The sequence below is a fragment of the Acidisoma sp. L85 genome (genome assembly GCF_009765865.1).
GTDB lineage: Bacteria > Pseudomonadota > Alphaproteobacteria > Acetobacterales > Acetobacteraceae > Acidisoma.
In genome coordinates this window covers 1-56,903 of the sequence record NZ_LMUQ01000012.1, presented here as the reverse complement: position 1 = coordinate 56,903, position 56,903 = coordinate 1, and the positions used below count along the sequence as shown (strand labels likewise).

Here is a 56,903-nt window from a genome sequence, read left to right as displayed (position 1 = left end):
CATCGCGCATGCGGCTCTGACCGCGACAATTCCGCGCGCCGCCGAAGCGGCCGAGAAGCTGCGCATCTGCCTGCTCGATTTCCTCACCTGCGCGCTGGAATCTCGGGATTTGCCGATTTCGGTGCAGGCCATCCGATTCGCGACCATGGAGCAGGGCGCGGCGCCGGTTCTCGGCACCGCGCATCGCGCGCCGGTGCCGCAAGCGGCCTTCGCCAATGCGGTGATGGGGCATGGGCTGGTGCGGGAGGATATGCATACCGGCAGCATCAGCCACCTTGGCGTCGTCATCATGCCGACATTGCTGGCGCTTGCGGCGCGCCGCCCTGTCAGCGGGCGCGACTTCATCGAGGCGGCAATTCTTGGCTATGAGGCGGGCGGGCGTTTTGGCCGCGCGCTGATCACCTCGGAATTCGCACGCTTCTTCCGCCCGACCGGGTTCGCGGGGCCGGTCGCGGCGGCAATCGCGGGGTCGCGGATGATGGGGCTCAGCGAGGAGGAAACGGCGAGTGCACTGTCCCTCGCGGTCAATACCTTGAGTGGCCTCAACGAATGGCCTGCGACGGGTAGCGACGAGATGTTTTTCCATGCCGGTTTCGCGGCGCGCAATTCCGTGACTTCGGTCGAGTTGGCGGCGCTCGGCGCGCGATCCTCCGAACGCGTGCTGGACGGCGCGGCGGGGCTTTTCGCGGCCTATCGACCGGGCAACCCGATCCCCGCCATCACGCTGTTTGCGGATGATACGCCGGAGATCCTGAGCGTCTATAACAAGCCGGTTCCTGCCTGTAACTTCGCTCAAACGCCGTGCCAGGTGATGCTGCTATTGGCACGCGAGGACGGGGTTCGCCCCGGCGATGTGCAGGCCATTCGCGTGCGCGGCACCCGCGCCATGGTGATGTACCCCGGCTGCGATTATGCGGGACCCTTCGGCCGCATCCTGCAGGCGAAGATGAGCATCCATTTCGGTGTCGCCGCCGCTCTGGTGCATGGTGGCGTCTCCGAAGAAAACTACCGCAGGCTTGACGATCCGGCGATCATACAACTTGCGCAGAAACTCACGGTCGAGGAGGGGGCGGAGTTCACTTCGGCCTATCCGGGCCGGCAGGGTGCCTCCGTTGAAGTAACGCTGAAGGACGGCACCAAGCGTACGCGCAGCCTTCCCGATGTCGTGCCGGCGACGCCAGAGGGTGTCGTGCAGCGTTTCCGCGATGCCGCCTCCGCGATCCTTGGTGGCAGCAAGGCGGCGGCGCTGGAGGAGGCTGTATCGCGTCTGGAGAAGCTGGACGATGTCGGCGTTATCGCAGCACTGACGCAGAGCTAGAATCAAGGAGAAAGCCATGACCAACGAAGTCTTCGAACGCGGGCTCGAAATTCGCAAGTCGATCCTGGGGGCGGAGTTCGTGGAGAACTCCTTCAAGACCGCTGACGACTTCAACATGCCGATGCAGGAACTCACCACCGAATATTGCTGGGGCGCGATTTGGGGCCGCGATGGTCTGCCGCGCAAGACACGCAGCCTGCTCAACCTCGCGATGATCAGTGCGCTGAACCGGCCGCACGAGCTGAAGATGCATGTGAAAGGCGCGCTGAAGAACGGCGTTTCGAAGGACGAAATTCGGGAGGTCTTTCTGCAGGTCGCGGTCTATTGCGGCATTCCCGCAGGCGTCGACGCTTTCCGCATCGCTCGCGAAGTCTTCGCCGAAGAAGCTAAAGCGGGCTGATCCAGAGCGAGGCGCGGTGCATGCCCGATAGCCTGCCCACCTACGAACTCTACGCCATTCGCTACGCGACCCGCGAGGGCCGTCGCGCCGATAACTTCCTTGGCGGCGATCCGCATGATGGGCCGATGCGGATGGATTATTTCGTGTGGGTGGCGATCGGTGCGGAGCGTAGCTTCGTGATCGATTCCGGCTTCACCGCGGAAATGGCGGTGAAGCGCAAACGCGAATTTCTGCGCGATCCGATCGAGGCACTATCTCTGGTTGGGCTTTCCGCAGAGACGGTGAAGGATGTGGTGCTGACACATCTGCACTACGATCACGTCGGCAATTTCGACAAGTTTTCTGTGGCGCAGTTCCATCTCCAGGAGCCGGAGATTCACTACGCCACCGGCCGCTATATGCGGCATCCCTTCCTCAACCATGCCTTTGAGGTCGAGGATGTTGTTGGCATCGTGCGGTTGAATTATGGCGGCCGGGTGACCTTCTATCGCGGCAATGACGAACTGGCGCCGGGCATTACCTTGCACCTCGCGAGCGGACATTCGGGCGGGCTGCAATTTCTTCGGGTCAATACCCAGCGCGGCTGGGTCGTTCTGGCTTCCGATGTTCTGCACTATTTCGAGAACATGGATAGTGGGCGGCCCTTCACGACGGTCTTCCATGCAGGTGATGCCGTTGAGGCTTTCGATCTCGTGCGGCGCCAGGCAGCGGGAAGGGACTACATTATTCCCGGGCATGATCCTCTGGTGATGGCGCTTTATCCGCCACCGCGCCCCGAACTCGAAGGCATCATCGCCCGCCTGGATGTGCCGCCACGTCAGAGTGCCTTCTGAAACGGAGTGTCTTTGGTTCGAACCGTGCTCATTCCACCACGTCATGCTCGGCGAAGGCCGCGCATCCGCGCCTTGCTTGCTTAGAAAAGAGAAGGTGTGGATGGCACGGGGTGCCCCGCACGCCTTCGCGTGCCATGACGGATCTTTGGGTCGCGGTTAAGCACTAAATCAATATGCGCCGCCAATGAAAGGCGGCCAGTCAATTGGGGAAACGAACGATGCGCATTCCAGACCTGTCCGACAAGAAGCTGATCGATCGCCATCTCGATCGTCTCGATACGCGTGGCGTGTCGCGTCGGGACTTTGTGCAGTTGGTGACGGCGGGTGTCGCGGTCGGTGCCGCCGCGCGCACGCTTGGGCTGCCGACGGCCGCGATCGCGGCGCCCAGTGGCAAGATCGCCTATATGTATTTCTCCTCTCGCCTGCAATATTGCCTGACGGTGAAGAAGTCAGTCGAGGACACAACGGCCGCTCTCAAGATCGGCAGCACCTCGGCGGATGCAGAGCTGAACAGCGAACATCAGCTCGATCAATACGAGCAACTGGCAGCCGCCGGTGGTTTGGGCGGCGTCATCCTCAACGCGCCGGACGGCAGCAACATCAAACGCATCGCGAAGCTGGCGGGACAGAATAAAACCTGGGTCGCCAATGTCTGGGCGACGGAGCCGTGGTTCACGCCCTTCGATGCCAGCGAATACTACACCTACTACGCGGATCCGGACGACTATCATGCGGCCTTTGAAGTCACCACAAAGCTGCTGACCGAGATCAAGAAGAAGACTGGCAAGGGCGGCAAAATCATCGGCCTGACCGGTATTCCCGGTTTCATCACTGATCTTCTGCGCACGCGGGGCCGCAACGATGCCTTCAAGGCGTTCCCGGAATTCACGCTGGTCGATGACCTGCCCGGAAACTTCAACATGGAAGATGGAAACAAGGCCGCGCAGGATCTACTCACCCGGCATCCCGACGCGGTCGGCATCTACGCCGCCAATGACGAGGAGGCCGCAGGCGCCATCGCCGCGCTCAAAACCGCCGGGCTCAAAGCAGGCGACGACGTGCTCATCGTTTCCGCCGGAGACGGCAATCCCGAAGCGGCCTCGGCCATCAAACGCGGCCAGTTGGTGGCGACGGCGGCGAATGTCCCGCAGTTCATGGGCGCGATGATGACGACGCGACTTTATGACGTCATGAATGGCTGGCAGCCCCGCGCCCCGGAGCGGATGATGCATTGGGGTTCGAAGATGATGACGCTCGACAATGTCGATACCTATCTCGAGCGTTACGTGAACAACGGCGATGTCGCGCCCTTCGACTATCGCCTGATGTCTAAAGTCTTGCATCCGAAGGATTGGGACCCGCAGGATCTGATGACGCCGCTCGACATGGATGTCGAATGGCAGGGCATCAAGAAGCCGGCGAATTGGGAATATCCCAAGGCCTATATGGATGCGCGGCAAAACGGCCAGTCGCAGGCGGTGGCGGACGAATATAAGGCGCACTACAAGATCGACATGTTCGGCCCCTCGCCGATGAAGAAGGGCTGAGCCAAACCCGCCGGACGCGCGCATGACGGATCTGCTTCGCATCGAAGGCGTGTCGAAAAGCTTCGGGCCTATTCCGGTGCTTCATGACGTGACGATGGCCGTGCCCCCCAGATCGATCATCGGTCTGGTCGGGGAAAACGGTGCGGGCAAATCGACCCTGTTCAATATCGTCACCGGCCTCGAGCGCGCCGATGCGGGGACGATGAGGCTGAAGGGGAGTGACTACCGGCCCCAGAGTTTCGCTGACGCCTTCGCGCGCGGTGTGACGCGCGTCTTTCAGGAGCAGGCGCTGGTCGCGAATATTCCCGTCTACGAAAACCTGGTTCTGTCACAGGAGCATCGCTTCACGCGGCTGGGTCAGTTTCTCGACAAGCGGGCGATGATCGCGGTGGCGGAGAAGATCGTCGAGGATGCCGGGCTCGATGTCGATGTCCGCCGCGTCACCAGCGGCTACGATTTTTCCAAGCGCCAGGCGATCGAGATCGCGCGCGCCTGTCTGGCGCCGCGCCATCTCCTCGGGCTCGAGGATCCGGTCGTTTTGCTGGACGAGCCGACCTCGGCGCTGGATCGCGAGGACGAGACGGCCTTTTTCGATCTGCTCCTGCGGCTGAAAGCCCAGGCCTCCTTCGTTTTCGTCTCGCATCGCCTTTCGGAAGTGCGGGCGGTGAGTGACGCCATGCATGTGATGCGGGACGGCAGGCTTTCGGAAAAGCTCGACCCGAAGACGACCGGGGAGACGGATATCTACGCGCTGATGGTCGGGCGGGAGCGCTCCGACGACTATTATCATGTCGCACGCCAGCAACAGGCCGTAGCCAAGCCCATGCTTTGCAGCGTGAAGGGCCTCAAGGGTCGCGGCTTCAACGGGATCTCCTTCGATGTCCGCGAGGGCGAGATCATCGGGCTGGGCGGTTTGCTCGATTCCGGCAAATCCGCTTTCGGCAAGGCGCTCGCGGGAGTCGAGCCGCCTGCGGAAGGCACCATCGCGCTGGCCGGGGCCGCTGCCCGGCTGCCGCGCATCGCGCAGCTGATCCGCCAGGGCGTCGGCTACGTTCCGGCCGAGCGGCTGGTGGAGGGGATCATTCCGAACCTCTCGCTCGCCATCAACCTGTCGCTGCCGAGCGCCGACCGCTTCTCGCATCTTGGTGTCTGGCGCTTGCGGCGCGAGCGGCGCGCCGCTGAACGTGCTGTGCGGGAAATGGGCATACGCTCCGGCTCGCCAGGTGGGCCGTTGCGCAACCTCTCCGGCGGCAACCAGCAGAAAGTGGTGCTCGCGCGCTGGCTGCAGCGGAACCTCAAGCTGCTCGTGCTCGACAATCCGACACGCGGTGTGGACGCCGGCGCCAAGGAGGAAATCTACGCGCATATTCGCGGGCTGACGGAGCAGGGCGTTGGCATCGTGCTGATCACCGACGAACTCATCGAGCTGATCGGCCTCTCGAACCGCATCCTGATCATGCAGCGCGGGAGGGTGGTGGCCGAAATCGCCGCGCCGGTCGAGGCGAAACCCACCGAACACGACCTCATTCCGCATATGCTGCCCAGCGCCGCTTGAGAGATTCCCAGAGCATGTCACAGACGAGCCCGTCTCGCCCCACGCCGCCGAATGCCGTCTGGCAATCCCTCAGGGCCAATCGCGGCATGTGGCTGCCGATTTTGGTGGTGGTCGGGCTGATCGTCGTCTTTGGCATCGCGTCGCCGCCCTTCCTGAGCTGGCGGAATTTCTCGGCCATCACCGGCGAGGCCGCGACACTGCTCATCGCTTCGCTGGGCGCGAGTTTCGTGATCCTGATGGGCAGCATCGACCTCTCCGTGGGCGCGATCGTGCTGCTGGTCGGCTCGGTCTGCGTGAGCCTTCTCGCCAATCACGATTACGGCTTGATGATTTTGCCGCTGGCGGCGCTGCTCGGCGCGATCTGTGGCGGCGTGAACGGCACCATCTGCGTCGCTGGGCGCGTGCCGAGTTTCGTGGTGACCTTAGGCACGCTCTCGATCTTCACCGGCATGGCGCTGAGCATCCTCAGCGGCCGTGCGATCATGTTCGATTCCGATGTGCTCGATACGCTCTCGACCGGGCAACTGATCCGCCACCTGCCCAATATCGCGCTCTGCGCTTTGGTGCTGTGGTTCATCTGTGTTGCGATCGGCATCTGGACCAAGTTCGGCCGCTTCGCGCTGGTGATCGGCGGCGGGGAGATCGTGGCCCGGACGGCGGGGTTGCCAGTGGGGCGCTACAAGATCGCCTCTTTCACCTTCTCGGGTCTGATGGCGGGCATCGCCGCGGTTTTCGCCATGTCACGGCTAGGCGCAGTCGGCCCGACCTTGGGCCAGGATCTGCTGCTCAACACCATTGCCGCGATTGTTGTGGGCGGCACGTCGTTGGCGGGCGGTATCGGCGGCGTGCATCGCACCTTTATCGGCGTCGCGATTATCGCGCTGCTGAATAACGGCCTCAACCTGCTCGGTGTCGGGCCTTATTGGCAGATGGTCATCAAAGGCGCGGTCGTGGTGGGCGCCGTTCTGGTCGGCCAGGATCGCCTGCTGAGCCGCATCGTTAAATAGCGGGGCGGCGTGCCCCACAACTTCGGAGAGCCGCATGAATGTGACCTATGACTTCTCGGGCAAAACCGCGCTCATCATCGGTGGCACCAGCGGCATCGGTCGCGCCACGTCGCTCGCCTTCGCCCAAGCTGGCGCCAACGTCTTCGTCGCCGGCATCGGCGCCGCCGAGGGTGCCAGCCTAAAGGAGGAAATTGCTCGCACCACCAAGGTTGGGGTCGAGTTCTCCGAGGTCGATGTCCGTCGCGATGCCGAGGTCAAGGCGCTGGTGGAGCGCGCCGCCGCCCGTTTCGGCCGCATCGACATCGCCTTCAACAATGCCGGCATCCCCGGCAAGACCGCACTGGTTCACGAGCTGGACGAGGCGGATTTCGACCAGATCGTCGATGTGAACCTCAAGGGCATTTTCCTCGGCCTGAAATATCAGGTGCCGCACATGCTCGCGCATGGCGGTGGCGCGATCGTGAATACCTCGTCGTTGTTCGGTGTCATGGGCTTTGCCACCACGGCGGTTTATTGCGCGTCCAAATGGGGGGTGATTGGGCTGACCAATTCGGTGGCGCTGGAAGTCGCGAAGAAAAATATCCGCGTCAATGCCATCGCTCCCGGTTCCGTGATGACGCCGCTGCTCACCAATATGTTCGGCAGCGAGCAGGGGGCCAAGGACACGGTCATCCCCCTGATCCCGATGGGCCGCATCAGCGACCCGAAGGAAATCGCCCAGCTGGTGCTGTTCCTGAGCTCCGACGCCGCGTCCTTCATCACCGGGCAGGCGGTCGTTATTGACGGCGGCGGTTTCGTCGCGAATGCTTGAGTCCGAAGCTGGCCAATAGGCCGGCGCAAAGAAAACGGGAGAACGGTGCGATGGCGGATTATTCGATCTGGGTTATGGAATACGCCTATATGCCGACGGCGCCGATTACCGGCATCGTCTACGGCGCGCATAACCAGGGCACGCGGAAAATGCCCTATGGCTATGTCCTCATCAAAGGCCAGGGCACGACGGTCCTGGTGGATGTCGGCTACGACCATCACGCCTATGGCGAGACGCTAGGCAAGCTGTTCAACGTCCATGGCTGGCAGCCCGCCGATGTGGTGCTGAAGGAAGCGGGCGTGAAGCCGGAGGAGGTCGAGCACATCGTGCTCACCCACGCCCATTTCGACCACGCCGGCAATACTCACGCCTTCCCGAACGCCAAGTTCTATATCCAGGAGCGTGAGCTCTCGAAATGGATCTGGGCGATGGCGCTGGACCGGAAATTCCGCTGGCTCAATGTCGCGACCGATCCCGCCGATATCATGCGGATCGTTGATCTGGCGCGCCAGGGCCGCCTCGTGGCACTCGATGGCGACCGCGAGAACTTCCTGCCGAACATCGATATCCGCTCGGCGCCGGATACCCATACCTGGGGCTGCCAATATGTCGCCGTCCGCAACGATGGCGCGACCAAGAGCGAGGATACCTGGGTGCTGGCCGGCGATCTGGTCTACAGCTACCAGAACATGACCAGCCAGACACCGGACGACCCGTATTACGTGCCGGTCGGCCTCGCCATGGTCAGCCACACCAATCTGCTCTTCGCGACCGATGCGATGATCAAAGAGGCTGGCGGAGACTACAAGCGCGTCGTTCCGATCCATGACGAGGAGGTCAGAAACCTCTTCCCGTCACGAATCATCAAGGAAACCGGCCTGCGAATCAGCGAGATCGCGCTGGCTGATGGCGCGGTAAGTCTCGTCTCCTAAGTCTCTGCTGCCGGTCTACCAGCGGTTGACCGGCAGCAGAAGGATCTCGGCGATCTGCATCTGCGGCGGTTGATCCAATGCGAAAAGCACCGACCTCGCGACATCCGCGGGGTCGAGTGCCATGCGATACTGCTCGAAATACGCACGTTCGGCCTCGCGGTCGCCACGATAGCGTTTGACGATGATGTCGGTCCGGGTAAGGCCGGGCTGAATTTCCGTGATGCGGAGGCCGGTTTCCGCGAGATCGGCACGCAGCATTTCCGTGAAAGCCTTGGCGCCGGCCTTGCTGGCCGTGTAGGCGGCCATATCAGGCACCATCCGCACCGCGCTCACCGAAGTAATATTGACGATATCGCCGGCGTCACGCTTCACCATCGCCGGGATGACGCTGCGGGTGACGCGCATCATGCCTTTCAGGTTGGTGTCGATGATGCTGGCCCAGTCATCGGCCGAGCCCTGGTCGAAACGCGTGCGGCCGCCAACATCATGGCCCGCATTATTGACGAGTGTATGGAGCGGCAGGAATTCCGCGGGAATGCGATCGAGCAGGCTATCCACGGCGGCGGCATCCGTGACGTCCAGGGCGAGTGGCAGAACCTTGGGGCCTAAGCTGTCGGCCAGGATCTTCGCGGCGGCGGCATCGAAATCCCCGATGATGACCCTCTCGCCACGCGCGGCCAGTGCCTGAACGATCGCGCGGCCAATTCCGCCGGCTCCGCCTGTGACGAGTGTGCTACCCTCAAGCCGGCTGGACATGGCAATTCCTCCTGCGACGATTTATTTTCATGAGGATAGACTTTCGCTCTGCCGGAATGGCCTATTGTCGTGACTATAGCTGCTATGCCAGCCCACGCTATTTCTGGCCGCGTGACGCTGTGCGTACAGTCGCTCAACCATAATGGAACAGGGGGAGGGACCAGCGACGGAGTCGCCGGTCCATCGGTAATGCGAGCACCTACAGGAAAATGAGGGCCTTAGCAGGCCGCTTCAAGGTTACGCAGGAGGGCATCGTCTTCGCGCTGGCCTGTGTCCTTTTCCTGGGCTTCGCCGCGAGCCTGCATGGCTTCCTAACCTCCGGCAATATCATCGCTTTGGTCCGCAGCGTTTCGATCCTGGGCATGCTTGGTCTGGGCATGGGCCTCGTCGTGATCGGGCGGGGGATCGATCTTGCGATGATCGCCACGATGGTGGTCGCGGTTTCTTGGGCTTTCTCCCTGGCACAGACCGGGATGAACTTCGACCTTGCTTTGCTGGTCGGCGCGGGGTTCGTCATTGTCGTCGGCTGTATCACGGGAATCCTCGTGGCCTACGCCGATGTTCCGGCGATTTTTACGACGCTTGCCATGGGCCTCGCGGTCTATGGCGTGGGGCGCGCGTATTTCTTCAAGATCGACGTGCAGAACGTGCCCGACAATGCCGGCTGGTTCTCCTTCCTCGGCGTCGGCCGTGTGTTGGGCGTGCCGGTGCCGATCATCGCTTTCGCCATATTGGCGGCCATGGTCTATTTGCTCCTGCGCTGGACGCGCTTTGGCCGCTTCGTCTATGCGATCGGGGACAATCTGCTAGCCGCCCGTATCGCTGGCATTCCAGTCCGCAACCTCATCGTCGCGCAATATGTCGTCACCGGCCTGATCGCCTATGCGGCCGGGCTGGTAATGGCCGCATCCGTCGCCAGCATGAGCACGCGGATTTACAATTCGACGATGATCTATGACGTGCTGCTCGTCGTCGTGCTTGGCGGCGTGAGCCTCAGCGGGGGGCGGGGCAATGTACGCAGCGTGCTTGTCGGCACGCTTCTGGTTGGCGTGTTGCTGGATGGAATGACCATCCTCAACGTCTCCTATACCGAGCAAAATCTGGTCAAGAGCATCATCCTGCTGCTGGCACTGATTGCCGACAGCGTCATAAACCCCCGTGACGAGCAAACCGCGCAGCAGCAACAGGGCGATATCTGACGCGGCGCTGCAGCCCGCTCCGGTTCAACATCACTCGCTCCAACAATAAGAATAGGAGGATCCCATGCTTCGCCTCATCGCCTTCGTGCTGAGCGCCTTCTTCGCGATCAGCACGGCCTATGCGCAGGATGTCGGGCTGTCGAATGCGGCTCGCCGTGCGCCCTATTACGATGGCCTCAAGGGCAAGACTGTGGTCTTCGTGCCGCTTGCCATGGGCTTCGACCTGACGGAAGGCTGGGCCGCCATCATGCGTCGCCAGGCCGCTGATCTCGGCTACAAGTTCGAAATCCGCGACCCGAATTGGAGTACCGATGCCGGAACACGAGCGCTCACCTCGCTGATCGCGCAAAAGCCGGACCTCGTCATTGTCCATAACCCAGACGTGCAGTCCTATTCACGGCCGATCAAGCGTCTGGAGCAGGCTGGGATCAAGGTGCTGCAGGTCAATCTGGAATCCTCGCTCGCCACGGATTCCTATGTCGGCGCCGATTGGGTGAAGGTGGGTTATGTCGAGGCGGATGCGCTGGTGAAGCAATGCGGTCCCGGCACCTCCGGCAAGGTCGCCATCATGCAGGGCGTGCCGACGGCGGCCTCCAACCTCTATGAGCTCTTCGCCTATCACGACGTCTTCGGGAAGCATCCCAACATGAAGATCGTCTCCGAGCAGGCCGCGAACTACGATCCGGCCAAGGAACGCGCGATCATGGAGACGGTTCTGCAACAGAACCCGGATCTCTGCGGTGTCGTCGGCAATTGGGACAACCAGGATGTCGGTGCCGGCGCGGCTATCCAGCAGGCCGGCAAGACCGGAAAAGTCTATGTCGTGACCTCGGGCGGCGGCACCAAGGATGGCTGTGACAATATCCGCAAAGGCCTGCTCGATATGACCGTGAGCTACAATGTGCCGCTGCAGGGCGATATCCTCAACCAGCAGATTGTTGAGCTGTTGCTCTCTCCCGCCAAGGCCGGAACCGTCAAGAATACCTACTACACGCCGCTGACGATCCTCACGAAGGACAACCTAACGCCGCGCAATTGCTGGTCGCTGAGCGAGCTGAAATAGCCACCGGCTCATGCCCCAGAACGAGACCCTTGCGCGCCTGCGCTACCGCTATCTCCCCGACCATCTGGTCGGGGAGTTGCTGTCCAAGCGGTGGATCGACAACGCCATTCCGTTCATCGCGCTGATCGCGGTGATCGTTGTTTTCGGCGCGATCACGCCGGATTTCTTCGCACTCTCGAATCTGTCCGATCTCGGCCGTCAGATCGCCGAATTCGGGCTGGTTGTTCTGGGTCTTGCGATCGTCGTTATCTCGGGCGGCATCGATCTCTCCGTCGGTGCGGTCTTTTCGCTGTCCGTGTTGTTCGCACTGCTCGGTATCAACGTGTTGGGCTGGCCTATTCCGGTTGTCTGGGTCGCGACCCTGGCAATGGGCGCGGTCTGCGGCGCGTTGAATGGCTTCCTCGTCGGCTACATGCGGTTGCGCGCCTTCCTGACGACACTCGTCACACTCATCATCTTTCGCTCGATCTACGAGCTGGTTTTCCTCCATTTCTCGACCGCGCTGGTTTCCGGAAATGTCGATTCCGATCTGTGGGACTTTCTTGGTGCCGGCGCGGTCTTCGCCATTCCCTTTTCGCTGATCCTTTCGGTGGTCATCGCCATCGGCTGGCATATCGTGCTGTCGCGGATGCGGCCAGGGTGGCGATTGACGGCGGTCGGTGGCGCACGGCGGTCAGCCTATAATGCCGGCATCAATGTTCGCCGCACGGTGTTCTTTGCCTATGTGTGGTCGAGCGGGCTTTGTGCGCTGGCGGGGTTTCTGTTCGCCGCCCGGCTTGGCAGCACCGGTTCCGATACCGGCATCGGGTTGGAGGTCTCCGCGCTGACGGCCGTGGTGCTAGGTGGCAATTCGCTCGGCGGCGGGCGCGGCTCTGTCTCCAAGGCCATCATGGGCGCGTTGCTGGTGCTCATTCTGACCAATAGCCTCATCAACTTCGGCGTTACCGGGCCGGTGACTTCGATGATTCTGGGCTGCGTCCTGATCGGTGCGGTTTTCATCGATATGCGCTGGCTGAAGAACCGCGAGAAATGGCTGTCGAAGATCTACGTGTCTCCGGCCTATCTCACGCTGCCGCCGCCGCCGCGTACCACGGATCCCGGCTCGCCCTATGCGCTGAACGACAAGCTTCGCAACGTCGAGATTATCGGTCTCGGCGTGATCGAGGGTCCGGAAGACGTGATTCTCGACCGCGCCGACAACCTCTATTGCGGCACGCGCCAAGGCGACATCGTGCGCTTCTTCGGCCCGGACCATAAGCGGCACGAGGTTTTCGCGCATATCGGCGGCCATCCTTTGGGCATGGCTTTCGACCGAGCAGGCAATCTTCTCGTCTGTATCGGCGGCATGGGGCTATATCAGGTTTCGCCCGACAAAGTGGTGAGTAAGCTCACCGACGAGACCAACCGCAGCCTGCTCTCGGTCGTCGATGATTCGCGCCTGCGTCTGGCCGATGATCTCGATATCGCGCCGGACGGACGGGTCTATTTCAGCGAGGCGACGATCCGTTACGAGCAGGAGGATTGGGCGACCGACGCGCTGGAAAGCCGCGGCAATGGGCGAATGATTTGCTACGACCCGCGCAACGGGAGCACGCGTACCGAGATCCACAAGCTGGTTTTCGCCAATGGCGTCGTCACGGCGTCCGACGGCCAGTCTTTCCTTTTCGCCGAGAGCTGGACCTGTTCGATCAGCCGCTACTGGTTCGATGGGCCTAAAAAGGGCAAGCGCGAGCCGGTTCTGGCGAATCTTCCTGGCTATCCCGACAACATCAACCGATCGTCGGATGGCAATTACTGGGCGGCGCTGCTAGGGATGCGGACCCCCGCGCTCGATCTCGCGCTATCCATGCCAGGTTTCCGCCGCCGCATGGCGCGGCGTGTGGCGCCCGATCTTTGGCTATATCCGAATATCAATACGGGCTGCGTCATCCGCTTCAACGAACGTGGCGATATTCTCGAAAGCCTGTGGGATTTAGGTGGTGAGAACCATCCCATGATCACCTCGATGCGCGAGCACAGGGGCTATCTCTATCTCGGCGGCGTCTCGAACAACCGTATCGGTCGCTACAAGATTCCGGGCGCGGATCCGAATTGGTGCGCGCAGGATGCCTATTGGGGGGCGCCCTCGTGATCGGAGCTTTGCACCGGGCCTACGCGTCATTTCGTGGCTTCGACACGGCCGGAACCGCAGTGCCCGCGATGGATGGTCCCCTCACGCCCAATACGCAGCTGGATCAAGCGCCGATCCTGGGCCGCTTTCCTCGCCTCGACAATCTTCTCACGACGCCAGATGGGCTGATCGGATCGCAGGGTTCGGAGATCGTGTCGCTGGCCGCCGGTGACTTAGGTTGGACCTCACGCATCATCCGCACCTGTCCGAAGCCGGTAAGTTTTCTCGCGGTTGGCCCGAGCGGTGTGCTCGCGGTGGGACAGGACGGGGAGGGTGTGCTGCTGGTTGGTGGTCGGCACGACGGGAGGATGCTGATTGAGGTGGAAGGAGAACGGCTGAATTGTCCGACCGCCGGTGCTTTTCTCGGTGCGGATACATTGATCCTCGCGAATGGCTCCGCGATGCTGCCCGCCGCCGAGTGGAAGCGCGACCTCATGACCAAGGGTGCCAGCGGCAAACTCTGGCGTATTCCATTGACTGACGGCGGGAAGCCGATCGCTTTGGCCTCGGGTCTCTGCTTCCCCTCTGGCGTGGTATTGGGGGCGGATAGCGCGGTTTTCGTGTCGGAGGCTTGGCGGCACCGGGTCGTCATGCTGCAGGCTGCGCGGGCGACGCCGATTGTGACCGCGCTCGGCAAGCTTCCCGCCTATCCGGGTCGCATCTTGGCAGCGCAGGGTGGTGGCTTCTGGCTCGCGATGTTCGCACCGCGCAACCAGCTCGTGGAGTTTGTGCTGAAAGAGACGGCCTATCGCGACCGCATGATCGACACCATCGACACCGATCTCTGGATCGCGCCAGCGCTTTTCAGCGGCGTTACTTTTCTGGAACCGATCCAAGGTGGCGCACGCAAGAAGCTGAACACTCTGAAGCCGTGGTCGCCGTCCTGGTCCTATGGCCTCGTCGTGCGCTGCGATGAACGCATGCGGCCCATCGCGAGCTACCACAGCCGCGCGGATGGCCGGGTGCATGGGGTGACGTCTCTCGCGGAGCATGGTGACACGTTGATGGTCGGTGCGCAGGGCTCGGGCGTTCTGGTCGGACTGCCGCGCGACCCGCTTTTGAGCGGCTATCCCGCATGACGAAGGTTCTGGAACTGCGACGTGCCACGAAAGAGTTCAGGGGCGTTCCCGCCATCCGCAACATTGATTTCAATGTCGAGGCCGGTGAAATTCACGCGATCGTCGGCGAGAATGGCGCTGGGAAATCGACGCTGACGAAGATCCTCGCCGGCGTCTACCAGTTAAGTTCTGGCGAGATGCTGATCGACGGCGCGGCCGTCACGCTTGCCTCGCCATCGGAGGCAAAGCAGCGCGGAGTCGCGATGGTGTTTCAGGAAACCAACCTCGTGCCGTCGATGACGGTGGCACAGAACATCTATCTCGGCGAGGAGAAGATCTTCAACCGGCTGCGCGGTCTCTATATCCAAGCGCAACGCTTCCTGCTGTCGCTGAATTTCTACGTCGATCCCATGGCGCTGGTCTCGTCGCTGGGCGCTGCCAAAAAGCAGATGGTCGAAATCGCGCGCGCGGTGCATCACGAAGCCCGGCTCATCATCTTTGATGAGCCGACCGCGAGCCTAACACCCGAGGAGAAGTTTCACTTCTTCAATCTTGTACGTCGCCTCAAGGACAGCGGCACCTCCATCATTTTCATCAGCCACGCTCTGGAAGAAGCGCTTCTCCTGTCGGACCGCATCACCATCCTGCGCGATGGGGAGCTTGTGGTGACGGACGCTACCGCCAATTTCGACCGCGAGCGTATCGTGCATGGCATGGTGGGCCGCACCCTGTCGCATGAGCTTTACGACCAGGACAAGCCGCGGCGTGCCCGAGCCTATGGCGAGAGGGTATTGAGTGTGCAGAACCTGTCCATGGGCAGCATCGTCCGAAACACATCGTTTTCGATCTACGCGGGGCAGATCACAGGGTTTTTCGGCCTGGTCGGCGCCGGTCGTACTGAGACGATGAAGATCGTAAGCGGCGTGCTGAAGCGCGACTTCTTCCATGGCGGCTCCATCGAACTCGGCAACCGCCTCGTTCGCTACAGAACGCCACGGCCGGCGATCCTCGACGGCATAGTCTATGTTACTGAGGACCGCAAAGTGGAAGGCTTCTTCGAGACCATGTCGATCGCGGAGAATATCCAGATCGGCAATCTTGCGCGCGGTCTTAATCCGCTCGCTGTGGTTTCGATGACGGAGGCGCGGACTCTCGCCAGGCAATGGACCGAGCGGCTTGGTGTGCGAGCGATCGATGCGAGTGCGAAGATCATCGAGCTTTCGGGCGGTAATCAGCAGAAGGTCGTCATTGCCAAGGCCGCTGTCCAGGAACCCAAGGTCATCATCTTCGATGAGCCCACACGCGGTGTCGATGTCGGCGCGATTGCCGAGATCCACCGCTTCATCAATTCGCTGGCCGATCGCGGTATCGCCGTGGTCGTGATCTCATCCTATCTTCCAGAGATCATGGCACTTTCCGACCGCGTGCTGGTCGCTCGGCAAGGCCGGGTGGTTGAGGAACTGGATATCGCCCAGGCGACCGAGGAACGCATCATGTTCGCCGCAGTGCACTAGGCGTTCGTAGGTTTAGTCACTGAGGCACCTCATGCTGGGCTATGCCAAGCATGAGGTGCAAGTGCGGACCAGGTCAGGGCGGTCTTAGTGCCCGTAAGCCTTGTCCCAAACAACGTGACTGTACGCGCCGACCGGCTGTTTCGTGATCACCGGATCCGTCTTGTCGCTCATCAGAACATCAACCGTGCGCGCGTAGTCGGCCTCGTTCAGATAGCCAGCTTTGGCCTTGTCGGTTCCAAGAAGCTCGGCCACCGACTTCATCATGTGAGTCTGATGCGCGGCGTCGAGCACACCCGCTGTGTCATTCGCCATGACAATCTTGACGGCTTCCTCGGGATGGGCGGCGGCATACTCCCAGCCCTGCATCGACGCTTTCACGAACCGCGCGAGCGCATCCACTTTTGTCGGATCCTTGAGCTCTGCATCCGAGGTATAAAGCCCATCCTCCAGCATCGCGACGCCTTCGTTCTGATATTTAAATACCAACAGTTGCTCGGGCGTCATGCCGGCCTCGATGAGCTGCCAGTATTCATTGTAGGTCATCGTCGAGATGCAGGCAGCCTGCTTCTGCAACAGCGGCTGAACGTTGAAGCCCTGCTTAAGGACGGTGACATCTGGGTTCGATCCCTCAGTCGTGTAGCCGAGCTTTCCCATCCAGGCGAGGAAGGGATATTGGTTGCCGGCAAACCACACGCCCAGCGTCTTTCCCTTGAAATCGGCGGGCTTGGTGATGCCGCTATCTTTCCGGCAGGGGAGTTCCAGTCCCGCATTCTCGAAAACCTGAGCGATATTCACTAACGGAACGCCTTTCTCCCGCGCCGCCAAGGCATCAGGCATCCAATCGACGATGACATCCGCGCCACCTGCCGCGATCACCTGCGACGGGTTGATGTCCGGCCCGCCCGGCTTGATCGTGACGTCGAGATTGGCCGCCTTGTAGTAGCCCTCGGCCGCCGCGACGTAGTAGCCGGCGAATTGCGCCTGCGTGACCCATTTGAGTTGCAAGGTCAGATGGTCCGCGGCCTGTGCCTGGGCGGCGAGGCCCAGTGCCATGACGCCTGCGAGAAGGATTTTCTTCATCGAACGATCTCCTTGAACTCAGCTTGGGTTGCGGAAGGACGGGTGCCAGAACGTGACCGCCCGCTCGGCCAGCGCGAGTAGCGCGAAGGATAGCGAACCGGTCAGCGCGGCGATGGTGATGGTGGCCCAGACGACATCGAGGTTGAGGCTGGCGGCGGCGGTGGAGATGCGGAATCCCATGCCGAAAACCGGCGAACCGAAGAACTCCGCGACGACGGCGCCGATCAGCGCCAACGTCGAATTCAACTTGAGTGCGGTAAAGATATGCGGCAGCGCCGCCGGCAACCGCAGTTTCAGGAGTGTCAGCCAGTAGCCGGCCGCGTAGCTCGTCATGAGGTCGCGCTCCAGCGCGCCGCTTTCGGCGAGGCCGGCCGTGGTGTTCACCAGCATCGGAAAGATTGTCATGGCGACGACAACAGCGGCTTTGGACTGCCAGCCGAAGCCGAACCACATCACCGCAATGGGCGCGACACCGACAATGGGCATCGCGCTGATAAGACCGCCAAGCGGCAGCAATCCGCGCTTGAGGAAAGCCGAGCGGTCGATCGCGAGCGCCGCCAAAAAGCCGAAGCCACAGCCGATCACGTAGCCGGGAATGACGGAACGCACGAAGGTCTGCACGAAATCGCGCCGCAACATCGCGGTGTGCGAAAACAAGGCAGAGACGACTTCCGTCGGCGCGGGCAAGAGGATGCGTGGAATATGGAAGCCCATGACGGCGGCTTGCCAAAGCCAGATCAGCAACAGTCCGAAAATCGCCGGTGTCGCTAGCCGGGCGGTGCGTGTGTCGGATCGCGATAGCCGGGCCATCGCCCAGAGTGCCGCGATCGTGAGGAGAAGGCTGACGAGTGCGATCGTCACAGCCGTCCGCCTCGCCAGGCGCGCAATCCGGCTTCGGCTAGCGCCGTCACACCAAGAAGGCTCGCCGAAAGCAGAGCCGCCATCACCAACGTCGCCCAGATCATGAGCGTCTGACCGTAGTAGCTTCCGGCCAGCAGCCGCGCGCCAAGGCCCGCTTGCGCGCCCGTCGGCAATTCCGCGACAATCGCGCCCATGACGGAGAGTGCCACGGAAACGCGCAGTGCGGGGAACAGGAAAGCGACGGAGGCGGGGAGGCGGAGCTTGGCGAAGACCTGCTGGCCCGAGGCTGAATAGGTGCGCATGAGGTCGAACTGAATGCTGTCCGGCGCGCGCAGCCCTGTGACCATGCCGACAACGATGGGGAAGAAGGCGAGATAGCCGGAGATCGCGGCTTTCGGTGGTAGTCCGCTCAAACCAAGGTTTCCAAGCACCACAACAACCATAGGCGCGATCGCGAGGATCGGGATGGTCTGGCTAGCGATGACCCACGGCATCAGCGAACGGTCGAGCACGCGGAAATGCACGATGCCGACAGCGATCGCGACACCCAGCACAATCGCGAAGGCAAGTCCGACGAGCGCCGCCTCTGCGGTTACACCTGCGTGATAGAGCAGATTGCGCGGCGAGGTGACCGGCCAGCCGAAAACGCTGGTTCCCAATGTGGCCGCGACCTGGTCCGGCCGTGGCAGCAGCGCGGTGCCGATGATGGCGGAGATCGCGTACCAAAGCACAACGGCCGCGACAGCGACAACGAATACGGGAAAGGCCGTGTCGACTGCGCGTCGCAGGCCGCTCTGCTCACGCGTCATGAGTTTCGGCCGCTGCCGCCGGGGGTGAGAGCTTTTGCTGAACTAGTCATAGGAATGTCCCGCCCTCAACGCCTCCCGCACCCGGTGAGCGACGCGCAAGAATTCCGCGCTCTCGCGCATGTCGAGATCGCGCTCGGCGGGAAGGTCGCTTTCGATGATCTCGATAACGCGGCCGGGGCGCGGCGACATCACGACGATGCGCGTGGACAGAAAAACCGCCTCGGGAATGGAATGCGTCACGAAAACGCAGGTGAGGCCGGAGCGGCGCCAAAGTTCGTGCAAGTGCAGGTTCAAGCCGTCGCGCGTGATTTCATCCAGCGCACCAAAAGGCTCATCCATCAGCAGTAGCGCGGGCTCGAAGCTGAGTGCCCGTGCGATGGAGGCGCGTTGCTGCATGCCGCCGGAAAGCTGCCAGGGAAACTTCCGCGCGAAATCGCCAAGACCGACGAGGCCCAGGTAATGCGCGGCCCGGCGGCGTTGCTCGGCTTTCGGCAGGCCCATGATTTCCAGAGGCAGCATCACGTTCCGCTCGACGCTGCGCCAAGGGTAGAGGGCCGGCGCCTGGAACACGTAGCCGTAGCTGCGGGCGCGTCGCGCATCGCCGGGAGTCATGCCGTTGACCATCAGACTGCCGCGGCTCGGCGGCACGAGATCGGCGACGGCACGCAGCAGCGTGGTTTTGCCACAGCCCGAAGGGCCAATCAGCGACACGAAGTCGCCATGCGTGAAACTCAGGGAAACATCCGACAGCGCGACCATGCTGCCGAAGTCGATCGAGAGGTCCCGCGCGACGACGACAGGCGCGGCAGGGGCGGATTGCGGCGGCGGAGAGCGGGCGGCGAGTTCGGCCTCGCTCACCGATCGCGTGGCCCGTAGAGCCGCGCATCGGTGTCGAGCACGGCCGCAAGCAGGACGTTGGCGCCCGCCGCGACGTCCCCGGGCTCCGCCTTTTCCAGCTCGTTGTGGCTGATGCCTTTTTCACACGGCACGAAGATCATCGTGGTTGGTGCGACCCGCGCGATATAGGCCGCGTCATGTCCAGCGCCGGAAGTGATGCGGCGCGAGGAATAGCCGAGCGCCTCCGACGCGGCGGCGACCGAGGATACGCAGGCTTCGTCGAAATGCACCGCGGGCGAATCCCAGATGCGGTCGAAGGTAAAGGTGATGCGGGTGCCGGCGACTGTTTCGTCCAGGGCATGCCGGAGGTCGGCTTCCATCGCCGCGACCACGGTATCCTGCGGGTGGCGCAGGTCGATCGAGAAGAACACTTCGCCCGGAATAACGTTGCGGCTATTCGGACGAGCCTCGATCAGGCCGACGGTCGCCACAGCATCAGGCGCATGAGCGAGCCCGACCGATTGCACCGCCGCGATCATGCGCGCAGTCGCGACCAGCGCATCCTGGCGCAGATGCATCGGCGTGCTGCCCGCGTGGCAATCCATGCCCGTCACCGTCACCTCATACCAGCGCATGCCCTGCACGCCGGTGACGATTCCGATCGTGCGTTCCTCGGCCTCCAGTATGGGACCTTGCTCGATATGCAGCTCGAAGAAGGCGCCGAGTTTACGGGCGCCGCAGGGTTCGTCGCCCTTGTAGCCGATGCGGATAAGTTCATCGCCGAAACGCTTGCCCTCGCGATCCTCGCGGTCATAGGCGTAGTCCGGCGTGAAGGCACCCGCGAAAACACCGGAAGACAGCATGGCGGGGGCGAAGCGAGAGCCTTCCTCGTTGGTCCAGTTGATGACCTCGAGCGGCGCATTCGTCTCGACACCCGCATCATTGAGGCTGCGCAGCACTTCCAGACCCGACAGCACACCGATGACGCCATCGAATTTGCCGCCGGTCGGCTGGGTATCGAGATGACTCCCCATGGCGATGGGCGGCAGGCTATTGTCCCGCCCTGGGCGCCGTGCGCTGATATTCCCAAGCGTGTCGATGCTGACGCTGCAGCCGGCGTTCTCGCAGCGGGCGACGAACCAGTTCCGCACCTCGCGATCCAGATCGGTCAGCGTCAGCCGCTTGATGCCACCCTTTTCGGTGGCGCCGATCGCCGCCGTTTCCATGATGCTGGCCCAGAGCCGGTCGGCATCGATGCGAAGATTACCGGCGCCTACACTGGTCATACCGAGGCGACTTCCGGCTTGGCGCGCATCGGATTGCTCGGATGGTTCGTCCAGGTGAGTTTCGGCCGGTCGCTATATTCCGGAACCATCGTGATGCAGCCTTCGACGGGGCAGATGTGATGGCACAGGTTGCAACCGACGCATTCCGCGTCGATCACCTCATAGGCGCGGTTGGTGCCCTTGGCATAAGCGGCGATGGCCTGATGCGCGGTATCCTCGCAGGCGATATGACACAGCCCACAACCGATGCAGAGGTCGGGATCGATATGCGCGACGGTACGCCAGTCGAGATTTAGGTCTTGCCAATGCACGTAATTCGGAATCGCGCGACCCTGGAAGGCGCGCAGGTCCTCGTAACCTTTCTCGTCCATCCAATTCGACAAACCATCGACCATATCGTCAATGATGCGAAAGCCGTGATGCATCGCGGCGGTGCAGACCTGGACGGAACCGGCGCCCAACGCGATGAATTCCGCCGCGTCGCGCCAGGTGGAGACGCCGCCGATGCCGGAGATCGGCAACCCGGCGGTTTCCCCGTCGCGGGCGATATCGCCCACCATCCGCAACGCGATCGGCTTGACCGCTGGTCCGCAATAGCCGCCATGGGTGCCGAGGCCGTCCACCACCGGCGTCGGCGCCATGAGGTCGAGATCGACCGAGACGATCGATTGCACCGTGTTGATGAGCGATACGGCATCCGCGCCACCGCGCTTCGCGGCGCGCGCCGGTTGCAGAATGTCGCTGATATTCGGTGTGAGTTTCACGATCACCGGCAAGCGCGAGTATTGCTTGCACCAGCGCGTGACCATCTCGACGTATTCGGGAACCTGCCCGACCGCCGCGCCCATGCCGCGCTCCGACATGCCATGCGGACAGCCGAAATTCAGTTCGAGTCCGTCGGCACCGGTATCCTCGACACGAGCGAGTATCGCTTTCCAGCTGTCTTCCTCGCAGGGCACCATGAGACTCACGATCAGCGCGCGATCCGGCCAGTCGCGCTTGACCTCCTTGATCTCCTGCAAATTCAGTTCGAGCGGCCGGTCGGTGATGAGTTCGATATTGTTCATCCCAGCCAGCCTCTGGCCATTGTAAGATACGCCGCCATAACGGCTGCTCACATTCACGACCGGCGGATCTTCGCCCAGCGTCTTCCAAACTACGCCGCCCCAGCCCGCGCGAAATGCGCGCACCACGTTATAGGCTTTGTCGGTCGGCGGGGCGGAGGCGAGCCAGAAAGGATTGGGCGAGCGGATGCCGGCGAAGTTGGTGCGAAGATCAGCCACGGTCGGTCACTCCCTCGGCGAGGAATGCAGCAATCCCACGCGCCGCACGCTTGCCGTCCTCGACCGCTTGCACCGTCAAATCATGGCCTTCGACGCAATCTCCGCCAGCGAAAACACCCGGAATGGAGGTTTGCCGCTTGACGGGGTCGATGACGATGCGCCCGGAATTGATGTCTGGCGCGATGTCGTGAAACTCCTGCTGGAAGTTCTGTCCCACGGCCTTTAGAACCATATCGGCCTCCAGGCTGAACTGCGCGCCCGTCGGTTGCAAGCCGCCGCCTACCGAGGGCGCCATCCGCGCAAACGTCACGCGCTGCACGTGATCTTCGCCCTCGAAGCCAACCGGCGCGGCCCAGAAGCGGAAAGCGACGTTGTTGGTTTGCGCCCAATCCTGTTCCGCCGTCGTCGCCGACATCTCCGCGCGGCCGCGACGATAGACTAGTGTGACGACCTCGGCGCCGAGACGTTTCGCCTGGGTCGCCGCGTCGATCGCGGTATTGCCGCCGCCGATCACCACGACACGGCGCCCCACCGGCACAGTCGCGAAATCGCCGGACTGACGAAGCGCCGCGATGAAATCCACGGCGTTCATAATGCCGGGCAAGCTCTCGGCCTCCAGCGCGAGTGATTTTACGCCCGCCTGTCCGATGCCGAGAAAAACCGCATCATATTCCACACGCAGTTGCGACAAATGCAGGTCGCGTCCGAGTGTCCGCTCGTTGACGATCGTGATTCCGCCAATGTCGAGCACGAATTCAACCTCGCGGGCGGCGAAGTCATCGGCCATCTTATAGGCGGCGATCCCGAATTCGTTGAGGCCACCGGGCTTCGGCCGGCTCTCGAAAATTGTGACGTCGTGGCCCTGGCGCGCCAAGGCATGCGCGCAGGAAAGACCGGCGGGTCCGGCGCCCACCACGGCAACGTGCCGGCCTGTCTCGGCGGGGCGCGTAAATGGATGCGCCGCCTGCGCGAAAACGTGATCGGTGGCGACCCGCTGCAGCGCACCAATTTCGACTGGCTTGCCCTGCTGCGCCGTGCGCACACAGGCACCCTCGCAAAGAATTTCCGTCGGGCAAACACGCGCGCAAGTTCCACCGAGAATATTCGCGTCGAGGATGCGCTGGCCAGCCCCAGTCATATTTCCGGTGACGATACCCCGGATGAAGCCTGGGATGTCGATCGCGGTCGGGCAGGCCGTCACGCAAGGGGCATCGTGGCAGAAATAGCAACGTTCCGCCTCGACTTTGGCGGCGTCATGGGAGAGGGGGGGGTGGAGGTCGGCGAAGGCATGGGCCAGCGCCTCGCGAGACAAGGGGGAGGGGGCGAAATCGGCACTTGGTGCCTCGTCAATCGCCTCGCTCATGCGTCTACCTCGCTGTAACCTGGATACAAGCTTGACCCGATCCTGAGCAGGTGTTCAGCTTGCCTATATCTGCGGCACTGGTCAGGCACAAGTGGATTGACCTCGTGACAAGCGTCCGGCGTGACCGAGAAAGGGCAGCGAGCCATGAGTTCAGACAGCGGAATAGTCATTCGGGGCGGCACGGTCGTCACTGCCGAGCGCAGCTACCGGGCGGATGTTTATTGCACTGCGGGACAGATCGTGGCGATCGGTGCCGATCTTGATGTGCCGACCGACGCGCAGATCGTCGATGCGGGCGACGCCTTGGTGATGCCGGGCGGTATCGATCCGCATACTCATATGGAGTTGCCCTTCATGGGCACGGTCGCGACGGAGGATTTCTTTTCCGGCACAGCCGCGGGCCTTGCAGGCGGCACCACGATGATCATCGATTTCGTAATTCCCGGACCGCAGGACAGCCCGCTCGACGCTTACCGCACCTGGCGCGGCTGGGCGGAAAAGGCAGCGGCGGACTACAGCTTTCACGTCGCCGTCACCTCGTGGTCGGATCGCGTGCGGGAGGAGATGGGCGAACTCACGCGCAACCATGGCGTGAACAGCTTCAAGCATTTCATGGCGTATAAGGGCGCAATCATGGTCGATGATGGCGTGCTGCTGAACAGCTTTTCGCGCGCGCTCGAACTTGGCGCTATTTGCAGTGTTCATGCCGAGAATGGTGATGCGGTGTACCACCTGCAGCGCCGGCTGCTGGCGGAGGGTATCACCGGCCCCGAGGGCCACGCGCTGTCGCGGCCTCCGGCGCTCGAAGGCGAGGCGGCGGAACGCGCGATCTCATTGGCGCAGGTCGTTGGCGCGCCACTCTATATCGTGCATGTCTCGACGGCGGAGGCGACCGCCGCCATCGCCCGCGCTCGCGCGGCGGGCCATCGCGTCTATGGCGAGGTTCTCGCTCAGCATCTGGTGATCGATGAGAGCGTCTATCGTGATCCGGATTTCGCCACGGCCGCCGCCCATGTGATGAGCCCGCCCTTCCGTCCCAGACACCACCAGACAGCGCTATGGGGTGCACTTTCCTCCGGCGGCTTGCAGACCACGGCGACGGACCATTGCTGCTTCTGCGCGCCCCAGAAGGCCGCCGGACGGGATGACTTCACTCTGATCCCCAATGGCACCGGCGGGATCGAGGACCGGATGAGCGTGCTGTGGCATCATGGCGTAGGGAGCGGGCGTCTCACGCCGTCGGATTTTGTGCGGATTACTTCGACCGCAACGGCGCAGATCTTCAACATCTTCCCGCGCAAGGGTGCGGTGGCTTTAGGGGCGGATGCCGATCTCGTGGTGTGGGATCCGGCGGCGCGCCGCACCATCTCCGCCCGCACCCATCACCAGAACGTCGATTTCAACGTCTACGAGGGGATGGAGGTTCAGGGCGCCGCCCGGCATACGCTCGCCGCCGGGCGGCTGGTCTATACGAATGGCGAATTGCGGGCCGAGCGCGGTGCGGGGCGCTACATCGACCGGCCCTGCTTCGCCCCGTTCATCAAGGCAATCGCGACGCGCAACCGGGAGACGGCGCCGGAAGCGGTCCGCCGTGGGTAAAATCGGCGACGCGTCCCTGCCTTCCTCGCCGCAATACGGCTGGGAGACACGGATCCGCGCCGCTGCGGACGTCGGCTCAATAGCCCTGATAGTAGGGGGCGGGCGCCGGGGCGTAGTAAGGGGCAGGCTGCACGACATACGGCGCAGGCTGCACCAGGATCTGCGGCACGACGACCTGGTTGCCATAGGACACCATGCACTGCGCATAGGCGTTGTCATACTGGCCCTGGATGCCGCCCTGCTGGCTCGCAGAATTGCCTGCTCCGAGCCCGGTGCCTACGGCCGCACCGCTGGCAGCGCCGATCGCCGCACCGCTGCCGCCGCCGACCGCCGCGCCTAACCCAGCCCCGAGCAGCGTGCCCACCACGGCGGTGCCGGCACCGATCGTATTGGCGTGCTCCGCCTCGCCCTGAACCTGGCCTGCGGCGTAGTTCTTGCAGTAGGCCTGCTCCGTCGCGAATTGCTGGAACGGCTTGTCCTTCGCGGGCACGATCTGCACCGTGGGACCCAAAGGCGTGCTCGCGCAGCCGGCGAGCAGGAGGGCAACCCCTGTCGCGGTCAAGGCGGCCATTGCGGCGATTGGACGTCTCATCACTTTTCCCTCAGAACGCGTCTGTAGAGCCCTTTAAACACAAGGTTATACGGTCCGTCTCGAAGAATGTCGCACGCAGGGGTTGCCGGCGCGCGTTGCGCCGGGTTCCCTCGGTCACGCCCGCCGCGCACGCCCTCTGATGTCGAGCCGCCGCCGCTGGACGGGTGGCGCCGATCTCCACCGGCGGGCCAAGTATCGATTTCACAAGTTTGTTGTAGAATAGAGACGAACCTGAGGCGTAACGTTTGGTTGCGGGCGGCCGTGAAAATCTGCTGTCCGTGACTGAAATTATGCAAATGACGCCAGGGCAAAACCAATTATGGCCTCGCCACTTCGCAACGGGTTGAGGCGCGCCTTGCGCCGGTCGCCGAGGCAAGAAGGACCGCGGAGTCGCGTCGGGCGCGGACGAGGCAGCACTCGATGTGAGCGACGCACATTTTGTTAAACGAAACGTAACGAATCTGTTTCAGGTAAATTACTTTCTTGACCGCCACTGTAAATTTCCTATAAGTTCCGATACCGAAACTTGCTTGGAGCCCCTCCGCTCAGGACAATTTTTTGAATTTAAATGTCATTTCGATATCATTTTGTCGTGGTTTAGCTGCACATTCAAAAGAGCACGTTCTGTGCCGTCAATTGCGGAGGATATAGTGGCGACACGCGAGGGGATTTTATGTTCAGATTCTGGTCTGGTTTTTTGTACACAGATCAGAAACATGCGGAAGGCCTATTCAGCTGACCTCTCGCTGCGTCAGATTGCGATCCTCTTGATTTGCAGTTCGTCGACACAGGGATTGACCGGTAGCCAGCTTGCATTGGAGCTCAACCTGACACCCTCCGTCGTTGCACGAGCGGTAGCGCGCATGGTGTCGTGCGCGCTCCTGGTGCGGGTTATTGAGCGGGATCGCGGCGGCCTCGACCTGATCTTCGCCTCGTCCCGTGGGCGGGATTTCGCGCGAAAGGCGGCGCTGGAAACGCCGATCTAGGCCGGAGCGGTCGCGGCGGCATCAGAAGATAGCGGATGCCGCCGCGTCGCGCGCAGTCATGGCACTCACTGCGAGACTGTTTGCCCGGCCTGTCTCGAAGTCTGCGACCTCCTCCGGGAGGAGGGGCGGCGGCAGGCTGCGGCCCTCCCGTGCCGAGGCCTGAGCCGCTTCCAGTATCGCCATCGTCGCCACGCCCTCGGCGGGGGAAACGGGATTGGCCGTGCCTTCCGTCAGAGCGTCTCGGACGGCGTCATAGAAGCGGCAATAGTCACCATCGATGGCGGTGACCAGCTCCGTTTCCCCGGTGGCACCATCGAAGAGCGTCGCGGCGTCGAGGTCGATGCCCCAATCGAGGTCGCGAGGGACCATGCCGGCGCGCAACTGGTTCTCCTGCACATCGACGTCGCGCTTGACCAGGCTGGCTCGCGAACCGTGCAAGGTGAAGCGCTGCGTCCCGCCGGAAGCCAGCATGCCCGCGCCCAGAATCACATGCAGCTTGGGATAGGTCAGCATGATCTGGAACCAGTCATCCGCCTTGGCACCCACGCGTTGCAGCGCGATATGGGCCGTCACGTGCTCCGGCAAGCCAAACAGATGCAGCGCCTGGTCGGCTAGATGCGGCCCGAGGTCCCACCATAGGCCGCCACCGGGCTGGCGGCTTTCCCGCCAGCGATCCTTTACCTCCGGCCGGAAGCGGTCGATGCGAGACTCGACATGCGCTATCTCGCCAAGCCGGCCATCGCGGATGGCCCCGGCAACGGTCAGGAAGTCGCTGTCCCATCGACGATTCTGGAACACCGAAAGCAGGCACCCGGTCTCACTCGCCAGCTTGGCAAGCCGCCGCGCCTCCTCCAGCGTCACCGTAAAGGGCTTGTCGATGACGACATGCTTCCCCGCCCGCAGAGCCGCCTCGGCCAGCGGGGCGTGGCTCTGGTTCGGGGTGGCGATGACGACCAGATCCACATCTGGGTCGGTGGCCGCCTTGAGGGGGTCGGCGACGGGGCGGACGCCAGGGAGCCGCGCGCGAAGCTCGTCCTCGGGCTGCCGCGAGCCGATGACAGCCAGTTCCAGCCCCTCCACGCTTCCGATGAGTGGCGCGTGGATGGTGCGCCCGGCATAGCCATAGCCGATGAGGGCGACGCGGATCTGTTCGGCCATCGATAGCTCCTGACTCTGTCGTCGCTAGGCATCTCGGGTCCTGGCCCCGGAGACGGTTCCGAAGGCCGAGCCGGTGGCTAGAAAAGCGCGCTCCGATCGGGGTCGCAGCAAATCTCTCAGCCAAGCATTTTATCGTCTCTATGGAGAAGGCTATGAAAGGAATCTTCTTCCCAATTGAAATTGGGTTAAAGTCTTGCCAGCGGCTGCCGGTTGGTGTCCGCTGGCGTAACGTCGCCGGCAGGGAAAGAGGAAACGAATGGCCCAGGTCTCGATCAGAACCTTAAAGAAGAACTACGAGAACAGCGACGCCTTGGCCGTGAAGGGCATCGACCTCGAGATCGCGGATGGCGAATTCGTCGTGCTGGTCGGCCCCTCCGGCTGCGGCAAGTCCACGACCCTGCGGATGATCGCGGGTCTTGAGGACATCTCCTCGGGCGAGATCGACATCGGCGGCCGCGTTGTCAACGACGTCCCCCCGCGGGACCGGGACATCGCCATGGTGTTCCAGAACTACGCGCTCTACCCGCATATGAGCGTGTTCGACAACATGGCCTTCGGCCTGAAGCTGCGGAAGTTCCCCAAGGAAGACATCAAGCGGCGCGTCGATGATGCGGCCCGCATCCTCCATCTTACCCCGCTGCTCAACCGCAAGCCGCGCGCCCTGTCGGGTGGCCAGCGTCAGCGCGTGGCGATGGGCCGGGCCATCGTGCGCAACCCGAAGGTCTTCCTCTTCGACGAGCCTCTGTCGAACCTGGACGCCAAGCTGCGCGTGCAGATGCGGACCGAGATCAAGAAGGTCCACAACACCGTCCGCACCACCACGGTTTATGTGACCCATGACCAGGTCGAGGCCATGACCCTGGCCGATCGGGTCGTCGTCATGAACCAGGGGCTGATCGAGCAGGTCGGGCCGCCGCAGGAGCTCTATCACCACCCGCAGACGAAGTTCGTGGCCGGCTTCATCGGCAGCCCGGGAATGAATTTCATTCCGTGCCGGCTGGCCAAGGAAGGCGAAAAGCTTGTGGTCAAGCTGACGAACGGCGTGTCACTGCCGGTGCCGGCGGAGCGTACCGCGCGCTATATGCCGTTCCAGGGCAAGGACATGATCCTGGGCATCCGGCCCGAGCATATGGCGGTCCTTCCGGGCGACAATCGCCCCGGCTTCGCTCCGCTCGATGTTGATATCGACATTACCGAGCCGATGGGCATGGAGACGGTGATCTACTTCTACCTCGCCGGTGGCGCTCCGGGCGCTTTGGGCGAAGTAGGCAAGGACGGCGCGGGCGATGTGGCGCCGCCGCTCTGCGCCCGCATCGACCCGGACGTTACCGCCCCTCCGGGCGGAAAGCTGACACTGTCGGTCGATATGAACAACATGCACCTTATCGATCCGGCGACGGACAAGGTGGTCTAGTCTTCCGCCAGCGTCTTGATCGGTCTCATCCAGTCGGGATGCTCCGAGTGGGTGAGACGGGGGCGTGCGAGGCATCCCGCTCAAAGCTGACGCCGCTCAAACTCTAATCCCCCATGGCGACCGCCGGCGGCGCAGGTGGATGGGGGCGGAGCCAGGGTTCGGAACTGTCGATGACCACAACGGCGTCGCCCGCTAGCGGTGTCGGGTCGGCATGCGCCGGCAGCAGGGCGCGGTAGCTGATATCCCGCACAGCGAAGGCCCGAAGATCCGCGTCGATGATCCCGCGGCGATCGAGGAATTTGTTGAGCGCCGCCGAAACCCGGATGCAGCCCTCGGAATCCGGCCGACCGATACGGTGGGCGAGAATGGCGGGGTCGGTCGCATGCATCTCGACCCGGATCTCGATCGTCGATTTCGCGTATCGCCAATCATCAGTGGTTCGCCAGCCGAAATCCCAGACCCGCATACCCTTCACGCCGAGGCCGCGGATGTGGTTCTGGTTGTACGTGCCCTGTGCCCTGTAGCCGAGTTCGGCGCCATTGTTCAGCAGCACGCCGACGGGGGTCTTGTAGTGTTCCTTGCGTCCCGGCTTGCCGGTCGAGACATGGCTGGTGCCGAGGATCTGCCAGAGCCCATCCGGCGTAACCAAGGTTACGGCCATGATCTGCGTGGCCGCGGCGCGATCGACTAGAAGCAGGAGCTGCGGGCGGAGGAAGAAGAGGTTGCCCGCCAGCACCATGCGCTTGCCCAAGGCGATCATCGTCGCCTGTCGAGCCGCGGTCATGTGGGGTCCGTTCGGCGCCACTAGAGCCAAAGCCGAGCGAATTGCGGCGGCCTCGGCCGCGATGGCCGCTTCGTTAAGGGGCTTGGCTGCGGTGTCAGGCAAGGGCCCAGCAGGCCGTGCGAAGACGCCCGTATTCACCGAGAGCATGACGACAAGACCAAACGGGCCCGCGAGGCGAGTAGCGGTGCGCAGCATGGTGACCCCAATAACGAGCCCGATTTAAGATAAAATGAGTAGAATGCTATCTAATCGACAATATCATGTCTTACACGTAATGCGCAGAAAATACGGAGTTATTTAGGCCGCTCTCAAATTTTCCAAGGGCCAGCGCGGAAGGGGGCGGTGATCGATGCCGTCCCTCGCTAATCCGGCGTGGAGTCGCTCGCAGGCCGCCCAGGCGATCATCACGGCATTGTCGGTGCAGTAGCGCAGCGGTGGTGCGATCAGCGGCACGCCGTGTTTCTCGGCGACCACGTTCAGAGCCGCGCGCAATGCCTGATTGGCGGCAACACCGCCCGCCACCACCAACCGCGTCGCCTCCGGCATCACGGCCAGAGCGTGAGCCGCACGATCGGCCAGGATCTCGGCAACGGCAGCCTGGAAGCTCGCGGCGATGCCGGCGGCGACCGTCTCGTCCAGCGCGCCCGCCGGTTGTCGGCTGACGAGCTGCGCCACGGCCGTCTTGAGACCGGAGAAGCTGAAATCGCAGCCCGGCTTGCCGAGCAACGGGCGCGGCAGAGGGAAGCGGCGGGCATCGCCGTGCGCCGCCAGGCGCTCGATGGCCGGGCCGCCGGGTAGCGGCAAGCCGAGCAGTTTCCCGACCTTGTCGAAGGCTTCCCCGACCGCATCGTCGATCGTGCCGCCGAGGCGCCGGTATCGCCCGACACCTTCAACCGCCACACATTGGCAGTGACCGCCGGAGAGCAGCAGCAGCAAATAGGGAAAAGGCGCGCCATCCGGGACCAGCCCCGGAAGCCTGGCCGTCAATGCGTGGCCTTCGAGATGGTTGATCGCTAGGAAAGGAATCCCAGACGCCAGGGCGAGGCCCTTGCCGAACCCCGCGCCGACCAATAGCCCGCCGATCAGGCCCGGACCGCTGGTCGCCGCAACCGTGGAGAGATCCGCCATGCCGAGCCCAGCTTCGGCCATCACATCCCGGACCATGGCGGGCAGATGAACGAGATGGGCACGCGCCGCGATCTCCGGTACCACCCCGCCGAAGGGGGCGTGTTCCGCGAACTGGCTGAGCACCCGTTCCGCAAGGATCCGTCCGTCCTGATCGAGGATCGCGACAGCAGTCTCGTCGCAGGAAGTTTCGATGCCAAGAATTGGACCAGCGAGCCCTTCGCGCTTCCATGCTCCGATCAGCGTCGGCGCGGTCTTTTCTTCCGTCATGGCAAGCTATAATCACCCGTCGATGAAGTCCTCGGAGATCTTGTCGCACGAACCGCGGGTGAAGCCCCATGCGCGGCCGTTGCCGCTGCGCGTCGGCACACGCGGGTCGCCGCTGGCCTTGGTGCAAACCCGCGCCTTCCTGACCCAGCTTTCCCGCTTCTGCCCGGTGCTGGATTCCATGAGTGTCTTCGACGAGCATGTGATCACCACATCGGGCGACCGCATTCAGGATCGTCGCCTTACAGACATTGGCGGCAAAGGACTGTTCTCGAAAGAAATCCACGAGGCCCTGGCGGATCGGCGTGTCGATTTCGCCGTGCATAGCCTTAAGGATCTCGAAACCGATCTGCCGCCCGGCATCGTGCTCGCCTGCACGCTGAAGCGGGAAGATGCCCGCGACGTCATGATCCTGAGGCCTGGCGTCGAGAAGCCCGACCCGGATGCGCCGTTTTCGTCCTTGCCGCCGCATGCCGTGGTTGGCTCGGCCTCGGTGCGGCGCCAGGCGCAGCTTCTGCACGAACGGCCGGATCTCGTCGTCCGCACCATTCGCGGCAATGTGCAGACGCGCCTTGGCCGTGTCCGGGCCGGCGAGTTCGACGGCAGCCTGCTTGCTCTCGCGGGCCTCCGCCGGCTGGGTTTGGAGCGAGAGGCCGATGCGGTGATCTCACCCGCCATCATGGTGCCTGCGGCCGGACAGGGGATCGTCGGCGTCACCGTTCGGGAAGATGATACGGAACTCAGAGAGTTATTGGCGGCGATCGAGGATCCGGAGGCGCGCGCGGTGTCCTCGGCCGAGCGCGGATTACTCGCCGCGCTGGACGGTTCCTGCCGCACCCCGATCGGCGGTTACGCGCGCCTGCTCCCGGATGGCCATCTTATTCTCACCGGGCTTGTGGCACGGGAAGACGGTTCTTTCCTGCTCAAGCGTGAGATTCAGGGTTCGGCGCGGGAAGCGGAGGCCTTGGGCCGGACGCTCGGCGATGAGCTGCGGGCGGATTCGCCCGTCGACATCTTTCTCGATTGAGCCTCGCGGCCGCCGCTTTCGCGAGAATGCGATGACGCCCGTTCTTGTCACGAGGACGCAGCCGGGCGCCTCGATCACCGCCGAACGCCTGTCCGCGCTGGGTTTCGCGCCGGTCGTTGCCCCGTTTCTCGACATTCGGCCGGTTGCCGCGCCGAACCTGCCGCCCGCGACGGAGGTTCAGGCAGTGCTCGTTACCAGCGGCCACGCCCTGCCGCCACTTGCCGCGTGCCATACCGCATTGCCGCTCCTCGCCGTTGGCGACGCAACGGCCGAACGCGCGAGACGCCAAGGCTTTTCGCGGGTTTGGAGCGCGGACGGCAATGCGATCGACCTCGCGGATCTCGCGCGCCGTGACCTCGATCCGGCGGGTGCCCCGCTGCTGCTGGCTGTCGGCACAGGTCAAGGTCAGCGGCTGGCGGAGGCACTTGCTGCCCAGGGCTTCACCGTTCTGCTTCGCTCCGTCTACGCGGCCGAGCCGGTTGCCCGTCTACCGGAGGCCGCGAGCGCCTTCCTGGCCGAAGAATCCGACGGCTGGGTACTGTTTTTTTCGGCTGAGACCGCCAACTGCTTTCGGCGCCTGGTAATCCCTTCGGCCACGCGTTTCTCCCGGCTCCACCTTGCCGCGATAAGCAATGGGGTTGCCCTCGCGGTGGGGGACTTGCCCTGGGGTGACATCCGTGTGGCAATGAAGCCGACGGAAACTGCGGTATTGGCCCTGCTTCATGAGTGACGACCAGCCTCCAGCCGTCCCGCCCACGGCGGCAGAACCGCCCGCGTCTCATGCGGACACTGTCCCGCCGGCTTCGTCCGTCCCACCCTACGGCGCGTCGGCTTCTGCTGCGACGGCCTCCTCGGAGGCGGCATCTTCGCCGCCCTATGCTGCTGCCGCAGCCGAGGACAGGCGGAGCAGGCGGGGCGCCCGCGTGGCGACTGTTCTGGCGGTCATTGCGCTGCTCGGTGTCGTGGTGCTGGGCGCGGCTGTGGCCCAGCTTTATCTGCAGCCGCCACCGCAGCCGGCCGCGGCAGCGCCGGCGCCGGCTGCGCCCGATCTTCAACCCGCGCTCACCGCACTGCAAAGCGAGGTCGCCGGCATGAAGACGCAGATCGCGAGCGTCGAGACGTTCGCTCACCACACGGCCGATCAACTTTCGGCCTTCTCCGCCGCGCCGACGCCCGTAACGCCGAACAGCTCGGCCGCTGCGGCTCCTTCAGCTCCGCCGGCTCCCTTGGCTCCCTTGGCTCCCTCCGCGGCTCCGGATGCTGCGACTGCCGATCTGCAAAAACAGCTTGCGTCCCTGGCCGCGCGTCTGGATCGCCTGAGCAGCCAGACCGCGCAGCAGTCGAACGCTGCACCGTCTGCAACAGAAGTCGCGACGCTCGCGGCCCGTCTCGACGCGCTCGCCCAGCGTCAGTCGCAGGACAGCGAGACGACGCGCCAGCAAGCGCAAGCGATGAACACGCAAGCGGAGACCGTGCAGAAACAACTCGCCACGCTGACGAGCCAGACCGACGTGCTCGCGCAAGCGAAAGACGCCCTGCCGAAGCTCGCGGCGAAAACCGACCGCCTCGCGGAACTCGTGGCGGTCGGGGACAAGCTCCGCCTGGGGCAGCCTCTTGGGACGCTGCAAAACGCGCCTCCGGCCCTCGCGCGCTTCGCCACCACGGCGTCGCCAACCGCCGCATCGCTGCGGCTCAGCTATACGGATGCAGCACGCAAAGCCGGTGAACTGGCGAGCCCAGCCCCCGCGCAAGCCCGCTTCTGGGACCGCGTCTGGCTGCGCGTTTCGGATCTCGTCGTCGTGCGGCGCGGCGATCAGGTGTTGGTCGGTGATCCCGCCGCAGGCGTGCTCGCCCACGCAGGTCGCCTTGTCGATGCCGGAGACATCTCGGGCGCGGTCGCCACCCTGAAGCAGTTGCCGGCACCGGCCGCCGCTGCCATGGCGGGTTGGGTCGCGCAGGCGCAGTCGCTGATCGATGCACAAGCGGCCCTGGCGCAGATGGCGGGCGGCTGATGCGCCGCGTTCTCGGCTTCCTGATCCTCGCCGCGATCCTGCTGGCGATCGCCTTCGCGATCGGCGCCATCCCAGGAACCTTGGTCGCGACGGTTGGCACGCTGACCATCTCGCTCTCGCTGCCGCTTGCGATCCTGGCGCTGCTGGTGACGATCATCGTCGTCTATCTCGTGCTGCGCCTGATCGGCCTGATCTTCAGCGTCCCAAGCCGCTTCGGCCGTGGCCGCCATGAGCGGCAGCAGCGCCAGGGCGATCGCGCCATCACCCGCGCCATGGTGGCAATTGCCGCCGCCGACCCGCGTACCGCCTTGCGCGAATCGGACCGGGCTCGCCGGCTATTGCCCCAGGCCCCGCTCGCGCGACTGGTTTCCGCCGAAGCCAATCGCCTCGCCGGACGGCCGGAGGAGGCGGAGGCCGAGTTTCGCACCCTCACCGAACAGCAGGATTCGGCCTTCCTTGGCTATCGCGGGCTGCTCCGGCAGGCGATCGATCAGCAGGACTGGCCGCTCGCCGCCGACCTCGCACGCCGGGCCGAGGTGGCGCATCCCGGCGCCCCCTGGCTGCGCGCGGAACGCGCTCGCCTCGCTTTGCGCACCGGCAGTTGGGCCGAGGCGCTGACACTGACCGGGCCAGAAGCGCCCCGCGCCGTCATGGCGACTGCGGCAGCGGAGGCCGCGACCGATCCCATCGAGGCGCTGCGCCTCGCCAAGGATGCCTTCAACGCGGATTCGTCCCTGACCCCGGCGGCGCTCGCCTATGCCCGGCGGCTGCGCCTGGCGCGCGAGGAACGGCGCTCGGACAAGGTGGTGGTGACAGCCTGGACCGCCGCGCCGCATCCCGAACTTGCCGAGTTCTACCTCGATACCGAGACAGATCCGATCGTACGCATGAAGCGCGCCGAGCAGCTCGCTGGCGCGAAGCCGGCTCATCCGGAGACTCACCTGATGCTGGCCCGCGCGGCTCTGGCCGCGAAGCTCGTGGGCGAGGCGCGGCGCCAAGCCGATCTTGCTCTTGCAGGCGGCCTCGATCAGCGGCGGGTCTGGCTGCTCAAGGCGGACATCGAGGAGGCTGCGTCGGAGGGTCCACTCGCCGGCACGGGTGAGGCGGAGGGTGCCGCGCTTCGCACGGCGCTGCGGCGGATCCCGGCGGCACAGCCCGATCCTCGCTGGCATTGCACGGCTTGCGGTACCGATCATGCGGTCTGGCACCCGGCTTGTCCGGCCTGCGGCGTGTTGGGCCGGGTCGACTGGGTTGCACCGAGGCGCGGTGAAAACGCGTCGCAGGTCGCCCTCATTGACCGAACGGCCGTCTCCGGAGACGTGGCGGCGCCCGGCTCGCGACGCTGAACCTCCTCGTGGGCGGCGCGCGGCCGACGCCGCAGACTCAGCCGCGTTGCGCCACCAGGAAAAGGCGTGGGAACGCCAGCAGCACTCGGCCATCCGCACGCGTCGGATAGGCCTCGGCGAGGCGAACCTCATACTGCGCGAGGAAATCCGCTCGCAGCGGTTCAGGCAATGGATCGAGGAACGGCCTGAGGCCGGTGCCGCGCACCCAATCGACGATGGCGCGCGGCGAGGCGAGAGGGTGCTGATAGGCGGTCCGCCAGATGTCGATGTTCACCGCGTGCGGCGCCAGCAGATCATAAAGCGCCGGGATCGCGGGCAGCGGCTGCCGTCTCGCCGCCGCCTCTGTAAGCAAGCCGACCCAAGGACCATCAGCCGCGATTTCCCGCATCAGCCTATGCGTCGACTCTCCGAGGTTGTCGGGCATCTGAACCGCGAGAACGCCGCCGGGCGCGAGCGTTCCGACGAGCCGGGGCAGCAGGCGCTCATGATCCGGCACCCATTGCAGCGAGGCATTGGCGTACAAGAGATCAGGTGGCGCCGCGGGCTGCCAGCCGGCGATATCGGCTTTCTCGAATCGCACGCCGGGCAGGCGAGACCGCGCACTCGCCAGCATGTCCTCGCTGGTATCGACGCCGAGCATATCCGCACGAGGGAATCGTGCCCGCAGCAATTCCGTGGAATTGCCGGGGCCGCAACCGAGGTCCACGACCGAGTTTGGCGCGTCGAGCGGCACGCGCCGCAGCAGATCCGCCGCGGGGCGCGTCCGTTCGTCCTCGAATTGCCGGTAAAGCGCGGCATCCCAATCAGCCATCTGGTTCGTCCTTCGCATCGCTCGGTCACGTCGCTGTATCTTGACCGGCCAAGCCTGTCGCTCCACAGATCAGCAAGCCTTGACCTGACAGATGCGAAAGTTCCTCCATGCCGCCCGATGCCGCAACCGTAGAGGCCGCCGACCGCGCCGCTCGGCACTGGATCGCCGAGGATGCCAGCTTGCCGCTCGGGAGCGAGGCGCATAAGGCCGCCGTCTGCCGCATGTTCCACGAGACCTTCAACCCGTACAAGCCCTCGGTCATCGATTGGCCCAAGCTCGATGATGAAACACGCAACCGTATCATCAATCTGCCGATCTGGGACATCGCGGTACAGACTGAGGGCAAGGCGCGCCTGAGAATGCTTTCCTATGCGCGGTCCTGTCTCGATCCGGATATGAACAAAACCGTCGCGCTGAACGGCTGGGAGGAGGGGCGCCACAAGGAGGTGCTCTCCAACCTCGTCGAGGCCTACGGCATCAAGCTTGAGCCCGAGCCCGAGTATATTGAGCCGAAGGACCCGGAATGGGCCTATATGGTCACCGGCTACAGCGAGTGCATCGATAGCTTCTTCGCCTTCGGCCTGTTCGAGCTCGCCAAGCGCTCCGGCTACTTCCCGCCCGAATTGGTCGACACCTTCGAGCCGGTGATCCAGGAGGAGGCGAGGCATATCCTCCTATTCCAGAACTGGGCGGCCTGGCATCGCCGCAACATGCCCTTCTGGCGCCGCCCGTGGTTCGAGCTTCGGGTTGCCGCCGTGTGGATCTTCCTTGGCTACGAGCGCATCGGGCTGGCGCGCGGCCTGGATGACGGCAAGAAGGCGCAGGACAACAATTTCACCGTGACCGGCAGCGCGGCCGTCAGCAACGCGGATGTCAGCATCGCCGAACTCATGGATATCTGCCTCGCCGAAAACGACCGGCGCTTCGCGGGCTACGATCGCCGCCTGCTTCGCCCCACGACAATGCCAAATATGGTTCGGTTCGCTCGCCTCTTTATGCGTCGTCCGCGCCCGGCGGCGACAGCCGTCGCGGCCTGAGTTCTCGGCGCCCCAGGTCCAGGTCAGCCGCAATAGTGAAGGCACAACTTCTCCGCTTCATCGGACCGTTGGTCAGGACTACGCCGTGACAGGCGTGATCCACGAGGCGCTGAACTTCATCCGGGAGCATGAATCCTGGGCGATGCCTCTCGCGTTCCTGCTGGCCTTCGGGGAATCACTGGCGGTTATCTCTCTGGTCTTGCCGTCCTCCGCCATCCTGTTCGGGGCCGGCGCGCTCATTGGCGCCGGGGCGCTCGACTTCATGCCGGTTTGGGCTGGTGCCGCAGCGGGCGCTGTGCTCGGCGACTGGTTCTCCTTCTGGATTGGCGGGCGGTGGGGCGAGGGCGTTTTGCGCCTATGGCCGCTCAATCGGTACCCGCGACTGTTGCCCCGGGCTGAGGATTTCTTCGCACGCTGGGGAACCGGCGGTGTGTTTGTCGGCAGGTTCCTCGGGCCGCTACGCGCCACGGTGCCGCTTGCGGCGGGGATCGCGCATATGAGGTTCTGGCCTTTCCAGGCCGCCAATATCCTGTCGGGCGTCCTGTGGTCGGCAGCGCTTCTGGCGCCTGGCAGCTGGGGCGTGAAGTGGATCGAGCAGGTGCTGCCGTAGCTTGCCGTCGCCCCGTCGCTAGCGTCAGCGCGGTAGATCGGGAAGCACGCGGCGAACCACGGCCGGCATTGTCAGGCCCTGCACCACGACACTGAAGATCACGACCGCATAGCAAACCGGCAACAGCACCGACTTCACTTCGCCCTCCGGCAGGTTGAGGGCAAGCGCCACCGATATACCGCCGCGCAATCCGCCCCAGGTCAGCAAGGCCATCGGCCCGAAAGACGCGGTTTCCTTCAGCCGAAACACCTGGCTCGGCACGAAGATGCTGATGGCGCGCGCGGCAAGGGCGAGGGGTATCGCGAGTGCGGCGGCTCCGAGCGCGGACCAGCCCAAAGGCACCGCGACGATCTCCACGCCGATCAGCAGGAACAGCAGCGTGTTGAGCAACTCATCGATAAGCCCCCAAAACTTCATGACGTGGCGATGTGTCGCCTCGCTCATCGCGTTACGGCCATGGTCGCTGCCCATCGCGAGCCCGGCTACGACGACGGCGATCGGTCCCGACAGATGAAGCGCATGGGCGAGGCTATAGGTGCCGGTCGCCAGCGCCAGCGAGATCAGGAGTTCGAGATCCACATCATCCAGTCGCCGCATCATCCAGAGCGCAACCCAGCCGGTGACGAAGCCCAAAAGGGAGCCGCCGATCGCCTCGGTCAGGAAGGTCGTCGCGATGCTGGCGCCCGAGAACATCCCGGTCCCGCCGGTCGCGATACCCAAAAGCGCGCCGAAGACGACGACGCCGACGCCATCGTTGAAGAGTGATTCGCCGGCAAAGATCGTTCGCAGCCCCGTCGGCAGGCCGAGGCGCTTGAGCAAGCCCACGACTGAAACCGGATCGGTTGGCGCCAGGATTGATCCCAACACTAGGCACCAGATGAACGGGATCGGATGACCCACGAGACGGAAGACGAGCCACATCGTGCCGCCCAGGATCGACACGGCCAGAACAACGCCGGTCGTCGCGAGCAGGCCGACCGTCCATTTCCGGCTCCACAGCTCCTGGATATCGACATGAAGCGCGCCCGCGAAAAGCAGGAAGGCGAGGGCACCGTTCATCAGCGCGCCCGGCAAGTCCATGGTTCCGAGCACCTGCCGCGCGGTCTCGCCGAGCGGGTGGCCGGTCACCAGCGGATCGACCGCGAGCAACAGGATGGAGACGATCAGCGCGATGACCAGGACGCCGGTTGAGGCGGGAAGACGCAGGAAGCGGTTGTTGATGAAGCCGAAGATCGCCGCGAGGGACAGGAGGACCGCGACGAAGGAGAAGCCGCTCATAGATCAGGTGGCGCTTTCTCTCGTTGCGGCAGGCGATGCAGCGTCCAGAACCATTCCAGGGCGCTGTTCGACCAGGTGTGATCTCGCGGCGGGGCGAGGGCAGGGTGGTCGAGGCTTGCGGCGGTGAGGTCGGTCTCGTCCGGATAATCGCTGCTCTCGAAGGTCAGCGCGGTGCCGCAGGCGGGACAAAACCTGCGGCGCCCCTCATCAGATGATGCGAACGTCGTGGGCGTGCCGCTGGTGAAACGAAAACTGGCGCGCGGCATCGTCAGCCAGGCGACCGCTGGAGCGCCCGTCGCACGGCGGCAGGTCTCGCAATGGCACAGGGTCTCGTGGAACGGATCGCCTTCCGCCTCGTAGCGGATCGCGCCGCAGAGGCAACCGCCTGTGAGGAGTGTCATGGGCGGAAGGTTAGACGGGATGGGCGGGTTTTAGAAGCGCTCGGTCGCGCGGAACCCGCCTGGATGTCAGAGGCCCGTCGCGCGCAGGCCCTCCTCGGCGTAGCGGGCGCCCACGAAGGCGGCCGCCGGCAGGATGCGGTCGATTTCCTCGCGGTCCGCTGCGGTCAGGGTGACGTCGGCCGCTCCGACATTTTCCTCCAGATACTTCACCCGTTTCGTTCCCGGGATGGGAATAATGTCGTTCCCCTGAGCCAGCACCCAGGCCAACGCGAGCTGACCCGGCGTGCAGCCTTTGCGTTTGGCGAGTTCCTGCACCTCGGCAACCGCGTCCAGGTTGCGCTGGAAGTTCTCACCCTGGAAGCGCGGCGAGGTGTGGCGCCAGTCATCGGCGGCGAGGTCGCTTGGCGCTTTGATTTCGCCAGTCAGGAAGCCGCGGCCGAGCGGGCTGTAGGGCACGAAGGCAATGCCAAGCTCCCGCGTTACCGCCAGAATCTCCTCCTCAGGCTCGCGGCTCCATAGCGAGTATTCCGTCTGGAGTGCAGCGATCGGATGCACGGCATGGGCGCGGCGGATGGTCGCGACGCCGGCTTCGGACAAGCCAAGATGCTTGACCTTGCCTTCATGAACGAGGTCGGCCATTGCGCCCACCGTCTCCTCGATCGGCACGTTCGGATCCACGCGGTGCTGGTAGTAGAGGTCGATCGTTTCCACGCCGAGCCGCGATAGACTCGCCTCGCAAGCCTGCCGGACGTAGGCGGCGTCACCGCGGATCGGACCGCGACGGCCTTGTTCATCCCAGGTATTGCCGAACTTCGTCGCGAGGACGATCCGGCCGAGATGCGGCTTCAGAACCGGGCCTACCAGTCGCTCATTCTCGCCGAGCCCGTAGGTATCGGCGGTATCGAAGAAGGTGATGCCGAGGGCCAAAGCGCGCTCCAAGGTCCGGACGGATTCCTTGTCATCTCGTCCACTGTAATAGGCTGACATTCCCATGCAGCCGAGCCCGAGCTCCGTCACCTCGGGGCCACCGCGTCCTAGCTTGCGTGTTTTCATCGGTCAGCTCCTGGATCCAGGTCGTTTGGTGGTCGGTTTTGGTCAGAAACTGCCCTTAGCGTCCGGAAAATCCGCGCCGAGCGTGGTCTTTTCCCAAGTGTCGAAATCCTTCGTCATCGATTCCAACTGCTTGCGCGCGAGTTGCAGAGCGGGCGCGCCGAGCAGCAGGTGCAGCGGGGGGTTCTCGGCATTGACCACGTCGATGATCGCCTGGCCCGCACGCACCGGATCGCCTTGCTGATTGCCGTGGCGCGCCGCAGTCTCGCTCCGGCGCTTGCCGGAGGTCTCGGCGTAGTCGGCGATCTGCTCCCGCGACTGCCCGATAGAACGGCCCGCGAAATCGGTGCGGAACGGACCCGGCTCGACGATGAGCACCTTGATCCCGAGCGACGCGACTTCCAGCGACAGCGCCTTGGAAATCGCCTCCACCGCATGTTTCGTCGCGGTGTAGTAGCCGCTCGCCGGGAAGGACATCAGGCCGCCGATCGACGACAGATTGACGATGAAGCCGCTGCGCCGCTTGCGCATTCCCGGCAGCACCGCCTTGGTCACGTCGACCAGCCCGAAGACATTGGTGTCGAACATCGCCCGCACGGCATCGTCCTCGCCTTCCTCAATCGCCGCGAGATAGCCGTACCCGGCATTGTTAACCAGAACGTCGATACGGCCGAACCGCGTCTCCGCCGCGCGCACCACCTCGGCGATATTTGTCGCATCCGTCACGTCGAGCGGCAGCGCGAGAGCCTGCGTGTCAAAACCCTCGACGATATCTTCAAGCTTGGTCTCGTCGCGCGCGGTCGCCACGACGCGATAGCCTTGTTGCAACAGCAGTTTGGCGAGTTCGCGGCCGAAGCCGGTGGAGCAGCCGGTAATGAACCAGACGGGAGTTTCTGTCTGTGACATATGTTTTTCCTATTCGATCAAGCGTGCCGGTCCACCAACGCCATCATCTTCTCGCCATAGCGCGGCCCGGAAACGATGTCGGGTGCGAGCGCTGCGTCCAGCGAGACGATTTCCTTGGCGTCCAGGCGGATATCGGCGGCGGCGATATTTTCTTCCAGATAGCTGCGACGCTTGGTGCCCGGGATCGGCACGACATCATCGCCCTTGTGCAGCAACCAGGCGACGGCGATTTGCCCGGCCTTGAACCCTCTGGCGGCGGCAATGTCATGCACGACCTTGGCCGCCTTCATATTGGCGTCGTAGTTCTGGCCTTGGTAGCGCGGATCGTGGCGGCGGAAATCATCGGCCGGATAATCCTCCGCACGCTGTGCATTGCCTGCCAGAAAGCCGCGGCCGAGAGGCGAGAAGGGAACGAGCCCGATGCCCAATTCGCGCAGCAGCGGCACGATCTCGGCTTCAAGATTGCGCTCCCACAGCGAATACTCGCTTTGCAGCGCCGAGACGGGATGCACGGCATGGGCCTTGCGAATATTGGCGACGCCGGCTTCCGAGAGGCCGAAGAAGCGCACCTTTCCCTGTTTCACGAAGTCGCTGACCGTGCCAGCAACATCCTCGATCGGCACGGTGCGATCGACCCGGTGCTGGTAGAGCAGATCGATGTGGTCGGTCTTCAGGCGCTTAAGCGAAGCTTCCACCGCAGCGCGGATCGTTGACGGCCGGCTGTCAGTACCGGTGTTCTTGCCACCCTCGATGCGGAAGCCGAATTTCGTCGCGATGACCACCTTGTCACGCTTGCCCGCCAGCGCCCGGCCGAGCAAATCCTCGTTGGCGAAAGGTCCGTAGACTTCCGCGGTATCGAGGAAGGTGCAGCCCAGGTCGATCGAGCGATGCAGCGTGGCGATCGACTCTGCCTCATCCGCTGGCCCGTAACTTTGGCTCATTCCCATGCAGCCAAGCCCGACGGCCGAAACCGTCAGGCCCTGACTGCCCAATTTCCGTTGTTGCATCGTCTTGTCCTTCAAAGTTGGCGCCCGTATTCGGAACCGGACGCCGCGCTCCTGCCGTCAGAGCATCTCCAGCGCGCGCTTGGAACGCGGGGGAGAAAAGCCGCGATCGATCTCCGCAAGATCGGCGTCGCTCAACGTCAAATCCGCCGCGCCGCGATTTTCCTCCAACCGGGCGAGCGTCGAGGTTTTCGGAATTACGATTACATCGGGATGCCGCAGCACCCAGGCAAGGGCGACCTGCGCCACCGTCGCCTCATGCCGCTCAGCCACGGCGGCCAGAACGGGCGACCGCAGCACGCGTCCGTTCTGGCCGAGCGGCGTGTAGGCCATGATCGCGATGCCCCGCTTGGTGCATTCGGGCAGCAGGCTGAACTCCACACCACGGGACTGCGGATTGTAGAGCACCTGATCCGCGAGGCAGGCCGCGTTCTTCGGTAGATCGATAATGTCGCTGGTGTCGAAATTGGACACGCCCCAGCCCCGGATCTTGCCATCCGCGCGCAGCTTCTCGAAGCCCGCGATAGTCTCCTCAACAGGCGTGCCGCCGATCCAATGCAGCAGATAGAGATCGACGGCCTCGGTGCCGAGGCGTTTCAAGCTGGCCTCACAGGCGCGGATGGTTCCGTCGCGCGTGGCATGGCTCGGCGCGACCTTGGTCACGAGGAAAACCTCGTCGCGGCGCCCGGCGATGGCCTCACCGACCAACCGTTCCGACTTGCCGTCGCCATAGATCTCGGCGGTGTCGATTAAAGTCATGCCGAGGTCGATGGAGCGCTGGATCACCCGCAGCTCCTCGGCGCGACGCCGGGCGTCGTCTCCCATCCGCCAGGTGCCCAAGCCGAGGGCAGGAACTTCGCGATTATCGCGCAATGCCACCGTTCGGATCGAAGTGCTCATGCCGCTGCCTCCTCCGCGAGACGCATCAGGCGCAGGAAGTTTCCGCCCCACAATGCCGCGATGGCGGGACGGTCATAGCCCCGCCGCAAAAGCTCCACCGTCACGGCGTGGCTCTCCCCGGCATTCCGCCATCCGGACACGCCACCGCCGCCATCGAAATCCGTGCCGATCCCGACATGCCGGATGCCGATCCGGCCAGTCGCATAATCGATGTGATCGACGAAATCGGCGACCGTAACCTCGCTCTCCTTCCGTCCCGCCTTGAGGAAAAAGGAAACGAGCGTGATCTGAACCACCCCATCCGTCTCCGCGAGCGCCTCAAGCTGTTCGTCGTCGAGGTTACGCGGATGATCGCAGAGCGCACGGATCGAGGAATGTGTCGCGATGACCGGAGTGCGGGAGAGGTGGGCCGCCTCGAGCATGCCGGGCTTCGAGACATGGGAGACATCGATCATCATGCCGAGTTCGTTCATGCGGCCGATCGCGGCGCGGCCCAGATCGGAGAGGCCGCCATGCAGCGCCGCCTCGTCGCCAAGGTCGCGCCGCGGCACCGCGGAATCCGCCAGTGCGTTGTGGCCATTGTGGGTCAGGGTCATGTAGCGCGCGCCGAGCGCCCGGAGCGGCACCAGCCGTTCCAGGTCTTCGCCGATCGCGTAGCCGTTCTCAACGACTGGAATGACAGCAGGCGCGCCCTCGAGCCGTGCCGCCGCGATTTCCTCGACCGTGGTGGCGAGCCGGCCGCATAGCCCGGCCTCGGAGGGCTCACCCATGGCGCGGATCGACTGCAGCATCGCGGTCGCTCTTAGGAATGCCTTCTCATGTCCCTCAGGCGTTCGCGGCCCCTGCGGCAGATAGGCCGCGAAGCAGCCCGCCGCGATGCCGCCCCGCCGCATCTTTGGCAGGTCGACACGGCGCGGCCCGTCCTCGAACGGGCTAGGGCCATTGGGCCAGGGGATGTCGATATGGCTGTCGATCGTCAGCGTGGCGGCGTGCAGGGCACGCGCCTCCGCGTCTAGGGTGTCGCTCATCCCCCCAGGCTTCGCCCGCGCGGCCCCGCCGTCAACCCCACAACGATTACTTCTTCGCCGGAACAGCTTTGCGGGCCGGCACCGTGCGCGGAACTGCCTTCACCGGAGCGGCTCCCGGCGTGCCGTTCTGAACCTTGGCGCGGCTCTGCGCCACCAGCGCGCCGCACTTATTGGGATCGTTCACCCCCAGCTCGATGGTCGGGAGCAAAGCAAGCGGAGCGGCGACGATGCCCAGCGCGACCGCCAGACCGCCTCGGGTCACGAGAGGCACCGGGTTCACGCCTATGCTCGGGTGCTTGAGGGCGCCGGTGATCGTGAAGGGGGTGGGCAGGTTGCCGACGCTGAAATTCTTGCTCTGCGTCCGCACGCCATAATCGATGGTCTGGCTCTTGAGGTTGACGGTGCCATGGCCGGCGATGATCGCCTCACCGGTGTCGAGCAGCATGGTGCGGGTATCGACGATGCCATGGTTGAGGGCGAAATCGCCGATGAAGCACTGCACGTCAGTACGGGTTGGAACACCCAGTGCCGAGAGGATCGCTTTGCCAAATTCGAGACCCACGAGGTTTACCAGCAGCGCGCTGAGATTGCCGCCGGACATATAGAGGGTGAGACCACCGTTGCCGTTGCCCATCCAGGTCGCCACGGAATTGCCGGTGGAATCGATCACCGCCCGGCCGCCAATGGAGCCGGCACCCTTGAAGGCATGGGTCGCGGCCATCAGGCGCGAGACATCCACCTGTTCGAAGTGAATGTCGGCCTTGGCGGCGATCTGCTTGTCGGGCTGGGGCACCAGGCTGATATCGCCGTTCACTCGCCCCTTGCCGATGGTGAAGATGATGGGGTGCAGGTTGATGCCGCCGTTGACCACATCCAGCGTCACGATGAGGCTGTCGAGTGGCACACTGCGGCCCTCGATATGCTTGCCGTTGTATTTCAGGTGGATATCGGCGGCATTCAGCTTGGGCAGGTTGAAGGGCTTGGTCGGCAGCAGGTTGTTGCTGCTGGCATCGGCCTTCGCCACCGTCTTCCGCTGCGCCGCCGTGGCGTTCTTGGTGGTCGCGCGGCCCGGATTGGTGCCGATGAAGCCGCCGAGATCAGCCAGGTCGATGCGATTGGATTGCAAATCCATGGTGACGTCGGGGCGCTTGTCCCGCGGCTGCTCGGTGATCGTGCCCTCGATGTCGCTATTGCCGACCACGCCACGTAAATCGTCGAAATGGATGCGGCCGGAGGCGCGAACATAGTTGAGCTTGCCGGTGATCTTGTAGGCAGGCGTGGCGGGGATCGGGATGCCCGTCAGCGGATAAAGATCGGACATATCGGCGCCGCTCAGCATCAGATCGAGATCGGTGCCCTCGAAAGCCATCGGGTCCTGCACGGTGCCGGTGAGTGAGACATGGGTCGCGCCATTGGCGAGCTTGACGTCGATCGGGAAGGGCTTCGTCTTGTCGGTGACGGTGAGCAGCGCGCCGACGAGTGCCTTGGCGGTGATGGGATGCTTCGCGTAGGTGCCCTTGGCGTCGATCACGACCTCATCGGTCTGGCCGTTTTGCGCGATCACGCCCTCGGCGTCATGCGTGGCGATCTGCGCGGTTAGGTCGGTCTTCATCTTGGGCACGAGCGCGTGAAGCTGCCCCTCCTCGATTGTCAGCCGGCCAATCTTGGGAGGCGGCGAGGGCTGCGTGCCGGGTTTCGGCGGCGCGGAAGTTTTCAGCTTCAGCGTATAGTTGTTGGTTCCGTCCTCCAGGGCGCGGACTTCCATCACCGGATGGTCGAGGTCGATCTTCGGGATCGAGATGATCCGGTGATGGATATAGGCCATCACATCAACGAGAACGCCGAGATGCGCGACCTTCGCCAGGGGTGGCACATCGGCGGGAAAGCCGTCCGGATTGGCGACCGTCACGTCATCCACGATGATCCGGGTGGTGCGGCCGAGGCGGACATGGAGATGCGCGATCGTCACCTTGCGGCCGATGGCGGAGGAGGCCTGAGACTCGACGATCGGAATAAACCAGTCCCAGCGCCAGAAGATGACAAGCAGCACGATCGCGAGGATAGGCACGCCGAGGAATATCGCGAGCTTCTTGCCGCCTCGACGCGTCATGCCGCTCCCCTTCCGCGCGTGAACAGCGCAGATGGGGAGGAGGCGAGGTTTTGCGAGAGACTAACTCGCGGCCTCTGGGATTGCTGGAGCGCCGTCCGCGCGGACCCGCCGCGGTCGTTCAGGCCAAGAAGATGGCCCACGTTGTGTGGACCATGATGGCGCGTGGGGACGTCTATCGGCCTTCGGTCGAACCGACGAGGAGCTACCCCGCAGCCCCCAGCGGCTCGCTTCGACGTTGCAGACTTGCTTGGGGCTCCTTTGCGGAACCCCTCTGGGCCTGCGGCCATGAGGTCGCGCCATCGCTGCAAACCACATGTCCGCACGCGCACTGCCCGCGATTTTCCGCGCACAACCCTGCGCCCGAGGGCCGTCCACACATGGATGCCCGGCCCCTGGCGGGGCGCTGTTCGCCGAGCATGATGACTTGCAGGTCGGGTCCGTCAAAGTCATCCGGGATGTTCTTTTAGGTCGACATGAGCCCCAACCGCTTATGCCAATCCGCGATGGACTCCTCAGGATAACGGTCGAAGACCTGATCCTTCGCGCCTTTCTCCACCTGCACCCAATCCGGCTTGAATTCGAGCATGAGATGCGTCGTCTCGGGCGCAGCAGGCAAGGGCGTGTCGATCACCGCGGCGAAGGGGTGGATCAGCTTCGGCCAGCGAGAATCGTACAGCCAAAGCCCGGAGCCGCATTCGCCGCAGAAGCTCCGCTCCGCATTGCTCGTATGGGTGCGCTTGTCCTCGGGGTTACGGATTTTAGCGTGATAGACCCGGATGTGCTCGCGGCCTTTGACCTTGAGCGTCTCGTTGTCACCGCTGAGATTGATGGCATAGCCGCCGCCGCCATCCGTCTTGCGGCAGATCGAGCAATAGCAGCGCTGATACGGGTAGGGATGCGGTGATTCCAGCGAGAACGACACCGCACCGCAGTGGCAAGATCCTTTGAGCTGCATTCAACGTCCTTTCGGGTCAGAGCCAGCCGCGGAACCGGAACCAGACCAGCGGCAGCACGGCGGAGAGCACGATCAGCGTCAGCCCATAGGGATAGCCGAAAGCCCAGTTCAGCTCCGGCATATCTTTGAAGTTCATACCGTAGATGCTGGCGACCAAAGTCGGCGGCACACCAACCACCGACACCACGGTCAGCACCTTGATGATATTGTTCTGCGCCGTGTTGATAAGACCGAGCGTCGCATCCAGCAGGAACTGCATCTTGTTGTTGAGGCTGTTGTCGTAGTCGGTGAGTGAGGTCACATCCCGCCGCAGCGACTTCATCCGCTCCTTGTGGGTCTTATTGATCCAGGTATCGCCCGCCTGCGTCACAAAGGGCAAAATCCGGTCGATCCCCAAAAGACTGTCCCGGACATGGGACATGAGATCGCCTGCGCGTCCGATCGTCTTGATCGTGAGCTGCAATTCCCGATCCTGCCGTCCCGGCCGCTTCCCGCTTTCTGGATCATGCATGAAGATGGTGCGGGACACGCGATCCAACTCGTCACGCGTCGTCTCGAGCAGGTCGGCGAGCTTCTCGACGATCCCTTCGAGAATGGTCAGGAAGATGCCGACCGGTCCCGCATCATCCATCGGCGTGCGGTGCTGCTCCTCGAGGAAAGCGCGGAAGGCCCGGCTATCGAGGAAGCGGATGGTGATGAGCCGCTCCTGCGACAAAACGAAACCCACCGGCTTTGAATGCGGATGCGGGCCATTGGCCGCGATCGTCAGCGGCATGCTCATGTAGATGGCGTGGCCGTCATAGGAGAGGCGGCTCGAGGTTTCGATCTCGTCGAGATCATCCTCGCTGGCTATGGTGAAGCCGGTCGCGCGCAAGACCCGGGCCTTCTCTTCCTCGGTGGGTTCGAAAAGATCGATCCACTGAGCCTTGGCGATAGCCGCATCGTCCGCCCCAAGATCGGCGAGCGGGCGTCCTTCCTGCGAAGCATAGGCTTTGAGCATGCGGGATTCTCGGCTTATGAGGTCGGAATTGGGGCGGGCGGCTGGTTTCGCAACGTTAGCTCGGCCGCCAACATTGGATTGCCGTTCACCTTACGGTGCCACGTCATGCTCCGCGAGCACCGAACGGCCAAGCCCTCCGGCCGCTCAGCCGCGCAGCAGCTTCGCGGCGGCCGGAGCGAAGTAGGTCAGCACGCCGTTGCAGCCGGCACGCTTGAACCCCACCAGGCTCTCCATCATCGCCGCTTCCTCGTTCATCCAGCCGTTGCGCGCGGCGGCCACGATCATCGCGTATTCGCCGGACACCTGATAGGCGAAAGTCGGCACGCCGAAACGCTCCCGCACGCGGCGGATGATGTCGAGATAGGGCATCCCCGGCTTGACCATGATCATGTCGGCGCCCTCGGCCAGATCCATCGCCACCTCGCGCAGCGCCTCATCGGAATTGGCCGGATCCATCTGATAGGTCTTCTTGTCGCCCTTGAGCGCCCCGGCGGACCCTACCGCATCCCGGAACGGACCATAGAAGGCGCTCGCGTATTTGGCCGCATAGCTCATGATCCGGGTCTGGACGAAACCCCGCTCATCCAGCGCCGCCCGAATGGCGGCGACTCGCCCATCCATCATGTCGGACGGCGCGATGACGTCGATCCCGGCCTCCGCCTGCACCACGGCCTGCCGCGCCAGGATCTCCACCGACTCGTCGTTATGAACATAGCCCTGACGGATCACCCCGTCATGGCCGTGATCCGTATAGGGATCGAGCGCCACATCCCCAACCAGACCAACCTCGGAAAACTCGCGCTTGAGCAGCCGGGCGGCCGAGCAGATGAGGTTCTTGGGATTGGTCGCCTCCGTCCCCTCGGCGTTCTTCCGCTCCCGCGGAGTCGCCGGAAAGATGGCGATCGCGGGAATGCCGAGCTTCACGGCGCCCTCGACATGCCCGGCCAGCCGGTCGATCGTGACGCGCTGTACCCCGGGCATGGTGGCGACGTCCTCGACCTCGCCCTGACCCTCGCGCACGAAGATCGGCCAGATCAGGTCATCGACCGAAAGGTGGTTCTCGGAGACCAGCCGCCGCGCCCAACCTTCCTGGCGCAAACGGCGGAGGCGGGTCTGGGGGAAGCGGGCGTCGGTCATGGGCAAGCCTCTCACGCTAGTGACGCGTCATATAAAGCTTCCTACATCCAACGGCACAGGCAGTCCTGCCTTGGCGCCGCGACTGTTCACCGCGGCCGCACCTCCGTGTTATGAGGCTGATCCCGCCTGAGTTTCCGCGTCGCCCCGCGTCCACGGCCTGGCCCCGCCCGAAAGGTATAACGCGCCATGAATGAGCAGATTCCCCGCGCCAGCCTGGACCGCTTCTTCAGCGCGTCGGTCGAGCAAACCGATCCCGAACTCGCCAATGCCCTCAGGCGCGAGCTCGCCCGCCAGCAGGACGGTATCGAGCTGATCGCCAGCGAGAACATCGTCTCCCGCGCCGTGCTGGATGCCCAGGGCAGCGTGCTGACCAATAAATACGCCGAGGGCTATCCCGGCCGCCGCTACTACGGCGGCTGCGCGGCGGTCGATATCGCCGAACAGCTCGCGATCGACCGCGCCAAGGAGATCTTCGGCTGCGAATTCGCCAATGTGCAGCCCCATTCGGGCGCGCAGGCGAATCAGGGCGTCATGCTGGCGCTCATCAAGCCCGGCGATACTTTCCTAGGCATGAGCCTCGCCGCCGGCGGCCATCTCAGCCACGGCGCCGCGCCCAATCTTTCTGGAAAATGGTTCAACGCCTTGCAATACGGCGTGCGGAAGGATGACGGGCTGCTCGATTACGAGGAGCTGGAGCAGAAAGCGCGGGACGGCAAGCCGAAGCTCATCATCGCGGGCGGCTCGGCCTATCCCCGCGTCATCGACTTCGCGCGCATCCGCAAGATCGCGGATGAGGTCGGCGCGCTGTTCATGGTCGATATGGCGCATTTCGCCGGACTCGTTGCGGCCGGCGTTCACCCCAGCCCGCTGCCGCATGCCCATGTCGTGACGACCACCACCCACAAGACGTTGCGCGGCCCGCGCGGCGGCATGATCCTCAGCAACGACGCGGAGCTGGGCAAGAAGATCAACTCGGCGATGTTCCCCGGCCTGCAGGGTGGTCCGCTCATGCATGTCATCGCCGCCAAGGCGGTGGCTTTCGGCGAGGCGCTGCGGCCCGAGTTCCGCACCTACCAGAAAGCCGTGGCCGAAAACGCCAAGGTTCTGGCCGCGACCCTGGTCGAGCGCGGCTTCGACATCGTCACCGGCGGCACCGACACGCATCTTATGCTGGTCGATCTCCGCCCCAAGCGCGTCACCGGCAAGGCCGCCGAGGCGAGCCTGGAACGCGCCCATATGACCGCCAACAAGAACGCCATCCCCTTCGACCCCGAGAAGCCGGCTATCACCTCAGGCATCCGCCTCGGCACCCCGGCCGCCACGACGCGCGGCTTCGGGGCGGAGGAGTTCCGCGAGATCGGCCGGATGATCGACGAGGTATTGACCGGCCTCTCCGGCGCCAATGAGGAAGGTGGCAACGCTTTGGTGGAGCAAGCGGTCGGCAAGCGCGTCCAGGCGCTCTGCGCGCGCTTCCCGATCTACCCGCACTGAGGAGACCGCATGCGCTGCCCCTTCTGCGGTCAGGATGACGCTCAGGTAAAGGATAGCCGGCCCAGCGAGGATGGGTCGGCGATCCGGCGGCGCCGCTTCTGCGGCTCCTGCAGCCAGCGTTTCACGACCATCGAGCGGGTGCAGCTACGCGAACTCGTGGTGGTGAAATCTGATGCGCGGCGTGTGCCTTTCGACCGCGACAAGCTCGCCCGCTCCATTCGCATCGCGCTCCGCAAGCGGCCGGTGCAGGAGGAGCGCATCGACCGTATCGTCAACAGCATCGTGCGGAAACTGGAAAGCAGCGGCGATAGCGACGTGCCCAGCAAGCAGATCGGCGAGCTGGTGATGGAGACGCTGAAGGAGGTGGACGACGTCGCCTATGTCCGCTTCGCCAGCGTCTACCGCAACTTCCGCGAGGCCAAGGATTTCGAGCATTTTCTTGGGGAGCTGACCGAGAAGGTGGATCCGCAGGCGGTGTGACGCTGCCTTGTCATGCTCGGCGAAGGCCGAGCATCCACGCCTTTGCAGCGCCGCCACAAGGAAAGGCGTAGATCCTCCGCCTTCGCCGAGGATGACGTGGGAGTGCCTTCACAAAACCCATTCACCCCCTCGCATCACCGGCTGCGCCGAGCCATCCGCCGCCAGCCCGTCTACAGCGATCTCCGACGAACCAATCATCCAGTCGATATGGATGAGGCTGCGGTTGGCGCCGCGCGCGACCAGTTCCTCCTCGCTCAGCGCCTCATAGTTCCGGATGCACTTGTTGTAGGCTTGCCCCAGCGCGATGTGGCTTGCCGCGTTCTCGTCGAACAGCGTGTTGTAGAACAGAACACCACTTTTCGCGATCGGCGAGGAGGCCGGCACCAGCGCCACTTCGCCCAAATGCGACGCACCCGCATCGGTCTCCAGCACGCGCTTGAGCACCGATTCGCCCGTTGTCGCGTGTGCCTCCACGATGCGACCCTCGGCGAAGCGCACCTCGATGCCCTCGATCAGCGTGCCCTGGTAGGACAGCGGCTTCGTGCTTCTGACACGCCCATCCACCCGCAGCGCATGGGGCGTGGTGAAGACCTCCTCGGTTGGGATATTCGGGTTGCAGATGATGCCATTCCGCGCCGATTCCGACCCGCCCGCCCATTCGTGATCGTCAGCCAGGCCGACCGTGAGATCGGTGCCCGGTCCACGGAACCGCAGCGCCGAAAAACGCCGCTCGTTGAGATAAAGGCGGCGATCGTGCAGCCGAGCGTTGTGAGCCTTCCAAGCCTCGACCGGATCGGCTTCGTTGATGCGCGAGGCCGCGAAGATCGCTTCCCACAGCGCCTCGACCGCCTCGGCCTCGTTCAGATCGGGGAACACATTCCGAGCCCACGCCGGGGTCGCATAACTCACGATCGACCAGTTGATGTGGAAATCCACGATCCGCTGCAGCGCCGGCTGATAGGCCTTCGAGCGCGCGCGATTGGCGCGGCTCACCCGCTCCGGATCCTCGGCCGCCAGCAGCGCCGGGTCGTCGCCCGCGATCGCCAGCCGTGCCGCATTGTTGGAGAAGGCTTTCGCCATGCCCTCATAGAGCCAGCCCGCGGCGGTATCGAAGCCGCCATCATGGCCCTGGCGGAACCGTGCGAGCGTCGCCACGTCGTCGCCGTAGAGTGTCGTGACGAGGGAAGCGCCCGCACGATAGGCGTGTTCGGTGATGCGCCGGGCCAAGGGCAGCGCCTCGATCGGCGCCGTCATCACCAGCTCCTGCCCCTCGCGCAGGCCGAGGCCGATGCGCACCGCCACCTCGCCAAGCCGGTCGAGCTTCGCCGCGAAATCCATTTTCCGAACCCCTCTATCCGTCGCCCATCCAAAGCAAGATGCGGCCTTGGTCAAGCCGGGGCGGGATGACGGACGCGTCTTGGCCGACTATCCTCGCCACCATGAACGCCGCACCCTCCAGCCTCCTCGGCCCCGACGAGCCATCCCCCTTCACCATTGACCACCCGCAGGGAAGTTCCGACATCTTCCTGGTCTGCGATCATGCCGGTCGCCGTGTCCCGTCGAAGCTTGGCGACCTCGGCGTCCCGGCCCCGGAATACGAGCGGCACATCGCCTACGACATCGGCGCCTCCGCCGTCGCCGTGCGCATGGCGGATGGCCTCGACGCCACGCTGATCCGCCAGACCTATTCGCGCCTGGTGATCGACTGCAACCGCGACCCCTCCGTGCCCAGCTCCATCCCGGAGATCAGCGAAGTCACCGAGATTCCCGGCAACCGAGATCTGCTGCCGGAACAGCGCGAGGCCCGGCGGCGGGAAATCTTCGCGCCCTATCACGACGCCATAGTGGCGGCCCTGGATCGCCGCGCCGCCGCTGGTCGTCCCACCGCACTGGTGGCGGTCCATAGCTTCACGCCGGTCTACAAGGAGGAGGTGCGGCCCTGGCACGTCGCCGTACTGTTCAACCGCCAGCCCAGACTGTCACTAATCCTCAAGGACCTGCTGGAGGCGGAAGGCGGCCTGACGGTCGGCGTCAACGAGCCGTATTTCGTCAGCGACCTCACCGACTACACGATCCCCGTCCACGCGGAGCGGCGTGGTCTGCCTTACCTTGAACTCGAAATCCGCCAGGATCTCATCGCCAATCCCACCGGCCAGGCCGAATGGGCCGAGCGGCTGATCCGGCTGGTACCTTGGGCCTGGGAACAGTTCAGCGGCCAAGAAGCGTAAGCCTTTTTCCAGCAACCACTAAGGGATGAGGGTGTCAGGCCATTGGCGAGCTTGTGTCCGCCCCCCTCTATGCTCGACATAAGGCAGTCTGTTACTGCGCGCGTCGGCGGATGAGTTTTCTTTCCCGGAACGTTCGGCAATGGCGTGTGTCGTCGTAACTTTCGGGGAACCTTTCTATGGCGTCGCGTTGCAGGATCGTGGTGGGCATTCCCACCCGTGGCCGGGCACCTATTCTTCGTGAGACGCTGACCGAACTCGCCCGCCAGACGCGGCTGGCGGATGAGATCATCATTTGCGGTGCGGAAGCCATCGACTCCGAGGGGATCGCCGAAGCCTTCCCGGCCGTGACGGTGCTCACCAGCGCGCCCGGCGCCTCGACGCAGCGTAACGCCATCATCAAGGCGGCCGCCGAGGCCGACATCCTGATCTTCTTCGATGATGACTTCCTGGCGGATTCCGCCTATCTCGCCGCCATCGAGAGCCACATGACCGCGAACCCCCGGCTGATGGTCGCAACGGGCTTGGTGCTGGCCGATGGCATCGGCGGTCCTGGGCTGTCTCCGGCCGAGGGCCGCGCGATCCTGGCGGCGGCGGGAACAGTCACTGACGGCACGAAGCCGACTTTCTCCGGCTATGGCTGCAACATGGCGGTGCGGATGGCGCCGATGCGCGAACATGCGATCCGTTTCGACGACCGCTTGCCGCTCTACAGCTGGCAGGAGGATGTCGATCTCTCGCGGCGCCTCGCGGTCTTCGGGGATGTGGCGAAGCTGGAAGCCGCCCGTGGCGTGCATTTGGGCGTCAAGCGCGGCCGAGGCTCCGGCGTCAAGCTTGGTTACTCGCAGGTCGCCAATCCGCTCTATCTCGTGAGCAAGCGCGCCGGCTATCCGATGTTTCGCGCGCTCGAGCACATCGCCCGCAACATGGCCAAGAACCTGGCGCGTGCCGGCTGGCCCGAGCCTTACGTCGATCGCCGCGGCCGCCTGCGCGGCAACCTATTGGCCCTGCGCGACCTCGCGGCAGGCCGCATGACGCCGGAACGCGTGCTGGAGCTGTAGCGCGAACCCACCCCAAACCCCTCCCTTGCAGGGAGGGGAGTCCGCGTCCCTTCTCCCGTCCCCGCAAGGGAGGGGTTGGGGGTGGGTTCTATGCCAACCGCGCCCGCCTGATTCCCGCGCTGTCCACACCCCTACTTGGCCAAGCGCCCAAAGGGATGACACCAAAGATCTTGCGCGAGGCACTCGTTCAGGCCGAAATACTTATCGGTAACACTTATGGTCTGTCATCGGCTGATGACCACCATTGCAACACTAGGAAATTCGTAGAACTCCAGGAATCCAGCCAATGGAAAGCCGTTGCAGGATTGTGGTTGGTCTGCCCACGCGGGGACGGGCCACTATTCTTCGCGAAACCTTGAGTGACCTCGAACGGCAGACACGCAAAGCTGATGCGATCATCGTCTGCGGCGCGGACGCCTCAGATGTCGAGGGCGTAGCCGAGAGCTTTCCGGCGGTCAGCCTGCTCACCAGCAAACCCGGCCTCACGACACAACGCAACGCCATCATCGACGCTGCCGCCGACGCCGATATCCTGGTCTTCTTCGACGACGATTTCATTCCCGACCCGACCTATCTCGCGAATGTCGAACGTCACATGATGGCTGATCCCCACCTTGTCGTCACAACTGGGCGCGTGCTGGCGGACGGGATTGGCGGTCCCGGCCTGTCGCCCTCCGAAGGCCGCGCCATCGTCGCCGCGGCACACGAAGACATCGACGAGGTGAAACCGGCTTTCTCCGGCTATGGCTGCAACATGGCGCTCCGCGTCGCGCCCATGCGCGAACACGACATCCATCTTGACGATCGCCTGCCGCTTTACGGCTGGCAGGAGGATGTCGATCTGTCGCGGCGCCTAGCCGCCTTCGGCGATATCGTGCGGCTCGAGGGGGCGAGGGGCGTTCATCTCGGCGTCAAGAGCGGGCGTGGCTCAGGCGTCAAGCTCGGCTATTCGCAGGTCGCCAATCCGCTATATCTGGCGGGCAAACACGCGGGCTATCCACTGGGCCGCGCCCTCGAACATATCGCGCGGAACATGGCCAAGAATCTCGCGCGCGCCGGCTGGCCCGAGCCATACGTCGATCGCCGAGGCCGTCTGCGCGGAAACCTTCTGGCACTGCGTGATTTGCTGACTGGACGGATGGCGCCGGAGCGCGTCTTGGAGCTTTGAGGCGGGATGTCGTCAGTTTGGACCGCGCTCATTCCACCACGTCATGCTCGGCGAAGGCCGGGCATCCACGCCTTGGCTTCGTCAAGCAAGCAAAGGCGTGAATGGCACGCGGGGGGCCGCCCCGCCTTCGCGTGCCATGACGGATCTGGGTGGTGGTTCAGCACTAGTGTCCTGGCCGAGAAATAACTAGACACCTTCGCGTGGCTATGATTCGCTGAGTTCCTGGCAGCGCAGGAGACGACGCGTGGCGACACCGAAG

At 63.9% G+C, this 56,903-nt stretch carries 52 protein-coding genes (1 of these 52 running past the window's edge); 27 read left to right on the top strand and 25 right to left on the bottom strand.

All coding sequences use genetic code 11. The annotated features are described in order from the left end of the window. From GSQ83_RS01725 to GSQ83_RS01690, 8 genes are all read left to right on the top strand, one after another. Positions 1-1,318, top strand: the 3' portion of a protein-coding gene (locus GSQ83_RS01725; RefSeq protein ID WP_158800989.1) for an MmgE/PrpD family protein. It extends 38 nt beyond the left edge of the window; the window shows 1,318 of its 1,356 coding nt (coding positions 39-1,356); its start codon lies off the left edge, out of view; the stop codon is at positions 1,316-1,318. Positions 1,319-1,334: 16 nt separating this feature from the next. Further along, positions 1,335-1,718 (top strand): carboxymuconolactone decarboxylase family protein, encoded by a 384-nt coding sequence (locus tag GSQ83_RS01720; RefSeq protein ID WP_158800988.1) that lies wholly within the window; start codon positions 1,335-1,337, stop codon positions 1,716-1,718. Between the two features lie 20 nt (positions 1,719-1,738). Next, positions 1,739-2,551 carry an N-acyl homoserine lactonase family protein gene (locus GSQ83_RS01715; RefSeq protein WP_158800987.1) on the top strand — a complete coding sequence of 271 codons (813 nt, stop codon included), beginning with the start codon at positions 1,739-1,741 and terminating at the stop codon, positions 2,549-2,551. A gap of 218 nt (positions 2,552-2,769) precedes the next feature. Further along, positions 2,770-4,098 (top strand): sugar ABC transporter substrate-binding protein, encoded by a 1,329-nt coding sequence (locus tag GSQ83_RS01710; protein WP_158800986.1) that lies wholly within the window; start codon positions 2,770-2,772, stop codon positions 4,096-4,098. Positions 4,099-4,120: 22 nt separating this feature from the next. Further along, a complete protein-coding gene (locus tag GSQ83_RS01705) occupies positions 4,121-5,653 on the top strand; it encodes a sugar ABC transporter ATP-binding protein (RefSeq protein WP_158800985.1) in 1,533 nt (510 codons plus the stop codon). A 14-nt stretch (positions 5,654-5,667) separates the two neighbouring features. Beyond that, positions 5,668-6,660 carry an ABC transporter permease gene (locus tag GSQ83_RS01700; protein ID WP_158800984.1) on the top strand — a complete coding sequence of 331 codons (993 nt, stop codon included), beginning with the start codon at positions 5,668-5,670 and terminating at the stop codon, positions 6,658-6,660. A gap of 34 nt (positions 6,661-6,694) precedes the next feature. Continuing rightward, on the top strand, positions 6,695-7,471 hold the full coding sequence (locus GSQ83_RS01695; RefSeq protein WP_158800983.1) for an SDR family NAD(P)-dependent oxidoreductase: 777 nt from the start codon (positions 6,695-6,697) through the stop codon (positions 7,469-7,471). A 50-nt stretch (positions 7,472-7,521) separates the two neighbouring features. Next, positions 7,522-8,403 (top strand): N-acyl homoserine lactonase family protein, encoded by an 882-nt coding sequence (locus tag GSQ83_RS01690; protein ID WP_158800982.1) that lies wholly within the window; start codon positions 7,522-7,524, stop codon positions 8,401-8,403. A gap of 15 nt (positions 8,404-8,418) precedes the next feature. On the opposite strand, the gene GSQ83_RS01685 is transcribed toward GSQ83_RS01690, so the two are convergent. Beyond that, positions 8,419-9,159, bottom strand: coding sequence for an SDR family oxidoreductase (locus GSQ83_RS01685; protein WP_158800981.1), 741 nt, complete (start codon positions 9,157-9,159; stop codon positions 8,419-8,421). Positions 9,160-9,368: 209 nt separating this feature from the next. Between GSQ83_RS01685 and GSQ83_RS01680 the strand changes: the two genes are divergently transcribed. The 5 genes from GSQ83_RS01680 (at position 9,369) to GSQ83_RS01660 (ending at position 16,163) form a co-directional block, all read left to right on the top strand. Beyond that, the gene (locus GSQ83_RS01680) at positions 9,369-10,358 is read left to right on the top strand and encodes an ABC transporter permease (protein WP_158800980.1); all 990 of its coding nucleotides are present in this window, start codon (positions 9,369-9,371) and stop codon (positions 10,356-10,358) included. 64 nt (positions 10,359-10,422) lie between these two features. Further along, complete coding sequence (locus GSQ83_RS01675; protein ID WP_158800979.1) at positions 10,423-11,421, top strand: sugar ABC transporter substrate-binding protein; 999 nt, start codon at positions 10,423-10,425, stop codon at positions 11,419-11,421. A gap of 10 nt (positions 11,422-11,431) precedes the next feature. Then, the gene (locus GSQ83_RS01670) at positions 11,432-13,552 is read left to right on the top strand and encodes an ABC transporter permease subunit (RefSeq protein WP_158800978.1); all 2,121 of its coding nucleotides are present in this window, start codon (positions 11,432-11,434) and stop codon (positions 13,550-13,552) included. Then, positions 13,534-14,670, top strand: coding sequence for a hypothetical protein (locus GSQ83_RS01665; RefSeq protein WP_158800977.1), 1,137 nt, complete (start codon positions 13,534-13,536; stop codon positions 14,668-14,670). The genes GSQ83_RS01670 and GSQ83_RS01665 overlap by 19 nt, the downstream gene beginning before the upstream one ends. Further along, positions 14,667-16,163, top strand: a complete 1,497-nt coding sequence (locus GSQ83_RS01660; protein ID WP_158800976.1) for a sugar ABC transporter ATP-binding protein — start codon at positions 14,667-14,669, stop codon at positions 16,161-16,163. The genes GSQ83_RS01665 and GSQ83_RS01660 overlap by 4 nt, the downstream gene beginning before the upstream one ends. Before the next feature lie 84 nt (positions 16,164-16,247). Here the strand turns inward: GSQ83_RS01660 and GSQ83_RS01655 are convergent, their stop codons facing one another. The 7 genes from GSQ83_RS01655 to GSQ83_RS01625 form a co-directional block, all read right to left on the bottom strand. Further along, positions 16,248-17,243 (bottom strand): ABC transporter substrate-binding protein, encoded by a 996-nt coding sequence (locus tag GSQ83_RS01655; RefSeq protein ID WP_158800975.1) that lies wholly within the window; start codon positions 17,241-17,243, stop codon positions 16,248-16,250. 18 nt (positions 17,244-17,261) lie between these two features. Continuing rightward, positions 17,262-18,104 carry an ABC transporter permease gene (locus GSQ83_RS01650; RefSeq protein ID WP_254065447.1) on the bottom strand — a complete coding sequence of 281 codons (843 nt, stop codon included), beginning with the start codon at positions 18,102-18,104 and terminating at the stop codon, positions 17,262-17,264. Then, on the bottom strand, positions 18,101-18,913 hold the full coding sequence (locus tag GSQ83_RS01645; RefSeq protein WP_158800974.1) for an ABC transporter permease: 813 nt from the start codon (positions 18,911-18,913) through the stop codon (positions 18,101-18,103). The genes GSQ83_RS01650 and GSQ83_RS01645 overlap by 4 nt, the downstream gene beginning before the upstream one ends. A 42-nt stretch (positions 18,914-18,955) precedes the next feature. Beyond that, the gene (locus GSQ83_RS01640) at positions 18,956-19,672 is read right to left on the bottom strand and encodes an ABC transporter ATP-binding protein (protein WP_158801091.1); all 717 of its coding nucleotides are present in this window, start codon (positions 19,670-19,672) and stop codon (positions 18,956-18,958) included. A 95-nt stretch (positions 19,673-19,767) separates the two neighbouring features. Continuing rightward, positions 19,768-21,036 (bottom strand): Zn-dependent hydrolase, encoded by a 1,269-nt coding sequence (locus GSQ83_RS01635; protein ID WP_158800973.1) that lies wholly within the window; start codon positions 21,034-21,036, stop codon positions 19,768-19,770. Then, positions 21,033-22,319 (bottom strand): NAD-dependent dihydropyrimidine dehydrogenase subunit PreA, encoded by a 1,287-nt coding sequence (gene preA, locus GSQ83_RS01630; RefSeq protein WP_158800972.1) that lies wholly within the window; start codon positions 22,317-22,319, stop codon positions 21,033-21,035. Before preA ends, GSQ83_RS01635 begins: the two co-directional genes overlap by 4 nt. Then, positions 22,312-23,682 carry an NAD(P)-dependent oxidoreductase gene (locus GSQ83_RS01625; protein ID WP_158800971.1) on the bottom strand — a complete coding sequence of 457 codons (1,371 nt, stop codon included), beginning with the start codon at positions 23,680-23,682 and terminating at the stop codon, positions 22,312-22,314. The genes preA and GSQ83_RS01625 overlap by 8 nt, the downstream gene beginning before the upstream one ends. Positions 23,683-23,826: 144 nt before the next feature. On the opposite strand from GSQ83_RS01625, the gene hydA reads away from it, so the two are divergent. After that, a complete protein-coding gene (gene hydA, locus GSQ83_RS01620; protein WP_158800970.1) occupies positions 23,827-25,281 on the top strand; it encodes a dihydropyrimidinase in 1,455 nt (484 codons plus the stop codon). Between the two features lie 76 nt (positions 25,282-25,357). Here hydA and GSQ83_RS01615 read toward each other — a convergent pair whose 3' ends face one another. Next, the gene (locus GSQ83_RS01615; protein WP_254065446.1) at positions 25,358-25,873 is read right to left on the bottom strand and encodes a glycine zipper family protein; all 516 of its coding nucleotides are present in this window, start codon (positions 25,871-25,873) and stop codon (positions 25,358-25,360) included. Positions 25,874-26,523: 650 nt separating this feature from the next. Here GSQ83_RS01615 and GSQ83_RS01610 point away from each other — a divergent pair. Then, a complete protein-coding gene (locus GSQ83_RS01610) occupies positions 26,524-26,859 on the top strand; it encodes a helix-turn-helix domain-containing protein (protein ID WP_158800969.1) in 336 nt (111 codons plus the stop codon). Positions 26,860-26,880: 21 nt separating this feature from the next. Here GSQ83_RS01610 and GSQ83_RS01605 read toward each other — a convergent pair whose 3' ends face one another. Further along, positions 26,881-28,017, bottom strand: a complete 1,137-nt coding sequence (locus tag GSQ83_RS01605) for an oxidoreductase (protein ID WP_158800968.1) — start codon at positions 28,015-28,017, stop codon at positions 26,881-26,883. Between the two features lie 256 nt (positions 28,018-28,273). On the opposite strand from GSQ83_RS01605, the gene GSQ83_RS01600 reads away from it, so the two are divergent. Beyond that, complete coding sequence (locus GSQ83_RS01600) at positions 28,274-29,431, top strand: ABC transporter ATP-binding protein (protein ID WP_158800967.1); 1,158 nt, start codon at positions 28,274-28,276, stop codon at positions 29,429-29,431. A gap of 103 nt (positions 29,432-29,534) precedes the next feature. On the opposite strand, the gene GSQ83_RS01595 is transcribed toward GSQ83_RS01600, so the two are convergent. Next, positions 29,535-30,410: a hypothetical protein gene (locus tag GSQ83_RS01595; RefSeq protein WP_254065445.1), complete on the bottom strand. Its 876-nt coding sequence runs from the start codon at positions 30,408-30,410 to the stop codon at positions 29,535-29,537. Positions 30,411-30,512: 102 nt separating this feature from the next. After that, positions 30,513-31,610, bottom strand: coding sequence for a tRNA (adenosine(37)-N6)-threonylcarbamoyltransferase complex transferase subunit TsaD (gene tsaD / locus GSQ83_RS01590; protein WP_158800966.1), 1,098 nt, complete (start codon positions 31,608-31,610; stop codon positions 30,513-30,515). A gap of 22 nt (positions 31,611-31,632) precedes the next feature. Between tsaD and hemC the strand changes: the two genes are divergently transcribed. The 4 genes from hemC (at position 31,633) to GSQ83_RS01570 (ending at position 35,992) form a co-directional block, all read left to right on the top strand. After that, positions 31,633-32,634: a hydroxymethylbilane synthase gene (gene hemC / locus GSQ83_RS01585; protein ID WP_254065444.1), complete on the top strand. Its 1,002-nt coding sequence runs from the start codon at positions 31,633-31,635 to the stop codon at positions 32,632-32,634. 31 nt (positions 32,635-32,665) lie between these two features. Then, entirely contained in the window at positions 32,666-33,364 is a 699-nt protein-coding gene (locus GSQ83_RS01580) for a uroporphyrinogen-III synthase (protein ID WP_158800964.1), read from the top strand. A gap of 193 nt (positions 33,365-33,557) precedes the next feature. Then, complete coding sequence (locus tag GSQ83_RS01575; RefSeq protein WP_158800963.1) at positions 33,558-34,646, top strand: COG4223 family protein; 1,089 nt, start codon at positions 33,558-33,560, stop codon at positions 34,644-34,646. Next, on the top strand, positions 34,646-35,992 hold the full coding sequence (locus GSQ83_RS01570; protein WP_158800962.1) for a heme biosynthesis HemY N-terminal domain-containing protein: 1,347 nt from the start codon (positions 34,646-34,648) through the stop codon (positions 35,990-35,992). Before GSQ83_RS01575 ends, GSQ83_RS01570 begins: the two co-directional genes overlap by 1 nt. 37 nt (positions 35,993-36,029) lie before the next feature. Here the strand turns inward: GSQ83_RS01570 and tam are convergent, their stop codons facing one another. Then, entirely contained in the window at positions 36,030-36,803 is a 774-nt protein-coding gene (gene tam / locus GSQ83_RS01565; protein WP_158800961.1) for a trans-aconitate 2-methyltransferase, read from the bottom strand. A 107-nt stretch (positions 36,804-36,910) separates the two neighbouring features. Here tam and GSQ83_RS01560 point away from each other — a divergent pair, with 107 nt between their 5' ends. Then, on the top strand, positions 36,911-37,840 hold the full coding sequence (locus GSQ83_RS01560) for a ferritin-like domain-containing protein (RefSeq protein ID WP_158800960.1): 930 nt from the start codon (positions 36,911-36,913) through the stop codon (positions 37,838-37,840). An 85-nt stretch (positions 37,841-37,925) separates the two neighbouring features. Beyond that, positions 37,926-38,450: a DedA family protein gene (locus GSQ83_RS01555; protein WP_216849869.1), complete on the top strand. Its 525-nt coding sequence runs from the start codon at positions 37,926-37,928 to the stop codon at positions 38,448-38,450. 24 nt (positions 38,451-38,474) lie between these two features. Here the strand turns inward: GSQ83_RS01555 and GSQ83_RS01550 are convergent, their stop codons facing one another. The 11 genes from GSQ83_RS01550 to hemB all read right to left on the bottom strand — a co-directional run bounded on the left by GSQ83_RS01550 (position 38,475) and on the right by hemB (position 50,219). Beyond that, a complete protein-coding gene (locus GSQ83_RS01550) occupies positions 38,475-39,728 on the bottom strand; it encodes a sodium:proton antiporter (protein WP_158800959.1) in 1,254 nt (417 codons plus the stop codon). Further along, entirely contained in the window at positions 39,725-40,129 is a 405-nt protein-coding gene (locus tag GSQ83_RS01545) for a GFA family protein (protein ID WP_158800958.1), read from the bottom strand. Before GSQ83_RS01545 ends, GSQ83_RS01550 begins: the two co-directional genes overlap by 4 nt. 66 nt (positions 40,130-40,195) lie before the next feature. Further along, positions 40,196-41,182: an aldo/keto reductase gene (locus tag GSQ83_RS01540; protein WP_158800957.1), complete on the bottom strand. Its 987-nt coding sequence runs from the start codon at positions 41,180-41,182 to the stop codon at positions 40,196-40,198. 42 nt (positions 41,183-41,224) lie between these two features. Then, complete coding sequence (locus tag GSQ83_RS01535) at positions 41,225-42,085, bottom strand: oxidoreductase (RefSeq protein ID WP_158800956.1); 861 nt, start codon at positions 42,083-42,085, stop codon at positions 41,225-41,227. Positions 42,086-42,102: 17 nt separating this feature from the next. Further along, complete coding sequence (locus GSQ83_RS01530; protein ID WP_158800955.1) at positions 42,103-43,092, bottom strand: aldo/keto reductase; 990 nt, start codon at positions 43,090-43,092, stop codon at positions 42,103-42,105. A gap of 57 nt (positions 43,093-43,149) precedes the next feature. Further along, positions 43,150-43,989 (bottom strand): aldo/keto reductase, encoded by an 840-nt coding sequence (locus GSQ83_RS01525; RefSeq protein ID WP_158800954.1) that lies wholly within the window; start codon positions 43,987-43,989, stop codon positions 43,150-43,152. Continuing rightward, positions 43,986-45,017, bottom strand: a complete 1,032-nt coding sequence (locus tag GSQ83_RS01520; RefSeq protein ID WP_158800953.1) for a dipeptidase — start codon at positions 45,015-45,017, stop codon at positions 43,986-43,988. Before GSQ83_RS01520 ends, GSQ83_RS01525 begins: the two co-directional genes overlap by 4 nt. A 46-nt stretch (positions 45,018-45,063) precedes the next feature. Then, positions 45,064-47,127 carry an AsmA family protein gene (locus tag GSQ83_RS01515; RefSeq protein WP_158800952.1) on the bottom strand — a complete coding sequence of 688 codons (2,064 nt, stop codon included), beginning with the start codon at positions 47,125-47,127 and terminating at the stop codon, positions 45,064-45,066. 463 nt (positions 47,128-47,590) lie between these two features. Continuing rightward, the gene (locus GSQ83_RS01510; RefSeq protein ID WP_158800951.1) at positions 47,591-48,082 is read right to left on the bottom strand and encodes a GFA family protein; all 492 of its coding nucleotides are present in this window, start codon (positions 48,080-48,082) and stop codon (positions 47,591-47,593) included. A gap of 16 nt (positions 48,083-48,098) precedes the next feature. Next, positions 48,099-49,082 (bottom strand): magnesium transporter CorA family protein, encoded by a 984-nt coding sequence (locus tag GSQ83_RS01505; protein ID WP_158800950.1) that lies wholly within the window; start codon positions 49,080-49,082, stop codon positions 48,099-48,101. Positions 49,083-49,226: 144 nt separating this feature from the next. Then, complete coding sequence (gene hemB / locus GSQ83_RS01500; RefSeq protein ID WP_158800949.1) at positions 49,227-50,219, bottom strand: porphobilinogen synthase; 993 nt, start codon at positions 50,217-50,219, stop codon at positions 49,227-49,229. 186 nt (positions 50,220-50,405) lie between these two features. Here hemB and glyA point away from each other — a divergent pair, with 186 nt between their 5' ends. Next, complete coding sequence (gene glyA / locus GSQ83_RS01495) at positions 50,406-51,710, top strand: serine hydroxymethyltransferase (protein ID WP_158800948.1); 1,305 nt, start codon at positions 50,406-50,408, stop codon at positions 51,708-51,710. A 9-nt stretch (positions 51,711-51,719) separates the two neighbouring features. Further along, positions 51,720-52,190 carry a transcriptional regulator NrdR gene (gene nrdR, locus GSQ83_RS01490; RefSeq protein WP_158800947.1) on the top strand — a complete coding sequence of 157 codons (471 nt, stop codon included), beginning with the start codon at positions 51,720-51,722 and terminating at the stop codon, positions 52,188-52,190. A 108-nt stretch (positions 52,191-52,298) separates the two neighbouring features. On the opposite strand, the gene GSQ83_RS01485 is transcribed toward nrdR, so the two are convergent. Beyond that, positions 52,299-53,528 carry an aminopeptidase gene (locus GSQ83_RS01485; RefSeq protein WP_158800946.1) on the bottom strand — a complete coding sequence of 410 codons (1,230 nt, stop codon included), beginning with the start codon at positions 53,526-53,528 and terminating at the stop codon, positions 52,299-52,301. 65 nt (positions 53,529-53,593) lie between these two features. On the opposite strand from GSQ83_RS01485, the gene GSQ83_RS01480 reads away from it, so the two are divergent. The 3 genes from GSQ83_RS01480 (at position 53,594) to GSQ83_RS01470 (ending at position 56,644) form a co-directional block, all read left to right on the top strand. Further along, on the top strand, positions 53,594-54,418 hold the full coding sequence (locus GSQ83_RS01480) for an N-formylglutamate amidohydrolase (RefSeq protein WP_158800945.1): 825 nt from the start codon (positions 53,594-53,596) through the stop codon (positions 54,416-54,418). Between the two features lie 176 nt (positions 54,419-54,594). Next, positions 54,595-55,476 carry a glycosyltransferase family 2 protein gene (locus GSQ83_RS01475; RefSeq protein ID WP_158800944.1) on the top strand — a complete coding sequence of 294 codons (882 nt, stop codon included), beginning with the start codon at positions 54,595-54,597 and terminating at the stop codon, positions 55,474-55,476. Between the two features lie 286 nt (positions 55,477-55,762). After that, a complete protein-coding gene (locus GSQ83_RS01470; protein WP_158800943.1) occupies positions 55,763-56,644 on the top strand; it encodes a glycosyltransferase family 2 protein in 882 nt (293 codons plus the stop codon). Positions 56,645-56,903 lie beyond the last annotated feature (259 nt).

Excerpts from the sequence above, each read along its gene's own strand:
- GSQ83_RS01475 (WP_158800944.1), top strand. The coding sequence starts at position 54,595 with ATGGCGTCGCGTTGCAGGATCGTGGTGGGCATTCCCACCCGTGGCCGG.
- GSQ83_RS01515 (WP_158800952.1), bottom strand. The coding sequence starts at position 47,127 with ATGACGCGTCGAGGCGGCAAGAAGCTCGCGATATTCCTCGGCGTGCCT.
- GSQ83_RS01695 (WP_158800983.1), top strand. The coding sequence starts at position 6,695 with ATGAATGTGACCTATGACTTCTCGGGCAAAACCGCGCTCATCATCGGT.
- GSQ83_RS01540 (WP_158800957.1), bottom strand. The coding sequence starts at position 41,182 with ATGAAAACACGCAAGCTAGGACGCGGTGGCCCCGAGGTGACGGAGCTC.
- glyA (WP_158800948.1), top strand. The coding sequence starts at position 50,406 with ATGAATGAGCAGATTCCCCGCGCCAGCCTGGACCGCTTCTTCAGCGCG.
- GSQ83_RS01595 (WP_254065445.1), bottom strand. The coding sequence starts at position 30,410 with ATGCTGCGCACCGCTACTCGCCTCGCGGGCCCGTTTGGTCTTGTCGTC.
- GSQ83_RS01535 (WP_158800956.1), bottom strand. The coding sequence starts at position 42,085 with ATGTCACAGACAGAAACTCCCGTCTGGTTCATTACCGGCTGCTCCACC.
- GSQ83_RS01710 (WP_158800986.1), top strand. The coding sequence starts at position 2,770 with ATGCGCATTCCAGACCTGTCCGACAAGAAGCTGATCGATCGCCATCTC.
- GSQ83_RS01560 (WP_158800960.1), top strand. The coding sequence starts at position 36,911 with ATGCCGCCCGATGCCGCAACCGTAGAGGCCGCCGACCGCGCCGCTCGG.
- hydA (WP_158800970.1), top strand. The coding sequence starts at position 23,827 with ATGAGTTCAGACAGCGGAATAGTCATTCGGGGCGGCACGGTCGTCACT.
- GSQ83_RS01480 (WP_158800945.1), top strand. The coding sequence starts at position 53,594 with ATGACGGACGCGTCTTGGCCGACTATCCTCGCCACCATGAACGCCGCA.
- GSQ83_RS01570 (WP_158800962.1), top strand. The coding sequence starts at position 34,646 with ATGCGCCGCGTTCTCGGCTTCCTGATCCTCGCCGCGATCCTGCTGGCG.
- GSQ83_RS01580 (WP_158800964.1), top strand. The coding sequence starts at position 32,666 with ATGACGCCCGTTCTTGTCACGAGGACGCAGCCGGGCGCCTCGATCACC.
- GSQ83_RS01505 (WP_158800950.1), bottom strand. The coding sequence starts at position 49,082 with ATGCTCAAAGCCTATGCTTCGCAGGAAGGACGCCCGCTCGCCGATCTT.
- GSQ83_RS01660 (WP_158800976.1), top strand. The coding sequence starts at position 14,667 with ATGACGAAGGTTCTGGAACTGCGACGTGCCACGAAAGAGTTCAGGGGC.
- GSQ83_RS01520 (WP_158800953.1), bottom strand. The coding sequence starts at position 45,017 with ATGAGCGACACCCTAGACGCGGAGGCGCGTGCCCTGCACGCCGCCACG.
- GSQ83_RS01550 (WP_158800959.1), bottom strand. The coding sequence starts at position 39,728 with ATGAGCGGCTTCTCCTTCGTCGCGGTCCTCCTGTCCCTCGCGGCGATC.
- hemC (WP_254065444.1), top strand. The coding sequence starts at position 31,633 with ATGAAGTCCTCGGAGATCTTGTCGCACGAACCGCGGGTGAAGCCCCAT.
- GSQ83_RS01510 (WP_158800951.1), bottom strand. The coding sequence starts at position 48,082 with ATGCAGCTCAAAGGATCTTGCCACTGCGGTGCGGTGTCGTTCTCGCTG.
- GSQ83_RS01675 (WP_158800979.1), top strand. The coding sequence starts at position 10,423 with ATGCTTCGCCTCATCGCCTTCGTGCTGAGCGCCTTCTTCGCGATCAGC.
- GSQ83_RS01635 (WP_158800973.1), bottom strand. The coding sequence starts at position 21,036 with ATGACCAGTGTAGGCGCCGGTAATCTTCGCATCGATGCCGACCGGCTC.
- GSQ83_RS01700 (WP_158800984.1), top strand. The coding sequence starts at position 5,668 with ATGTCACAGACGAGCCCGTCTCGCCCCACGCCGCCGAATGCCGTCTGG.
- GSQ83_RS01680 (WP_158800980.1), top strand. The coding sequence starts at position 9,369 with ATGAGGGCCTTAGCAGGCCGCTTCAAGGTTACGCAGGAGGGCATCGTC.
- GSQ83_RS01645 (WP_158800974.1), bottom strand. The coding sequence starts at position 18,913 with ATGACGCGTGAGCAGAGCGGCCTGCGACGCGCAGTCGACACGGCCTTT.
- GSQ83_RS01485 (WP_158800946.1), bottom strand. The coding sequence starts at position 53,528 with ATGGATTTCGCGGCGAAGCTCGACCGGCTTGGCGAGGTGGCGGTGCGC.
- GSQ83_RS01655 (WP_158800975.1), bottom strand. The coding sequence starts at position 17,243 with ATGAAGAAAATCCTTCTCGCAGGCGTCATGGCACTGGGCCTCGCCGCC.
- GSQ83_RS01690 (WP_158800982.1), top strand. The coding sequence starts at position 7,522 with ATGGCGGATTATTCGATCTGGGTTATGGAATACGCCTATATGCCGACG.
- GSQ83_RS01605 (WP_158800968.1), bottom strand. The coding sequence starts at position 28,017 with ATGGCCGAACAGATCCGCGTCGCCCTCATCGGCTATGGCTATGCCGGG.
- GSQ83_RS01705 (WP_158800985.1), top strand. The coding sequence starts at position 4,121 with ATGACGGATCTGCTTCGCATCGAAGGCGTGTCGAAAAGCTTCGGGCCT.
- GSQ83_RS01640 (WP_158801091.1), bottom strand. The coding sequence starts at position 19,672 with ATGGTCGCGCTGTCGGATGTTTCCCTGAGTTTCACGCATGGCGACTTC.
- GSQ83_RS01715 (WP_158800987.1), top strand. The coding sequence starts at position 1,739 with ATGCCCGATAGCCTGCCCACCTACGAACTCTACGCCATTCGCTACGCG.
- GSQ83_RS01625 (WP_158800971.1), bottom strand. The coding sequence starts at position 23,682 with ATGAGCGAGGCGATTGACGAGGCACCAAGTGCCGATTTCGCCCCCTCC.
- hemB (WP_158800949.1), bottom strand. The coding sequence starts at position 50,219 with ATGACCGACGCCCGCTTCCCCCAGACCCGCCTCCGCCGTTTGCGCCAG.
- GSQ83_RS01545 (WP_158800958.1), bottom strand. The coding sequence starts at position 40,129 with ATGACACTCCTCACAGGCGGTTGCCTCTGCGGCGCGATCCGCTACGAG.
- GSQ83_RS01530 (WP_158800955.1), bottom strand. The coding sequence starts at position 43,092 with ATGCAACAACGGAAATTGGGCAGTCAGGGCCTGACGGTTTCGGCCGTC.
- GSQ83_RS01670 (WP_158800978.1), top strand. The coding sequence starts at position 11,432 with ATGCCCCAGAACGAGACCCTTGCGCGCCTGCGCTACCGCTATCTCCCC.
- tsaD (WP_158800966.1), bottom strand. The coding sequence starts at position 31,610 with ATGACGGAAGAAAAGACCGCGCCGACGCTGATCGGAGCATGGAAGCGC.
- nrdR (WP_158800947.1), top strand. The coding sequence starts at position 51,720 with ATGCGCTGCCCCTTCTGCGGTCAGGATGACGCTCAGGTAAAGGATAGC.
- GSQ83_RS01685 (WP_158800981.1), bottom strand. The coding sequence starts at position 9,159 with ATGTCCAGCCGGCTTGAGGGTAGCACACTCGTCACAGGCGGAGCCGGC.
- GSQ83_RS01470 (WP_158800943.1), top strand. The coding sequence starts at position 55,763 with ATGGAAAGCCGTTGCAGGATTGTGGTTGGTCTGCCCACGCGGGGACGG.
- GSQ83_RS01525 (WP_158800954.1), bottom strand. The coding sequence starts at position 43,989 with ATGAGCACTTCGATCCGAACGGTGGCATTGCGCGATAATCGCGAAGTT.
- GSQ83_RS01720 (WP_158800988.1), top strand. The coding sequence starts at position 1,335 with ATGACCAACGAAGTCTTCGAACGCGGGCTCGAAATTCGCAAGTCGATC.
- tam (WP_158800961.1), bottom strand. The coding sequence starts at position 36,803 with ATGGCTGATTGGGATGCCGCGCTTTACCGGCAATTCGAGGACGAACGG.
- GSQ83_RS01600 (WP_158800967.1), top strand. The coding sequence starts at position 28,274 with ATGGCCCAGGTCTCGATCAGAACCTTAAAGAAGAACTACGAGAACAGC.
- GSQ83_RS01615 (WP_254065446.1), bottom strand. The coding sequence starts at position 25,873 with ATGAGACGTCCAATCGCCGCAATGGCCGCCTTGACCGCGACAGGGGTT.